General features: G+C 41.0%; 49 protein-coding genes (1 of these 49 running past the window's edge). 15 read left to right on the forward strand and 34 right to left on the reverse strand.

Features of this window, described 5'->3' with window-relative positions:
• The 5 genes from L1264_RS09330 to L1264_RS09350 all read left to right on the forward strand — a co-directional run.
• Window positions 1-603, forward strand: a 603-nt coding sequence (locus L1264_RS09330; protein ID WP_235403915.1) for a restriction endonuclease subunit S, incomplete at its 5' end; no start/stop codon positions are given.
• Window positions 590-2,362 (forward strand): AAA family ATPase, encoded by a 1,773-nt coding sequence (locus L1264_RS09335; RefSeq protein WP_199527330.1) that lies wholly within the window; start codon window positions 590-592, stop codon window positions 2,360-2,362. The genes L1264_RS09330 and L1264_RS09335, both read left to right, overlap by 14 nt.
• The gene (locus tag L1264_RS09340; RefSeq protein ID WP_199527329.1) at window positions 2,362-3,141 is read left to right on the forward strand and encodes a hypothetical protein; all 780 of its coding nucleotides are present in this window, start codon (window positions 2,362-2,364) and stop codon (window positions 3,139-3,141) included. The genes L1264_RS09335 and L1264_RS09340 overlap by 1 nt, the downstream gene beginning before the upstream one ends.
• Before the next feature lie 29 nt (window positions 3,142-3,170).
• Window positions 3,171-4,715: a class I SAM-dependent DNA methyltransferase gene (locus tag L1264_RS09345; RefSeq protein ID WP_199527328.1), complete on the forward strand. Its 1,545-nt coding sequence runs from the start codon at window positions 3,171-3,173 to the stop codon at window positions 4,713-4,715.
• Window positions 4,716-4,904: 189 nt separating this feature from the next.
• Window positions 4,905-5,216 (forward strand): hypothetical protein, encoded by a 312-nt coding sequence (locus L1264_RS09350; protein ID WP_199527327.1) that lies wholly within the window; start codon window positions 4,905-4,907, stop codon window positions 5,214-5,216.
• A 118-nt stretch (window positions 5,217-5,334) separates the two neighbouring features.
• Here the strand turns inward: L1264_RS09350 and L1264_RS09355 are convergent, their stop codons facing one another.
• The gene (locus L1264_RS09355; RefSeq protein WP_199527314.1) at window positions 5,335-6,519 is read right to left on the reverse strand and encodes an NAD(P)/FAD-dependent oxidoreductase; all 1,185 of its coding nucleotides are present in this window, start codon (window positions 6,517-6,519) and stop codon (window positions 5,335-5,337) included.
• Between the two features lie 323 nt (window positions 6,520-6,842).
• On the opposite strand from L1264_RS09355, the gene L1264_RS09360 reads away from it, so the two are divergent.
• Window positions 6,843-8,972 (forward strand): S8 family peptidase, encoded by a 2,130-nt coding sequence (locus L1264_RS09360; RefSeq protein ID WP_199527313.1) that lies wholly within the window; start codon window positions 6,843-6,845, stop codon window positions 8,970-8,972.
• 85 nt (window positions 8,973-9,057) lie between these two features.
• Here the strand turns inward: L1264_RS09360 and L1264_RS09365 are convergent, their stop codons facing one another.
• The 5 genes from L1264_RS09365 to prlC form a co-directional block, all read right to left on the reverse strand.
• Entirely contained in the window at window positions 9,058-9,531 is a 474-nt protein-coding gene (locus tag L1264_RS09365) for a peroxiredoxin (RefSeq protein WP_063529354.1), read from the reverse strand.
• Between the two features lie 106 nt (window positions 9,532-9,637).
• On the reverse strand, window positions 9,638-11,563 hold the full coding sequence (locus tag L1264_RS09370; protein WP_199527312.1) for a methyl-accepting chemotaxis protein: 1,926 nt from the start codon (window positions 11,561-11,563) through the stop codon (window positions 9,638-9,640).
• A gap of 117 nt (window positions 11,564-11,680) precedes the next feature.
• Window positions 11,681-12,436, reverse strand: a complete 756-nt coding sequence (locus tag L1264_RS09375) for a class I SAM-dependent methyltransferase (RefSeq protein WP_138557059.1) — start codon at window positions 12,434-12,436, stop codon at window positions 11,681-11,683.
• A 43-nt stretch (window positions 12,437-12,479) separates the two neighbouring features.
• Window positions 12,480-13,658 carry a response regulator gene (locus tag L1264_RS09380; protein ID WP_199527311.1) on the reverse strand — a complete coding sequence of 393 codons (1,179 nt, stop codon included), beginning with the start codon at window positions 13,656-13,658 and terminating at the stop codon, window positions 12,480-12,482.
• 108 nt (window positions 13,659-13,766) lie between these two features.
• A complete protein-coding gene (prlC, locus tag L1264_RS09385) occupies window positions 13,767-15,818 on the reverse strand; it encodes an oligopeptidase A (RefSeq protein WP_199527310.1) in 2,052 nt (683 codons plus the stop codon).
• A 151-nt stretch (window positions 15,819-15,969) separates the two neighbouring features.
• Between prlC and gorA the strand changes: the two genes are divergently transcribed.
• Window positions 15,970-17,331 carry a glutathione-disulfide reductase gene (gene gorA / locus L1264_RS09390; RefSeq protein ID WP_235403916.1) on the forward strand — a complete coding sequence of 454 codons (1,362 nt, stop codon included), beginning with the start codon at window positions 15,970-15,972 and terminating at the stop codon, window positions 17,329-17,331.
• Window positions 17,332-17,467: 136 nt separating this feature from the next.
• Here the strand turns inward: gorA and L1264_RS09395 are convergent, their stop codons facing one another.
• Together L1264_RS09395 and L1264_RS09400 are read right to left on the reverse strand one after the other, a co-directional pair.
• A complete protein-coding gene (locus L1264_RS09395) occupies window positions 17,468-18,061 on the reverse strand; it encodes a Fic/DOC family protein (RefSeq protein WP_135922707.1) in 594 nt (197 codons plus the stop codon).
• A complete protein-coding gene (locus tag L1264_RS09400; RefSeq protein WP_168246699.1) occupies window positions 18,051-18,209 on the reverse strand; it encodes a hypothetical protein in 159 nt (52 codons plus the stop codon). The genes L1264_RS09395 and L1264_RS09400 overlap by 11 nt, the downstream gene beginning before the upstream one ends.
• Window positions 18,210-18,445: 236 nt before the next feature.
• On the opposite strand from L1264_RS09400, the gene L1264_RS09405 reads away from it, so the two are divergent.
• Window positions 18,446-19,180, forward strand: a complete 735-nt coding sequence (locus L1264_RS09405; RefSeq protein ID WP_199527309.1) for a MauE/DoxX family redox-associated membrane protein — start codon at window positions 18,446-18,448, stop codon at window positions 19,178-19,180.
• 58 nt (window positions 19,181-19,238) lie between these two features.
• Here the strand turns inward: L1264_RS09405 and L1264_RS09410 are convergent, their stop codons facing one another.
• From L1264_RS09410 to L1264_RS09455, 10 genes are all read right to left on the reverse strand, one after another.
• Complete coding sequence (locus tag L1264_RS09410; protein WP_235403918.1) at window positions 19,239-19,499, reverse strand: hypothetical protein; 261 nt, start codon at window positions 19,497-19,499, stop codon at window positions 19,239-19,241.
• A gap of 177 nt (window positions 19,500-19,676) precedes the next feature.
• Window positions 19,677-21,116, reverse strand: a complete 1,440-nt coding sequence (gene tldD / locus L1264_RS09415) for a metalloprotease TldD (protein ID WP_135922709.1) — start codon at window positions 21,114-21,116, stop codon at window positions 19,677-19,679.
• The gene (locus tag L1264_RS09420; protein WP_235403919.1) at window positions 21,113-21,943 is read right to left on the reverse strand and encodes a carbon-nitrogen hydrolase family protein; all 831 of its coding nucleotides are present in this window, start codon (window positions 21,941-21,943) and stop codon (window positions 21,113-21,115) included. Before L1264_RS09420 ends, tldD begins: the two co-directional genes overlap by 4 nt.
• Window positions 21,933-25,793, reverse strand: a complete 3,861-nt coding sequence (locus L1264_RS09425) for a YhdP family protein (RefSeq protein WP_199527307.1) — start codon at window positions 25,791-25,793, stop codon at window positions 21,933-21,935. The genes L1264_RS09420 and L1264_RS09425 overlap by 11 nt, the downstream gene beginning before the upstream one ends.
• Window positions 25,793-27,265, reverse strand: a complete 1,473-nt coding sequence (gene rng / locus L1264_RS09430; RefSeq protein ID WP_135922712.1) for a ribonuclease G — start codon at window positions 27,263-27,265, stop codon at window positions 25,793-25,795. The genes L1264_RS09425 and rng overlap by 1 nt, the downstream gene beginning before the upstream one ends.
• 1 nt (window position 27,266) lies before the next feature.
• A complete protein-coding gene (locus L1264_RS09435) occupies window positions 27,267-27,836 on the reverse strand; it encodes a Maf family protein (protein WP_135922713.1) in 570 nt (189 codons plus the stop codon).
• Window positions 27,836-28,315 carry a rod shape-determining protein MreD gene (gene mreD / locus L1264_RS09440; protein WP_135922714.1) on the reverse strand — a complete coding sequence of 160 codons (480 nt, stop codon included), beginning with the start codon at window positions 28,313-28,315 and terminating at the stop codon, window positions 27,836-27,838. Before mreD ends, L1264_RS09435 begins: the two co-directional genes overlap by 1 nt.
• Window positions 28,308-29,150 (reverse strand): rod shape-determining protein MreC, encoded by an 843-nt coding sequence (gene mreC / locus L1264_RS09445; protein ID WP_054552786.1) that lies wholly within the window; start codon window positions 29,148-29,150, stop codon window positions 28,308-28,310. Before mreC ends, mreD begins: the two co-directional genes overlap by 8 nt.
• Window positions 29,150-30,193 (reverse strand): rod shape-determining protein, encoded by a 1,044-nt coding sequence (locus L1264_RS09450; RefSeq protein WP_054552787.1) that lies wholly within the window; start codon window positions 30,191-30,193, stop codon window positions 29,150-29,152. Before L1264_RS09450 ends, mreC begins: the two co-directional genes overlap by 1 nt.
• Before the next feature lie 132 nt (window positions 30,194-30,325).
• Complete coding sequence (locus tag L1264_RS09455) at window positions 30,326-32,353, reverse strand: SUMF1/EgtB/PvdO family nonheme iron enzyme (protein ID WP_199527306.1); 2,028 nt, start codon at window positions 32,351-32,353, stop codon at window positions 30,326-30,328.
• Window positions 32,354-32,573: 220 nt separating this feature from the next.
• Here L1264_RS09455 and L1264_RS09460 point away from each other — a divergent pair, with 220 nt between their 5' ends.
• Complete coding sequence (locus tag L1264_RS09460; protein ID WP_135926193.1) at window positions 32,574-33,482, forward strand: 1-aminocyclopropane-1-carboxylate deaminase/D-cysteine desulfhydrase; 909 nt, start codon at window positions 32,574-32,576, stop codon at window positions 33,480-33,482.
• A 9-nt stretch (window positions 33,483-33,491) separates the two neighbouring features.
• On the opposite strand, the gene L1264_RS09465 is transcribed toward L1264_RS09460, so the two are convergent.
• The 4 genes from L1264_RS09465 to L1264_RS09480 all read right to left on the reverse strand — a co-directional run bounded on the left by L1264_RS09465 (window position 33,492) and on the right by L1264_RS09480 (window position 39,927).
• Window positions 33,492-35,204 (reverse strand): EAL domain-containing protein, encoded by a 1,713-nt coding sequence (locus tag L1264_RS09465; protein ID WP_199527305.1) that lies wholly within the window; start codon window positions 35,202-35,204, stop codon window positions 33,492-33,494.
• A 364-nt stretch (window positions 35,205-35,568) separates the two neighbouring features.
• Window positions 35,569-37,557: a methyl-accepting chemotaxis protein gene (locus tag L1264_RS09470; protein ID WP_199527304.1), complete on the reverse strand. Its 1,989-nt coding sequence runs from the start codon at window positions 37,555-37,557 to the stop codon at window positions 35,569-35,571.
• 289 nt (window positions 37,558-37,846) lie between these two features.
• Window positions 37,847-38,539: a single-stranded DNA-binding protein gene (gene ssb, locus L1264_RS09475; protein WP_135922730.1), complete on the reverse strand. Its 693-nt coding sequence runs from the start codon at window positions 38,537-38,539 to the stop codon at window positions 37,847-37,849.
• Between the two features lie 20 nt (window positions 38,540-38,559).
• Window positions 38,560-39,927 (reverse strand): MFS transporter, encoded by a 1,368-nt coding sequence (locus L1264_RS09480; protein ID WP_199527303.1) that lies wholly within the window; start codon window positions 39,925-39,927, stop codon window positions 38,560-38,562.
• A 162-nt stretch (window positions 39,928-40,089) separates the two neighbouring features.
• On the opposite strand from L1264_RS09480, the gene uvrA reads away from it, so the two are divergent.
• From uvrA to L1264_RS09500, 4 genes are all read left to right on the forward strand, one after another.
• A complete protein-coding gene (gene uvrA / locus L1264_RS09485) occupies window positions 40,090-42,909 on the forward strand; it encodes an excinuclease ABC subunit UvrA (protein ID WP_138557070.1) in 2,820 nt (939 codons plus the stop codon).
• A gap of 12 nt (window positions 42,910-42,921) precedes the next feature.
• On the forward strand, window positions 42,922-43,980 hold the full coding sequence (locus L1264_RS09490; protein ID WP_199527302.1) for a hypothetical protein: 1,059 nt from the start codon (window positions 42,922-42,924) through the stop codon (window positions 43,978-43,980).
• Window positions 43,981-44,283: 303 nt separating this feature from the next.
• Complete coding sequence (locus L1264_RS09495) at window positions 44,284-44,475, forward strand: hypothetical protein (protein WP_199527301.1); 192 nt, start codon at window positions 44,284-44,286, stop codon at window positions 44,473-44,475.
• A 54-nt stretch (window positions 44,476-44,529) separates the two neighbouring features.
• The gene (locus L1264_RS09500; RefSeq protein ID WP_138557072.1) at window positions 44,530-45,423 is read left to right on the forward strand and encodes a TraB/GumN family protein; all 894 of its coding nucleotides are present in this window, start codon (window positions 44,530-44,532) and stop codon (window positions 45,421-45,423) included.
• A gap of 133 nt (window positions 45,424-45,556) precedes the next feature.
• Here the strand turns inward: L1264_RS09500 and trpS are convergent, their stop codons facing one another.
• The 3 genes from trpS to rpe are packed head-to-tail and all read right to left on the reverse strand — an operon-like array spanning window position 45,557 to window position 47,961.
• Window positions 45,557-46,561 (reverse strand): tryptophan--tRNA ligase, encoded by a 1,005-nt coding sequence (trpS, locus tag L1264_RS09505; protein ID WP_063699907.1) that lies wholly within the window; start codon window positions 46,559-46,561, stop codon window positions 45,557-45,559.
• A gap of 51 nt (window positions 46,562-46,612) precedes the next feature.
• Window positions 46,613-47,278 (reverse strand): phosphoglycolate phosphatase, encoded by a 666-nt coding sequence (locus L1264_RS09510; protein ID WP_105182081.1) that lies wholly within the window; start codon window positions 47,276-47,278, stop codon window positions 46,613-46,615.
• Window positions 47,275-47,961: a ribulose-phosphate 3-epimerase gene (gene rpe, locus L1264_RS09515; protein ID WP_199527300.1), complete on the reverse strand. Its 687-nt coding sequence runs from the start codon at window positions 47,959-47,961 to the stop codon at window positions 47,275-47,277. The genes L1264_RS09510 and rpe overlap by 4 nt, the downstream gene beginning before the upstream one ends.
• Window positions 47,962-48,294: 333 nt before the next feature.
• Between rpe and L1264_RS09520 the strand changes: the two genes are divergently transcribed.
• On the forward strand, window positions 48,295-48,591 hold the full coding sequence (locus tag L1264_RS09520) for a hypothetical protein (protein WP_135922738.1): 297 nt from the start codon (window positions 48,295-48,297) through the stop codon (window positions 48,589-48,591).
• A 4-nt stretch (window positions 48,592-48,595) separates the two neighbouring features.
• Window positions 48,596-48,781: a DUF2970 domain-containing protein gene (locus L1264_RS09525; RefSeq protein ID WP_199527299.1), complete on the forward strand. Its 186-nt coding sequence runs from the start codon at window positions 48,596-48,598 to the stop codon at window positions 48,779-48,781.
• Here L1264_RS09525 and L1264_RS09530 read toward each other — a convergent pair.
• The 9 genes from L1264_RS09530 to L1264_RS09570 all read right to left on the reverse strand — a co-directional run.
• A complete protein-coding gene (locus L1264_RS09530) occupies window positions 48,744-49,595 on the reverse strand; it encodes a Dam family site-specific DNA-(adenine-N6)-methyltransferase (RefSeq protein WP_138557075.1) in 852 nt (283 codons plus the stop codon). The genes L1264_RS09525 and L1264_RS09530 overlap by 38 nt on opposite strands.
• Before the next feature lie 53 nt (window positions 49,596-49,648).
• Window positions 49,649-51,025 (reverse strand): AAA family ATPase, encoded by a 1,377-nt coding sequence (locus tag L1264_RS09535; protein ID WP_138557076.1) that lies wholly within the window; start codon window positions 51,023-51,025, stop codon window positions 49,649-49,651.
• Window positions 51,025-52,095 (reverse strand): 3-dehydroquinate synthase, encoded by a 1,071-nt coding sequence (aroB, locus tag L1264_RS09540; RefSeq protein WP_199527298.1) that lies wholly within the window; start codon window positions 52,093-52,095, stop codon window positions 51,025-51,027. The genes L1264_RS09535 and aroB overlap by 1 nt, the downstream gene beginning before the upstream one ends.
• A 28-nt stretch (window positions 52,096-52,123) precedes the next feature.
• Entirely contained in the window at window positions 52,124-52,642 is a 519-nt protein-coding gene (aroK, locus tag L1264_RS09545) for a shikimate kinase AroK (protein WP_036973192.1), read from the reverse strand.
• A gap of 179 nt (window positions 52,643-52,821) precedes the next feature.
• Window positions 52,822-54,849 carry a type IV pilus secretin PilQ gene (locus L1264_RS09550; RefSeq protein ID WP_425343209.1) on the reverse strand — a complete coding sequence of 676 codons (2,028 nt, stop codon included), beginning with the start codon at window positions 54,847-54,849 and terminating at the stop codon, window positions 52,822-52,824.
• Window positions 54,850-54,901: 52 nt separating this feature from the next.
• On the reverse strand, window positions 54,902-55,438 hold the full coding sequence (locus L1264_RS09555; RefSeq protein ID WP_199527377.1) for a pilus assembly protein PilP: 537 nt from the start codon (window positions 55,436-55,438) through the stop codon (window positions 54,902-54,904).
• A complete protein-coding gene (locus tag L1264_RS09560) occupies window positions 55,438-56,043 on the reverse strand; it encodes a type 4a pilus biogenesis protein PilO (protein WP_135922744.1) in 606 nt (201 codons plus the stop codon). Before L1264_RS09560 ends, L1264_RS09555 begins: the two co-directional genes overlap by 1 nt.
• Complete coding sequence (locus L1264_RS09565; protein WP_135922745.1) at window positions 56,033-56,605, reverse strand: PilN domain-containing protein; 573 nt, start codon at window positions 56,603-56,605, stop codon at window positions 56,033-56,035. Before L1264_RS09565 ends, L1264_RS09560 begins: the two co-directional genes overlap by 11 nt.
• Window positions 56,593-57,671 carry the 3' portion of a pilus assembly protein PilM gene (locus L1264_RS09570; protein ID WP_135922746.1) on the reverse strand. The gene runs 1 nt beyond the window's last position, so the window shows 1,079 of its 1,080 coding nt (coding positions 2-1,080); the start codon is cut by the window's right edge — 2 of its three bases fall inside, at window positions 57,670-57,671; its stop codon occupies window positions 56,593-56,595. Before L1264_RS09570 ends, L1264_RS09565 begins: the two co-directional genes overlap by 13 nt.

The raw sequence follows: 57,671 nt of genomic DNA on the forward strand, positions 1-57,671 counted from the left end.
GAGTATGTTGAATACTACTTTAGGATTTTAAAAAGTAAGCTCAATGATGAAGCTCCAGCTACTGCACAAAAAAATATAAACCTAGAAATTCTTTCTAAAGAAGTTATTCCGCTCCCCCCTATAAAAGAGCAAATAACTATTGCAGAAAATCTTAATAATGAGCTGGAAAGCGTTAAAAGGCAGCAAGCATCTGTAAAGCTTGGTTTAAAGCAATCCAACGCTCAACGTAAAAACATTTTAAAAAGTGCATTCTCAGGGGAGCTTGTTCCTCAGGATGAGAATGACGAACCTGCATCTTTGCTGTTAGAAAAAATTTCCAAAGAAAGAGAAGAGCTGGCTTCAAAAGTTAAGCCTAAAAAAACACGTCAACCTAAAAAAAAAGCTAAAGTAATGGACACCTTATTAGAAATTTTAACCGCAGAAGATAAATGGATTGATGCTCAAGAAGCATTCGAAAAGTGTGGTGTTACAAAAAATACCACATCAGATGATATTGAAAAGCTCTATTTGGAGCTTCGTGAACTGTTAAATTCAAACCAAGTTGAAGTTAAAAAGGTTAGTAAAACTGATAAGTTAAGGATTGTGCGCAATGAGGCTTCATAAGCTAACTATTGGTAGTGCTAAGGAGCCTAAAGGCGCTATTGATAACCACCGCTATAACAACCTAAAAAATGTTACCGTAGATTTTGATCAGGGAGAGTGGATTACTGTTGTTATCGGTAAGAATGGCACTGGTAAATCAAATGTGTTGGAAGCCATTACACATTTATTTTGTGAGTTAGCAATGGACGCTAATATGCCCTCAAGAAAGCCACAGTTAAACTTCTTTTACAAGTTAACATACTCCTGCAACGAGAAAGTAATTACCATCACAGGGGACCCAGATAAGACCGAAAACGAGGTTTACAACGTAAAGTATATTGAGCTAAGTAAAGAAGAGAAGGCAGAAACTCAATTAAAATTAATTGAAGATATAGATGAAGCTGAAATTAAAGCATCTGACATTAAATATTCAGCATTTAGGAAAAAAGAAAATGAGTTTTTACCTCAGTTTATTTTTGGCTATTACTCCGGCAATAGTGACCGAATGCGATCTGCTTTTGAACCTTACTTGAAAAGGCATGATGATGCTTTACGTAATAATAAAAGTGACAAAGAATTAGAGCTTAGAAAACTATTTTATGCGCTGCCTGAACACAGCCAGTTTGTATTATTAGCTTTTATGGAAACAGATAAAAGCAAGTCTGATTTAGTTATCAAAAAATTCTTAGAGACTGAAATTGGAATTGATCCGGACAATGGCTTTGACTCAGTTTTATTTGTATTAAAACAACCACCTTGGGATCGAAACCCTCGCCTTAAACTTGAAGCAAAAAAGAAAGGAATAGAGTTTAAGCCAGATATTTTTTGGGGGGCAGAGGGAAAGGTTAGAAAGTTTTTAAATCGCCTGCTGGATATTTCTTTAGCACCAATTAAAACGACTAGAGACGTTAAAAGCACGTTATGGGCGAAAAAAGGTAATGAAACAGAATTCGTATACTTATTTGTAAAAGACATTGATGCATTAAGCAAACTAAGAAATTCACAAACAGGGCGTGAATTTTTTAATGAGCTGGAAAGCACTTATGTGTCTGAGTTAATTGATGATGTGCGTATTAGAGTTAAATTACAGAAAAATGATGGAACAGTTACCTTTAAAGAGTTAAGTGAAGGAGAACAGCAACTATTGACTGTGCTGGGGTTAGTTAGGTTTACAGCGGAGAAGGAAAGTTTATTTTTGCTAGATGAACCTGATACCCATCTAAATCCAAAATGGAATGTCAAATATATTAACTATTTAAGAGAGTTTGTAAATAGCGCCAACTCGGAAGATTCTTCTTCTCACATCATCCTAACGACACATAATCCAATTGCGGTAGCAGAGTTAAATCGAAAGCAAGTCCGAATACTGCATCATAAAGGTGAAAGTAGAGAAATCGTATCTCTCCCACCAGAAAAAGACCCCAAAGGTATGGGCTATAGCGGGGTGATTACCAGTGATTTGTTTGGCTTAGGCTCAAGTCTAGATAGGTCAACAACTGAAGATTTACTCAAATTACATAAACTTTCGACCAAATCAGGAAAATTAACTGAAGAAGAGAAAAATGAATTGAGAATTCTTCGAGAACGAATAGAAAAATTAGATTTTAATTTTGCATCAGATGACAGAATTGAGCGTGAATTTACCAGAGCGAGATTCGAGTTATCTAAATCATCAGATAAAGAGTTTGATAGCCCAATTCTTACAAAAGAAAACAGAGAAAAGGCTTTAGGGGTACTTGTCCAAAGTCTCCTAGAGTCTTTAAATGAGGATGAAGGTTAATGAGGTATATTGAATTAGTTGGGCCTATACCTCGCAGAAAGCAAACAGCACTGAATAATCGCAAAAATAAAGTCGATGAAAAATTAACTGTTAAGGCAAAAAAAGAATATATCAAAAAGACCAACACATGGGGCCTTTTAAAAAATTGGCTGTCTGAGCTGAGTGATGGAAAGTGTTGGTATTGTGAAGCAAGCTCAGAAAGAGCTACTGCTGATGTAGATCATTTTAGACCTAAAGCAGGGGTAACTTGTGAGAGAAATAAACTTGCTAACCATGATGGCTATTACTGGCTAGCTTACGAATGGGAAAACTATCGCTATAGTTGCCAACGATGCAATCGCCCAGAAAAAGACAGTGATATTACATATGGTAAGCATAATGAGTTTGCCTTACTAGATGAGAGTCAGCGTAAAAATAACCCGTTATGCACCAATGTAGAATCCCCTAAGCTTTTAGATCCCTGTATTGAAGGTGATACGGAGCTTTTAGCTCATTTAAAGAATGGAGAAGTTGCACCTGTTTATCCTGATGATAGTGATGAATACGTGAGAGCTGGATATACAGTTAAAGTCTTAGGGCTAAACCAATATGGGGTGCCCAAAAAGAAAAGAGATTTATGGGAGCCTATTCAAGAATTAATTGAACTAGTGGGTAATAATCCAAGAGTTATTAGGCAATTAGAGAAAAAATTATCTCCGGTAGAAACTGAGTACTCAAGTTTTTTCCGAGCAATGATAAGCCTGCATAGAGATAAAGATTGGGTTGATAACTTACTTTAACCTGACAGAACGAATTAGAGGAAATTAGTATGAACGCTCCTGCGTTAGTACAAAAAGTTTGGAATTACTGTCATACATTACGTGATGATGGTGTTGGTTATGGCGACTACTTAGAACAGTTAACCTATCTATTATTTTTAAAAATGGCGCATGAGTATGCGCAACCACCTTACGACAGAGACACTAAAGTTCCAACAGAGTATAACTGGGAATCTTTAAGTGGGTTAACGGGTGAAAAGCTAGAAGAACAGTATAGAAAGATTTTAAAAAATCTCGCAAAAGCTGGCGGCATGTTAGGCGCTATCTTCTATAAAGCTGAAAATAAAATCCCTGACCCTGCAAAGCTATCTCGCATTGTTACCATGATTGATAACGAAAACTGGATAAGTTTAGATGCTGATGCAAAAGGTGATTTATATGAAGGGCTTCTGCAAAAAAACGCGGAAGATACGAAAAGTGGCGCGGGACAATACTTCACGCCTAGACCGTTAATTGATGCTATATTAGCGTGTGTTCAGCCAGAACCAGAGAAAACCATTTCAGATCCTGCTTGCGGAACAGGTGGCTTCTTTTTAAGTGCCAGTGATTGGATTGCTTATGGTGATCCGCAGTGGATTCAAAAAGAAATGAATCATTGGAATCCATCGAAGCATGATGAATCCATTGTTCCAAAGTTGAAGCTCAATAAGGCACAAGCACAATCGTTAAGAGACAAAACATTTAGAGGTAACGAGATTGTCCCTTCAACAAGACGTATGTGCTTAATGAACTTGTTTTTACATAATATTGGTAGTATTGATGGGCAACCTGAAGTTGAAAGAGCAGACGCATTATTAACACCAATAACTGGTGAAAATAAGGTTGATTATGTTCTGGCGAATCCACCTTTCGGAAAAAAGAGCAGTGTAACTATCACCAATGCTGAAGGCGGTGAAGATAAAGATGCACTAACTTATGAGCGCCAAGATTTTTGGGCAACCACTACCAACAAACAGTTAAACTTCTTACAGCATATTGTTTCAAGCTTAAAAGATACTGGTAAAGCCGCTGTTGTATTACCTGATAACGTATTGTTTGAAGGTGGTGCTGGTGAGCGTATTCGTAGAAAGTGGTTAAATAACTGCGATGTACATACCATCTTAAGATTGCCAACAGGTATCTTTTACGCTAATGGTGTGAAAGCGAATGTTGTGTTTTTTGACAATGCTGCCCGTGATGAAAAAGTTCATACCAAAGGTATTTGGTTTTACGACCTAAGGACTAATAAACATTTCACACTAAAACAACGACCAATGACACTGAATGACTTAAAAGACTTCATTAAGTGTTACAACCCTGAAAACCGTCATGAACGTCAAGAGACTGAGAGGTTCAAATACTACAGTTATGATGAGCTAATCAATCGAGACAAAGCGAGCTTGGATATATTCTGGCTAAAAGATGACAGCTTAGATAATTTAGATAACCTGCCACCACCTGATGTTTTGCAGCAAGAAATCATCGACCACTTAGAAGCTGCTTTAGCGGCTTTTAAAGATGTAGCAGCAGGGTTGCCTTCTAGCGTTGAAAAATAATGTTTATCCTGTAGCCAGTTATCTTATATCTGGTTACAGTCCTCTGTTAACATTAACAATAGTGATGTTGCCTTGTTTAACCTTCATATTGATGGTTAAAAAGTCAGGATTAGATCCACGCATTTAGTATGTTTTTAACCACAATTTTCCTACTATCGAACTTTACTATGTATAGAGTAGAGGTGACTTATGGATACTATAGTTTGCGATTGGCAAATCGTGGCCGTTGAAGACGATGGGCACCGAATCGGTCAAGTTTTGTGGGGCATCTGTGTTGAAGATAAATCTTTTAGGTTTGGCAAGGGTGACTATATTTGCACCTCAAAGTTGGTTGAAATAAAGCCTAAGAAAAACCTGCTAAAAACAGCAAGTGGCAGTACCTACAAAGTAGTCGGTGAAGGTAAAAAAGCTACCGTTGAACTCTCTGATTTTGAACTACTTCGTCATGGTTTTAGCCCTGAGCAAATAGAAACATTAAAAACCACATCACATCGACACTAATGTCTCTAGTAATATCAGTTCCGATACAGTAACAACTCCAGCCTATATTTGTCTCTATTCGACTGTGGATTGTCTTTGTTTGAATCTAATTGTCTTAATCTAGAATCTAATAAACTAATCAACAATACTGCCCTGCTGCAAAGCCGCAGCTCCAGGCGTATTGGAAGTTGTAGCCGCCTAGCCAGCCGGTTACGTCGGTGACTTCGCCGATGAAATAAAGGCCCGGTGATTTTTTAGCTTCAAAGGTTTTTGAGCTTAACTCGTCGGTGTCTACACCGCCAAGCGTTACTTCGGCTGTTCTATAACCCTCTGTGCCGTTGGGTTTAATTTGCCAATTGTGAATGTAATCATGTAACGCGTCGATTTGCGCATGGGTTAGTTGGTTTACATTGCAATCAGGAATTGCTTTGCTGTCGTGCAGCATTTCAACAAAGCGTTTTGGTAAAATTGTCGCAAGGGTATTTTTTAATGACTTTTGACCTTGGCTTTGACGCCAATCTTCGAACTGCTGTTTTAAATCAAGCTCTGGTAACAAGTTAATATACACCGTTTGCCCTGCACGCCAAAAAGAGCTGATTTGCAAAATCGCTGGGCCCGAAAGGCCGCGATGAGTAAACAAGATGTTTTCTTTAAACTGGGTGCCATCTTCACTGGTAACCAGACAAGGAATGCTGATCCCCGATAACCCGTCAAAGCGATCTTTATCATGCTGATGCAAAGTAAATGGCACTAATGCCGCCATGGTTGGCAGCACAGTTAAACCAAATTGCTCAGCAATTTTATAACCAATTGGCGATGCACCAAGCTTAGGCATGGTTAATCCGCCCGATGCGACAACTAACGACTCACATTGATAGCTGTCTTGTTCGGTAATAACTTCATAACCCGCATCGGTTTTAGTCACGCTGAGTACTTCGTTACGCAGAGTAATGTTAACCCCCGCCCACTCGCACTCAGTTAGAAGAATATCGACGATATCTTGCGCGCTGTTATCACAAAATAACTGACCCAGTGTTTTATGATGATAAGCCAAGCCGTGACGGTCCACCAGCTCAATAAAGTCATGCTGGGTGTATCGGCTTAAACACGATTTTACAAAGTGAGGATTACCACACAAGTAGTTGTCTGGGCTTGCATTTTCATTGGTGAAGTTACAACGTCCGCCGCCGCTAATTAATATTTTACGGCCCGGCTTTTTGCCCATATCAAGCACAGTAACATTGCGACCACGGTAGCCTGCTTGTGCAGCACACATCAAACCTGCAGCGCCAGCGCCTATCACAATTACATCTACTTGGGTCATTACTCATACTCACTAAAAAAATTTAGCTGATTATAACAAGTTATTTTACATGAGGTGTTAACTGTGAGGTGTTTTTACAAAAAAGATAAAACCAAAAAACGAAATAAAGTAAAAACTCAAAACCTAAAAATTAAAACTTTTTAACTAGAAAAGAACGAAAAAAACACGAAAAAAGCACCATTTAGCCATCTATACATTTAGTTATAACCAAAATAGAGACAAACATAATAAAACGATATTTTAACTTAATTTACATTTATTTTACCTTTGTCCCCCTTCGCGAAAAATATCGTGGAGATTAACATAACAATCTAGGGATCATTATGACAACTAACAACAACTTGAAAAAGTGCGCAATTGCACTGAGCTTGACTGCGTTGTTTGGGACGACGGCAGCAATGGCGACTCCAAACCAACTTATGACACCATCGATGCAGGAAACGGCAGCAAAACTACAAGGTCAAGACGGCTTTGGTACGCAGTTCATCATTAAGTATAAAAACAACAGTGATGAAATGATGACGATGTCGGCAGCAGAACAATCGCCAACTATGATGAACAAAAAGGCTCAAGGCTTTGTTAAAAACTTCACCAGTAAAAAAGGCAAAGTAAAAGCCCAATATGTTCGTGCAATGGCGATGAGTAATCACCACGTAATGCGTGCTGATAAAAAACTTTCTGCTGAAGAAGCGCAAGAGTTCATGCAAGAGATGATTGCAACAGGTAATGTTGAATACATCGAAATCGACCAAATGTTAAAGCCATTCGCAACACCTAACGACCCTCGTTATAACGACCAATGGCACTACTACGAGCAAGCGGGTGGTTTAAACCTACCTACCGCTTGGGACACAGCAACAGGTAGTGGTGTGGTTGTAGCGGTACTTGATACAGGTTACCGTCCGCATGTTGACCTTAATGCCAATATTTTACCGGGTTACGACATGATCTCTAATCTGTCTGTAGCAAATGACGGCGGTGGTCGTGATAGCGATGCACGCGATCCGGGTGATGCAATCAGCGCTAATGAATGTGGTTACACACACAGTGCACAAAGCTCTAGTTGGCACGGAACTCACGTTGCTGGTACGGTTGCAGCAGTGACTAACAATGGAGAAGGTGTTGCTGGTGTTGCATACGATGCGAAAGTAGTTCCTGTTCGTGTACTTGGTAAATGTGGTGGTTTAACGTCTGATATCGCTGACGGTATTATCTGGGCTTCAGGTGGTTCTGTATCAGGCGTACCAGCGAATGCTAATCCTGCTGATGTTATCAACATGAGCTTAGGTGGTAGCGGTTCATGTAGCTCAACCACGCAAAGTGCCATTAACCAAGCTCGTAACAACGGTTCTGTGATCGTAATTGCTGCTGGTAACGATAACGATAACTCTGCGAACTACAACCCAGGTAACTGTAATGGCGTTGTAAACGTTGCATCTGTAGGTCGTGACGGTGGTCGTGCTTACTACTCAAACTATGGTAGCAACATCGATGTTGCAGCACCAGGTGGCGCACAAAGCTTTGCTAATGACTCTGAAGGTGTTTTATCAACACACAACTCAGGTTCTACTGGCCCAAGCAGCGATTCATACCACTACTCGCAAGGTACGTCGATGGCGGCACCTCATGTTGCGGGTGTAGCGGCGCTAATTAAACAAGCGAAACCATCAGCAACACCAGATGAAATCGAAAACATCTTAAAATCAACAACGCGTTCATTCCCAGCAACATGTACTAGCTGTGGTACAGGTATTGTTGATGCGGCAGCCGCTGTTGCAGCAGCATCAGGCACAACACCGCCACCACCAACAGGTAACGTGTTAGAAGATGGCCAAGCACTCACTGGTTTAAGTGGTTCAGCTAGCAGCCAAACTTTCTACACAATGGAAGTACCAGCAGGCGCAACGAATGTAACTTTCACTATGAGTGGTGGAACAGGTGATGCTGACCTTTACGTTCGTGCAGGTAGCGCACCAACAACATCAACCTATGATTGTCGTCCTTATGAAGGCGGTAATAACGAAGTATGTTCTATCGATAACCCAACTGCGGGTACTTATCATGTCATGCTTAACGGCTACTCTGCTTATTCAGGTGTTAGCTTAGTGGGCGATTTAACAACTTCAGGTACTGGCACAGGTGCACCGCAAGCTGGTGGTGGTACAGTGACTGATATCTCTGCAAGTGCAGGTCAATGGAAACACTACACGATTGACGTGCCAGCAGGTATGGCAAGCTTCACAGTAACAACGTCTGGTGGTTCTGGCGATGCTGATTTATTTGTTAAGTTTGGTAGCCAACCAACTACTTCAAGCTATGACTGTCGTCCGTACAAAAACGGTAACGCAGAAACATGTACATTCAGTAACCCACAAGCAGGTACTTGGCATTTAAGCTTAAATGCATACAAAACCTTCTCAGGTCTGACATTGGATGCACAGTATCAACCTTAATAGTTGATCTCCCCTTACCCCCAGGGACTTTTAGCCGGACTCACGTCCGGCTTTTTTGTACTTATATCAATAAAACGAATTGCTATTAAAGCTTTTCGAGCACAGCTTCAGCGCGGCTTACTACAAACTCTTTGTCTTGTTCAACAAACAGACCTGTTACCGTTTGGTTTTCAACAATCATCGCATAACGCTTTGAACGTACACCACCAAAACCAGCCGTGTCTTTATCTAAACCAAGTGCTTTGGTAAAACTTGCATCACCATCAGCAAGCATACGAATGTGCTCAGCATTATGAGCTTCACCCCATGCTTTCATTACAAATGCATCGTTTACAGATACACAGTAAATTGCATCAACGCCTTTTGCGGTAATTTTATCAGCTAAAGTAATAAACTCTGGTAAGTGAGCATTTGAGCAGGTTGGTGTAAATGCACCTGGCACAGCAAATAGCACCACTTTTTTATCAGCAAATAATGCCTCTGTTGATAAAGTTTGCATGCCTTCACTGGTTAATTCGCTAAGGGTTGCCGCAGGTAAAGTTTGGCCTTGTTCGATCATCGTGATTCCTTGAAAGAAAATAAGAATACAGAGTATATACCCAAAAAATTGAATACCGCATGATTTAAAGGCAAACAATGCACTACATTGCTCGCCCTTTGAAGAGTTATAAACCTAAGCTGGCTTTAATGGTATGCATTTGCTCTTGTAGGCGATGCTGAATATCACTAACTAATGAGTTTGACTCACCTACCTGCCCTTTCATGCTTTGCATTGATTGGCTAAAGTTTTCGAGTAAGGCATTTTGCTGTTTAGCAAGCTCCATAGCATCAAACGCTACTTTATTGGCATCTTGCGCGTTGCCGGCTACGCCTTCTGAGTTACGTTTAAGTTCTTGAGCATTTTGAGTTTGCAGCTCAGCATCATTAGCCAGTGCGCTAATTTGCTCTGATACCATAGTTGAGTTTTCACTCAAGCGGTTAAGTTGGTTGTTAATATCATCAAGCGAGCCTTGTGTTTGTCTAGCCAGCTTTCGTACTTCGTCGGCGACTACCGCAAAACCCCGACCATGCTCACCAGCACGCGCCGATTCAATCGCCGCATTTAACGCCAATAAGTTTGTTTGTTCAGCAATGTTTTTAATTACTTCAATGACTTGACCAACATCATCGACCCCTTTTAATAATTCTTTTAAACTCTCAAGGCCTTGTTCAACTCGCTGCTCTGTGTGAGAGCTCGCCGTTAACATACTGTCGGCAAAACCAAGGCTCTGCTCCATCGCATTAAAAGTCTGTTTAGCATTATCAGCGACTTGGCTATTAATGTTATTTACTTGCTCACCTATATGTTGAATATCGCTCAGTAAATCTTGGTTTTGCTCTACCTGAGAATGGCTGGCATCGGTTTGCTGGGCTATGGTATGTAAGTGCTCGCTCATTTCTAGCATAAAGTCATTAATAACCTTAAGCATTTGTGCTCGCTCTTCTGCCTCACCACGTTGACGCTCTATTAATTGATTAAAGTAACTGGCAATTTCGCCTACCTCGGTTTTCGGGTTTTTACTCTCAATATTTTTAAGTTCATTACTTTCAATCAAGAAGGCAAAACCATCACGCAATTGACGCAGTGGATTAAGCACTTGGTTACGCTGCACAAAATACACACCACCCGCCAACACTACAAGCATGCCAATAGCGACACAAAACACGATAAATACTTGCTGTTTAAGATTGCTCTGTTCGTCTTTTAGCTTTTGCTCAGCACCGAGCACGGTTACAGATAACGCACCGATTTGTTCGCGTAATGCTTGCATACCCGTTTGACGTTGCTCAGCTTGTTCAAGAGTAGATGCCAAGTCTCGGGGAAAACGTTTAGGCCAGCTACTTAGTTCAGCTTTAATGTCACCCGCTAAGTCTTCGGCTTCTTCACCAAAAAACAAAGCATCTTCTTCAACTTCACTCATAACACCTAGGTTATCAAGGCTGTCGATTTTATCTGCGAGTGTGTTCAGTGTTGTAACTGTTTGCGTAAGGCTGCTTTTAGTATCTTGATCATAGTTAAGAACCAACTTATAAGTATACAAAGCAAGTGATGTGACTTCGCTGTAATAGTCAGCGGCAAGTTGGTAATACTCAAGTGCAAGCGCTGTTTGCGGCTCTGCTTTCTTAGCATAACCAATTAACGATGAGGCAGAACCGGCCATTTGTCTTATCGAGTTATCAAGTAAAGCCATTTCGTTACCAGACAACTTGCCCAAAGCGCGATATTTACCATTAATGTCTTTATCTAATTCAGTGAGTTGCGTATTCAGTGTTGCTGCTAACTCATTGGGAAGTCCAGCTAATTGCTGTGCTTTAATCTCACTAATCAGTGCTGAGGCTTTAGTTAAGTACTGGCTGTCACCTTGCTCTAAATAGTCATCTAGGTAACTTTTTAAATCAATTATGATGGTGTTTTTAAGCTTGTTATAAGCGTTATCTTGCTGCTCTATTCCTATTAATGTTTGGCTTGACCAAAACAAGGTGGCAGCTAATAAAATACTGGCAAGAGTAAGTAAAACGGCTAGTAGCCGAGTAAATGATGACACGCGCATAAACGATATTCCCAAGTAACGTTACGCGCATAGAATATTAACCTTTTATGACAGTTTAATGAAAAACCACCATAAATAACCATACGTAAAAATCAAACACATCCAAAAATACTAGACTCAAACCATTGCTGCTTTTACATATACATCAAAGCGATTCTTCTTGGTTTTGATTTGCATACTAGGGGTTTTGTCATTCAAAAATGGCGCATAATCGGGTCGCTTAACCACGACTCGTTTGCTTGCAAGTGGATAAGCAAACTCTAGTAAATCGTCGGCATCACTATCAGCCCCAACAAGTTCTTGGAATACCCGCATTTCTTTTTTAACTAGGGCTGACTTTTCTCGGTGGGGAAACATAGGATCTAAGTACACAACATCAGGTACTTCGTTACACTGAGCCAATAAAGTATGGCTAGAACCAAATACTAGGCTCATGTTTTCTTTCATCCATGAGCCAATTTCTGCATCGTTATAGGCGCGTTCTAAGCCATCAAATAATAGCGCGGCAACCACAGGGTGACGCTCATGTAGTATGACTTTACAGCCAAGTGATGCCAAAACAAAGCCGTCGCGGCCAAGGCCTGCGGTGGCATCAAGCACCACTGGCGTGGCTCCTTTATTTAAACCCACCGCTTTGGCGATAGCTTGGCCTTTACCACCACCGAACTTACGTCGATGTGCGGCAGCCCCCGTGACAAAGTCTACATGGATAGCGCCAAGTTTTGGCTCATCCTTTTTTTTCAAACTCAAGCCCTGATCGTCATAATGAAGCGAAAAGCCCGCATTAAGCTCAGCCCACTTGGCTAAACCAAAACGTTGCTCTATGGCATCTAAATAAGGACGCATTTCTTTAAAAGGACAATGAATTACCACGTATAACTCCGAGCTATTTTATTCGGCGCCAGTATAGCATGGCTTAAAATAGCTCGATATCCGTTTGTGAAGTGATATCTTCAGTATGACTAGGCTCAGCCATTTTTTGTAAGTTTACCAATAACTCACTACGCGATTCGATAATATGATTAAGCTGATGTTTAATGTGAGTTAAATCGTCGTTTAAAGAGGAAAATAACTGCTGAGTTTGCTGCAATTGCTGTAAATACAAAGCCACATCGCTGCTATTTAACTGCTCATTATGTTCGACTAATTGGTTCAATTCAGCAAGCTGAACTGTTAGCTGTTTAACGGCATGCTCTCGAGAGTCACTGTTTTGATGCATTTGTTCAGAGAGCTCGTTAAAAGCATTGCCTATTTGGTTTGCCTGCGTCAATGCTCGTTCGTTTATTTCCATATCTTGCACTTTCGCATTAGTCACTTCCAAAATATGCGGAAACAAATCTTTGTAGCGGCCATAAAGCTGTGCATCATCCAAGGGCATGTTTTTAACTAGCATCGATACTTTTGGGTAGTTAATGATGGTGCGATGACTAAAGTCAACAAAGCGATTTGACTCACGGTGTTGTTCTAATAACTCTTGCTCAAGTGGGCATACGCCACCTTTAGCACTACAAAACACGCCAACATCTTGATACCAAAACGCCAAAACAACATCGAGCTCCATGGGGTTAAAAAATTCGAACATATACTCAGATAAGGCTTTAATATCATGTGCATGATAGCTTTGCCCGACGTAACGCATGATGCGCCCCATATCACCTGAATCTGTCATCGCAATTTCGGCAGTGATCTGCGCTCGCTCAACATCACTTTTAAGCTTTTTCGAGTGTTGGCGATACTGATATAACACGCGAATACGTGCCATAAGCTCTTCGGCATTAAATGGTTTTACAATGTAGTCAGCAGCACCTGCGTTATACCCTTTAACACGGTCTGGTAAGTCTGATTTACCTGACAAAAACATCACTGGAATATCTTTGGTTTCAGGGTTTGCTTTTAACTCATTACAAACCTCAAACCCAGTTTTTCCGGGCATCTCTATATCGAGCAATATTATGTCTGGATTATGTTTTATTGCTTGTCTTAACCCTTCATCACCATTTTTAGCATGGAGCAGTGTGCAAAAGCCCGCGAGCGATTCTTCGATCACATGATGCACGTATTTATCATCATCAATGGCTAATACCAGTTTAGACATGCTTAATTCCTATATACTCTTTTTTAGAAGGATAGTACGAGCGTGTGATTTTGCGAAGAAATATTAATAAAAAAAGCGCCTTACGGCGCTTTTATATTTTTATATTCTTTATGCTGCAATGCCACTATGTCTAAGCAATGCATCAACTTGCGGCTCGCGCCCTCGGAACTTTTTAAACAGCTCCATTGGCTCTTCACTGCCGCCTTTTTCTAAAATGTTTTTCAAAAAGGCTTCTCCCGTTTCAGGGTTGAAAATGCCTTCTTCTTCAAATTTAGAAAACGCATCAGCAGACAGAACTTCTGCCCACTTATACGAATAATAACCAGCGCTATAACCACCCGCAAAAATATGGCTAAAGCCATGTTGGAAACGATTAAACGCTGGCGCTTTAACAACCGCGGTTTTGCTACGAACAGCATCTAAAGTTGCTTGAATATTACATGGTTCACCCGCTTTATAATCGTGGTGGATTGTAAAATCAAACAACGAAAACTCTAGCTGACGTAACATTTGCATACCTGATTGGAAGTTCTTCGCCGCAAGGAGTTTATCTAATAACTCTTTTGGTAAAGGCTCATCTGTTTCGTAATGACCCGAAATAAAGTTCAGCGCTTCTTCTTCGTAGCACCAGTTTTCAAGGAACTGACTTGGTAACTCAACTGCATCCCATGCCACACCATTAATACCCGCAACCGGCGCAGCATCAACTTGGGTCAACATATGGTGAATACCATGACCAAACTCGTGGAATAAGGTTGTCACTTCATTATGAGTGAACAGCGCAGGCTTATCGCCAACTGCTTTATTAAAGTTACACACTAAATACGCAACTGGGGTTTGTAATTCGCCGTTTGCACGTACTTTACGACCCATACAGTCGTCCATCCACGCGCCGCCACGCTTGCGATCGCGAGCGTATAAATCTAAATAAAAACGACCACGTAAAGTATTACTACTATCGTAAATTTCGAAAAAACGTACATCTGGGTGGTAGGTATCAAAGTCAGTGACTTCTTTAACACTAATACCAAATAAACGATTTACTGTAGTGAATAAGCCACTTAATACCTTATCGGCAGGAAAATAAGGGCGCAGTACTTCGTCTGAAATCGCGTATTTCTCTTGCTTAAGTTTTTCGCCGTAGTAAGCGTAGTCCCAAGCAGCAAGTTCAGTTACACCGTGCTTATCTTTGGCATAAGCCGTTAGCTCAGCAAGTTCTTGCTCAGCTTGGGGTTTAGACTTATCGGCTAAATCTTCTAAGAATGAGAAAACTTGCTCTGGCGTTTCAGCCATTTTAGTCGCCAGTGACATGTCAGCGTAGCTGTTAAAGCCAAGTAACTCAGCAAGTTCATGACGCAGTGCAAGCTCTTCAGTCATAATATCTGAGTTATCAAACTCACCGGCATTGGGGCCTTGATCAGAAGCACGTGTTACAAACGCAGTATAAAACTCTTCACGTAACTCGCGGTTATCTGCATAAGTCATGATTGGTAAGTAAGATGGAAAATCTAACGTGAATACCCAGCCATCTAGCTCTTTACTTTTTGCAGTATCAGCGCCAAGTGCTAACGCAGACTCAGGTAACCCCTCAAGCTCACTTTCATCAGTAATATGCTTTTGCCAAGCGAGTGTGGCATCCATTACATTGTTACCAAACTTAGAAGCCAGTTCAGATAAACGTGCACTGATTTCGCCATAACGCTTTTGCTGCTCAGGTTTTAAAGCAATACCCGACAATTCAAAATCACGCAGTGCATTGGTAATGGTTTTTTGCTGGGCAGTAGTAAGTGTTTTAAATTCATCACTATTATGAAGTGCATTGTAAGCATCATATAAACCTTGATGCTGACCTACAAAGGTTGAGTACTCAGATAACAATGGCAAACATTGTTCATAAGCTTCACGTAACTCATCGTTGTTAACGACAGAGTTCATATGTGATACCGGTGAAAATAAACGTGATAACTTGTCATCAGCTTCTTCTAGCGGCAGTACCAAATCATTCCATGTGTACGATTTAGTCGCCAGTACCTCGTCTATTTTAGTGCGGCACTCAGCAATGGCTGCTTTTAACGCTGGCACGACATGCGCTGGTTTAATTTTAGAAAACGGCGGAAGCCCTTCTAAACCAATGAGTGGGTTATTTTCTGCAATTGTCATTTTCGTTCTCAAATTTTATGCGAAGATGATTTTGAAGTTGGGGCGAATTGATGAAATACAAGGGGCTTAACCTTGGTCTTTATTATGCTATTATCAACTTATTAATAAATCGATTAATTAATAAAAATTTATCTATTTTTGAGGACAAACTATGGCTCAGCATTTTGATTACATTGCTATTGGTGGTGGTAGTGGCGGTATTGCCTCTGCAAACCGTGCTGCAATGCGTGGCGCAAAAGTCGCTCTTATTGAAGCAAAACACATGGGTGGTACTTGTGTAAACGTGGGTTGTGTTCCAAAGAAAGTAATGTGGCACGGCGCACAAGTTGCTGAAGCAATTAATGCATACGCACCAGACTATGGCTTTGATGTTGAGCTTAAAAGCTTTAGCTGGGCTAAATTAGTAGAAAGCCGCGAAGCATATATTGGCCGAATTCACCAAGGTTACAATAAATACTTAGCAAGTAACGGCGTAACGGTTATTAATGGCTTTGCTAAATTTGTTGATAGTAAAACAGTTGAAGTGAACGGTGAGCTATACACTGCTGATCATATCCTTGTAGCTGTTGGTGGTCGCCCTACTATTCCTAATATCCCAGGTGCTGAGCTTGGTATTGATTCGAACGGTTTCTTTGAGCTAAATGAACAACCTAAACGTGTTGCAGTTGTTGGCGCAGGTTATATTGCTGTTGAAATTGCGGGTGTTCTTCATAGCCTAGGTACAGAAACACATTTATTTGTTCGTAAAAACAAACCACTACGTACTTTTGACCCATACATTGTTGATACCCTTGTCGATATTATGGCAAAAGAAGGCCCAACTCTTCACACTGAGTGCACGCCTAAAGAAGTGGTTAAAGAAAACGACGGTAGCCTAACAATTCACTTTGAAAATGGTCACAGCCAAAACGTCGATGAAGTTATTTGGGCAATTGGCCGTACACCAACAACAGACAAGATCAACCTTGCAGCAGCAGGTGTTGAAGTGAACGAAAGCGGCTATGTAAAAGTAGACGAGTTTCAAAACACCACAGCTAAAAATGTATATGCAGTTGGCGATATCATCGAAAACGGTATCGAACTTACGCCAGTAGCCGTTAAAGCAGGTCGTATTTTATCAGAGCGCTTATTCAATAAAGAATTGCCTGATGATTTAAAAATGGACTACGAGCGAGTACCAACGGTGGTATTCAGCCACCCACCAATCGGTACCATTGGTTTAACAGAGCAAGAAGCGATTTCGCAATATGGTGCTGAAAACGTAAAGGTTTATAAATCAAGCTTTGCAGCGATGTACACAGCTGTTACTCAGCACCGCCAAGCGTGTAATATGATGCTCGTGTGTGCAGGTGATAACGAAAAAGTTGTTGGCTTACACGGCATTGGCTTTACTGTTGATGAAATGATCCAAGGCTTTGCAGTTGCAATGAAGATGGGCGCAACCAAAGCAGACTTCGATGCTGTTGTGGCTATTCACCCAACGGGTTCTGAAGAGTTTGTAACTATGAGATAAGCTTGCGTTGCGAGTTGCGAGTTGCGAGTTGCGAGTTGCGAGTTGCGAGTTGCGAGTTGCGAGTCAATTTTAAAACCTTGTGGTGCTGCCACAAGGTTTTTTATTGGGTAAATTTGGCAATGATTTCAGTACACTATCAAAGCTCAGAAATAGCTTGACTAAAAATATGTTTAAGCAAATCTAGGTTTAAATTAACACCTGCAATATTCGCATCAATCCACTCTTGCTGAGAGATTGGAGGCCACGAAATCTTATAGCCGATGCTATATAACATTTCTTCAAAAAAGAAACGTAGTACTCTGCCGTTACCTTCACGGAATGGATGAAGTAAATTAAGCTCACAAAACAAATCTGCCACTTTTTCAATTAGTTCATCATTATTCTGACAATTCGATATTGCCGGAAGGGTTCGAAATAATTTGTTAGCTTCAGGCTCAATACGCGTCCAAGTACAAAAGCGGGTATTACCCTTTGAGATGTCAACATCCCTAATTTGACCTGCCCACACATATAAATCTTGGAATAAGTGATGATGAAGGTGTTTTAAATGCTCAAGTGAGAACTTAGAGAGAGGTTGTTGGGGGGAGTCATAGGTTCTATAGCGTTCAGCGGTAAACTCAGCTTCGGCTTGATCTAATATATCCGATTCTCGAATACCTAATAGATTAATTAATACATCAGAGGCAGGGTAGCAATATTTATCTTGAGCTACCCCGTATTTATCGCGCATATTTACGCTTCAATTCAGCAATACTTTTGCCTTCACTATTAGTTTTCAGCGTTAGACCTTCATAGCTTAAACTGACCTTAAAGTTATCCATATCTGGCGTAAACTTAGTCTTTTGCTGATTGCTTGTCTTAGCTGTTTTGGTAGCCATAACCCCTCCTGTGATACTAATAATTCTAACTTATTCAGGTAAAAATTGCCATTAACTAACTTACTTGAAAGTACAGCTATAAGGGAGAGTATAGGCTATTAGAAGCAATAAACAGTGCTGGCACAAACCTTGTAACTGTTAATAAAGTAACCAGTTATAGCAACAATTTGCCCTTATTTACTGTGTAATTAAGCAATTATTACGCAGTAAACAAGGCATTTTTACAAGGAGGCACTGTGTCTAAGTCTGCAATTTTATATCGCATGGTAACCGATGAGCATATTTGCCCATTCGGTTTAAAATCAAAAGATTTATTAGAGCGTAATGGTTACGATGTTGATGATCGTCATTTAACCAATCGTGAGCAAACCGACGAATTCAAACAGCAGCATGATGTAAAAACCACACCACAAACCTTTATCAATGATAAACGCATTGGTGGTTACGATGAGTTGCGCGACTTTTTTAATCTGCCCGAGGCTGGCCAACAAGGTACCAGTTATACCCCAGTTTTAGCCATTTTCGCTGTGGCTATGCTACTGAGCTGCGGTTTTACTTATGCCAGCGGTGAGGCTTTATTCTCTGTGCAGAACCTGATGCTGTTCGTGGCATTATCAATGGCGGTATTAGCGATACAAAAGCTGCAAGATTTATTCAGCTTTTCTAACTCATTTATTACCTATGACTTATTGGCGATGCGCATTGTGCCCTATGCCTATGTCTACCCCTTTATCGAGGCGTATGTAGCGATTGGTATGGTGGCTGAATTACCCGCCTTAGCTGTAGCACCCTTTTCACTATTTATTGGTGGCATAGGTGCGGTATCGGTTATTAAAGCTGTGTATATCGATAAACGAGAGCTGAAATGCGCCTGTGTTGGTGGCGACAGTAATGTGCCGCTCGGCTTTATCTCACTGAGTGAGAACTTATTTATGATAGCCGCAGGTATATGGATGCTTATTACTTTTTAGCGTTTTATTAGTATTTAAAGTGGCTTAATTAAGTAATTAAGCCACTTTAAACGAATGGTTAACCACCATTACGTAAATCGCGCTCGAATTCACTTTCGGTTTTTACTGGATGACAGGTCGATTTAACCTCAGCCTTTTTACTGTCGTCGTCATCGGTGCTAAAAATCGTATAGCTGTAATCGGTTTCGAGTTCACCACCTAGACACTCATGCTCAGCGTAGATTTCATTTTCAGCCCCATCAACTACGGCCTGTGATGCACAGCCTGCCAGCATAGCAAGTGCAAGTGCAAGTGCAAGTACAATTGGAATTGCTTTCATATCTTGATCCTATAACGCTATTTTTATTTTTGCTGTAAGCAATAGGTTAGCTCACACAATTAAGTTAACGACAAAAGTACCTTTATTGATACAAAATTTGTGTAAGTTTTTGTGTAAACAGAAAGCGAAGATAAATGAGGCAGGTTAAGAGTTTAACCTGCCATGTGATGGAGTCGTTTAAGCCGTACCACCCACAGTAAGGTTATCAATTTTAAGGCTTGGCTGACCCACACCAACAGGTACGCTTTGGCCATCTTTACCACATACGCCAACGCCTTTATCAAGGGCTAAGTCGTTACCTACCATCGAAATTTGCTGCATCACTTCTGGGCCATTGCCAATCAGTGTCGCGCCTTTGATTGGTTGCGTGATTTTACCGTTTTCAATTAAGTAAGCTTCAGAGGCGCTAAATACAAACTTACCTGACGTGATATCCACTTGGCCACCACCAAAGTTAGGCGCGAAGATACCTTTTTTCACCGAGCTGATGATATCGGCTTGGCTGTGCTCGCCACCTAACATATACGTATTGGTCATACGCGGCATAGGTAAGTGAGCATACGATTCGCGGCGTGCATTACCAGTAGGGTTAACACCCATCAAACGGGCATTTAGCTTATCTTGCATGTATCCTTTTAGAATACCGTTTTCAATAAGCACGTTATACGCAGCTGGTGTCCCTTCGTCATCCACGTTTAATGAACCACGGCGATCAGCAATGGTGCCATCATCCACGACTGTACACAGCTCAGATGCCACCTTTTGACCTACCTTACCGCTAAACGCCGATGCGCCTTTACGGTTAAAGTCACCTTCTAGGCCATGACCTACTGCTTCATGTAGTAACACACCCGGCCAACCTGCGCCTAGCACAACTTCCATGCTGCCAGCAGGTGCATCAATTGCTTCAAGGTTTACTTTTGCTTGGCGAACAGCTTCTTCGGCGTATTCCATCCAACGCGGTTTGCCATCGACTAATTCTTTAAAATAGCCATAATCTAAACGCGCACCGCCCCCTGCACCACCGCGCTCACGGCGACCGTTCTTTTCAAGTAACACTGAACAGTTTAAGCGAATAAGCGGGCGAATGTCGGTTGCAAAGGTGCCATCACTTGCAGCAATTAACACTTCTTCATAAACCGCCGACATTGAGCTGATCACTTGCTCAGCATCCGGCGCTAATTCACGAATATAGTTTTCTAGTTCACGAAGCAGGCTTACTTTGTCATCGTTGCTCATGCTTTGAATTGGTTGATGCGGCGCATACTGCTGTTTAGCAGCTACATCACTGAACACCTGAATCGTTTTGTTTTCGCCAGCATTGGCAATGCTGCGTGCTGCAGTTGCGGCTTTATTTAGCGCTTCAAGGTTAATCGCATCTGAGTATGAAAAACCAGTTTTTTCACCACTAACAGCACGCACACCCACACCACGCTCAACGTTGTATGAGCCTTCTTTCACTAAGCCATCTTCAAGTACCCAAGATTCGTGGTGACTCGATTGAAAATACAGGTCGGCATAATCAACTTGATGTTGATGAATAAAAGCGAGCGTTTTTTCTAATTCTTCTCTCGTTAGTTGGCTGTCATGTAATAAATGCTGTTCAACCGTGTTCATAATAAATGCTCTCTAAATCGTTGCTGAGACTGCACAGGCATGTCTTGGCGAATTGTATTCAAGCGGTTTAAATCAAGCCCATGGCTGATAAACCCGGTACCAGAGGCAAGCTCACTGAGCGTTTCTCCCCATGGTGAAATAATTATGCTGTGGCCATAAGTGTGGCGGCCATTTTCGTGCTCGCCCCACTGCGCTGCAGCAACCACATAGCATTGTGTTTCGATTGCGCGCGCAGCTAATAAAATATGCCAATGAGCAGCACCGGTGACTGTGGTAAAGGCACTAGGCACTAAAATAAGCTCAGCTCCTTGACGCTGCATGGCAGTGAATAAGCCACTAAAACGTAGATCATAACATACTGCTAAGCCAATTTTACCAAATGGCGAATCAACCACCACAATATCCTTGCCGGCTTCTGTCGCATCAGACTCTCGGTAACTGCGCGTAGTATCGGCAACATCCACATCAAATAAGTGAATTTTGTTGTATTGCGCAACCACATCACCTTGGTTGTTAAATAAAAACGAGGCCGCTAGATACTTACCATTTTGCTGCGACACAGGCTGTGTACCAGCCGCTAACCAAATATCATGTTGCTTACATAAATCGGCAAGTTTCGCTTTATAAGTCTCGCTTTGGTGACCTAATTGATAGCTTACTTGGCTTTGCTTACTAAAGATCAAAAAGCTCTCAGGTAAACACACAAGCAATGGGCGAGTTGCAGGTAGCTTTAATAATGTATCCGCCAGAAAAGCGAGGTTTTGCTCAGCATTCATGCTTGAGCACATTTGTACTGCCACAACCTGTGGCTGATTATTAGCCTTCATTGGTATCTAAACTCGCTGAAGATGCGGCATCTTTTAACTTTAATTGGCTAGAAGACTGCGGTTGGCTTTGCGCTGCTTGCGGTAATGTCACTTCACGGCTCTTACGATCTATTTCTTTCACTACAGGGTCGTTCATACTTCCTGTTACTTTAAAGTTGATCTCTGAGATCACTCGCGCTGAATGAATCACTTTATCGATGGCAAGCGCTGCAAGCCCGCTTACCGGGTTGACCATCCATGCCACAATAACGGGAATACTCGATGTCACCTGCGGGGCAACTGCAAGGTCGTAATCAATTTCAAAGGTATTTAGGTCTGTATGCCCTTTAATCGTTAAATCGGCAGGCACACCATCAAGCTTGGTATCTTGAGTGTAAGCTATGCCCTTTTCTAGCTGCATGGTGCCTTGCATACTGTTATAGAAAAAACCTTTAGAGAATACATCTCTAAAATCGAGTTTCAGCTTACGCACTAACGAATCTAAACTCAGTAATGAAAATACTCGCGCGCCACCATCACTTATTTCTGCAAGGTGACCCTCTCCTAAACGCCAATCTAGCTCTCCCGCTAAACTTGGTACATCAAAGCTATAGGGTGCGCCTTGCCATGCTAAATCAAACTTAATATTGGCGTCTGAATCTTTTACTGTGGTGGTTAATTCAAACTCATCAAATAATTCACCAATATCATCACTTTCTAAATTACCACTAAACTGAGTTAAGCCATCGGCAAATTGCCCTTTTGCGCGTAATACATGATCACCTTTATCAATTACAAGCTCAGAGAATATCAACTTATTTTGCTCACCGACTAAACTGCTTTTTACTTTGTCTAATTGATATTGGCCTACTTTACAGTCTTCACAATAAAACTCGATTGCAGGTATATTCGTAAGCCAACTTAAATCCTCTGGCTCATTCTTATCAGATGAAGGCTCGCTTTCATTTGGCGAAAAATTCATCCGTAAGTAGTCGGTAAAAATTTGAATCGGCCTGCGCGTTTCACCGGTTGGAATAAGTGCGTCAGCACGTAATTCTTTGGCATTTAACTTTAACTCTAAGTCTGATTGTTTTGGCGCTAATCTAAATTCAAAGTCATTAAAATCAATATTATTCAGTGCAAGTTTGTTAAATTTGCCAGTTACATTGTTAAAAGCTGGCATCACACTAGGCGCATCAGACTTAACTTTGGTAAGCGCAATAATTTGATCAATTAAGCCAAACCAAGGCACTATTTCGGTTTCTGGTAAATCGATTGATACCGCAAAACCTTCACGATTTAACCCTAAATCTTGTGACCCTAAAATAAGGTGAGCATTATTAAACTTCTTTTTGCCATTATCTAAAATCGCATTAAAAAACAGCTTATTATCGATATTAGCCGTGATTAAATTAGAAATATGATCACCTTGCACAACCGCATTTAGTGGCCAAGTTTGTTCTGCATTTTTGTTATAAGGTGCAGGTAGTTGGCTAGCAACCCCCACTAAATTACCCGTTATGTCTGCACGATAATTAAAGTCATTAGGTAAAAAGTTAAGCGATATACCAACATCAACGTTGCTTTGCCCTGCTAAATAGCCAGACAATAAGCCATGTGCTTGCTCAATCAATGGGTCTGCCTCAAGGGCAAGCTCTATGGCAATTTCAGCTCGGTAGTTATCACCAACATTTTCACTATTAAAGCTTGCGGTAAGTGGCATTCCTAACCAGTTTGCCTGGGCATTGTTTAGCACAATTTTGTCGTTATTAAATTTAACTATGCCTGTCATATGGCTCAGCGTTATTCCCGGCTGGGCTAGGTAAACGGGTAAGTTAGCTAATTCAACCTCGCCTACAGCATCAACATGGCCTGAACGTAAGTTAACCAATAAATCGATAGCTGCTGTTGCTTCTCCCTGCGCTTGTACAACATCAAATACATTTGCAAGCGGCTTTGCCAGCGGTGTAGCAGCAAAGAAAGGCTTAAGCTTACTACCGTGAGCACGCTTATTTATAGCAACTTTTAACATATCAGCATGCATCAGATCAGCAATGCTCACATGAACACTATCATCAAGCGCTAAGTTAACTAATTTGCCGGATTTACTATAAATATCCATGCGTTCATTTTCAAAGTGCAAAATAACGTTGGCTTCTTCAACCTCAGGCCAGCTTGGTGAAAACTTGTACTTGGCATTCTCGACATTTGCTAAGACTTCAAATTGACCTTGTTGCTCTTTAAATGGAAACCCTTTAAATGGCCCAGAAAACAATACCTGCGCTTTATTTACTTCGCCGCCCTTAATTGCCCCATTCAAATAATTAACGAGCTTTTCACTCATTACAGGTAGCGGAAAGTAGTGCCCTGCGACCTTAGCATCAGCTGCATAGACTTCGGCATATAAGTCAAGACGCGGTTCGTCAGTCAGGCTTAGTTTCATCTCTGCAGCAAGCGTGACTTCATCGTTATCAAGCCAAATATTATCGCTGCTAATGCGCCAGCCATCATCAAAGTGATGTAAATCAAGCTCTACATTTAACTGGTTATAGGGAATATCTTGGCTGAAACTGCCATTGGTCAACAGCTGATTGTTTTCACCGTATAATTGAATGCGCCCTGCTGATTGGTTGAGTAACCCTTCAACGCGAATTGCTTGGCCACCGGGAATCCCCTGTAATGATAACCAATTGATCTGCTCACCTTGAAACCACAATTGCCAATGATCTTGGTTATCAAATTCAACATATGCGTCGCTGAGTTGGCCTTTGGGTTGGCGCGCTAAAAAAGGTGCCAGCACTTCAAAGTTACTAAGCTGGGCTAATTTAGCCAACAGCCCAAAATCAAACTGCTTAAGCCATATTTGATTTTTATCACCTAACTGTGCTTCAAACTGAAGAGTTGGCCACTGTTTTAAGTCTCGCTCAAACGTAAGACCCGTGCTTTTTAAACGCCAATTATCTTGCCAAGGAAATAAATGAAAGCCCCCTTCATTTAAACTTATTTGATGTGCTTCTTGGTTTTGTTGCCAATTAATAAAGCTCGGTAGCCATTGCACTTTTACATCGCTGATCAAGCCTTTTTCTAGGCTAAACCAAGTTTGTAAATTAATATCGGAGCTGAGCTGCTGTTTATCGGTATTAATAAATTGAGCAAGCCATTTAGAAACATCGACATTGGCAGCTTGTACATATATATCACCGGCCATAGTCTCAAGAGTTGAGCCATTAAGGGCCATGCGAGCATCAAAACTACCCACCGAGATCCCCGGTAAGGCCAAGCTACCTGATCCCTGATGTTGTTCTGGGGTATTTTGCCAAACAATGTTTTCAAGTATGAGTTTACGCTTTTTACCATCACTCAAGGTAAAGTTTAAACTACTGTCTTGCACCGCAAAGTGGCCTGTTTCACCAAGAAACAAGCCTTCGATCAGCTCTTTTTGCTCAAAGCTGCCTGCTTGTTGAGTGTTCCCCAAATCAAGCATGGTAGGTAAATCAACATCAGCATGAAAACCATTGATCACAAAGTAGCTCGATTTAAGCTGACGGGTTTTTAGTGATTCCCATAAGTTTACTTCAAGACTGGCTTTATCAATGGTTAGTGCGATAGGTGAAGTTTGGTTATCTTCAAACGAAATGTCTTCGATAACTAAAGCAGGCCCTTTCCCCTGCCAACTGGCCGAGATAGACCCAATTGATAAGTTGACATCAAAGCGCTCATACAAGAACACTTCAATGTCATCTTTATAATCATTAGCATAGGGTAATGAATACTTAACGACTGAGACAATAACGGCCAGCAGTACGAGAGTAATAGCAAATACTTGCCATAACTTACGTAAACAATAAAAGCAGACCGTTTTTGCCTTCATTACATCATTACCACATCAAATTGTTCTTGATTATATAAACTCTCTGTTTGAATACTGACTTGCTTACCGATAAATAGTTCCAGTTCAGCTAAATTATGATATTCATCATTTAGCAACGCTTCGCTCACTGATGGTGAGGCATAAACCATAAATTTATCGGCAGCATAAGCGCGATTTACTCTGACAATTTCTCGTAAAATCTCATAGCAGACAGTTTCAACCGTTTTTTGCGACCCTCGTCCCGAACAAGCAGGACACACATCACAAAGAATATGCTCTAAGCTTTCGCGGGTACGTTTGCGGGTCATCTCTACTAAGCCTAGTGCAGATAGACCATTTATGTTGGCTTTAGCACGATCTTTTGCCAGCGCTGATTCAAGCGAATGCAAGACACGACGCTTATGCTCATCACTGACCATATCAATAAAATCGATAATAATAATACCGCCTAGGTTACGTAAACGTAGCTGACGAGCAATCGCAGAGGTTGCTTCGATATTAGTATTAAAAATGGTTTCTTCTAAATTACGATGCCCTACAAACGCACCGGTATTTACATCAACCGTGGTCATCGCTTCAGTTTGATCAATAATTAAATAACCACCTGACTTTAGCTCAACCTTACGGTGCAACGCTTTTTGAATTTCTGTTTCAACATCAAATAAATCGAAGATCGGGCGTTCACCGGGATAATACTCAAGTGCTTCAGACAGAATAGGCACAAACTCTTCAGTAAACTCTTTAAGCTCTTGATAGGTCAGTTTAGAGTCAACACGAATACGCTCCATGTCTTCACCAACGTAATCACGCAAGGTACGAAATGCCAGTGTTAAGTCTTCGTGCAAGATGCTTTCTTTACTGATTTTTTTTCGTTTGTTGACGATTTTTTGCCACAATTTTTTTAAGAATTCAGCATCGTGACGCAGTTCTGCTTCTGAGGCACCTTCTGCTGCAGTTCGCACTATAAAGCTGCCGTCTTCGTCGCCGTATTCAGCGACAATTTTTTTCAGACGTAAACGCTCATCTTCTGATTCAATACGCTGACTCACACCAACATGCGTCGCATCTGGCATAAAAACTAAATAACGAGAAGGGATAGTGATGTCGGTGGTTAAACGCGCGCCTTTAGTGCCAAGGGGATCTTTAACAACCTGCACCATGATGTATTGGCCTTGGCGCACTAGTTCACGAATATCTTGCACTTTTTTAATTGGTTGCTCGTCAACACCTTCAACAATTGAGGCACTATTAACGATGTCTGATGCGTGTAAAAAAGCCGCCTTATCTAAGCCGATATCGACAAATGCAGCTTGCATGCCCGGAAGTACGCGACTAATTTTACCTAGGTAAATATTGCCGACGATGCCAAGGTTGCCAATACGTTCTAGCTGGATCTCTTGCAATACGCCGTTTTCAATTAGCGCAACGCGACTTTCGCTCGGTGTAACGTTGATCAGTAATTCAGTGCTCATGTTACCCTCTTAAAAATTCATTTAATAACTGTTCAGTCTCATATAAAGGTAAGCCGACCACCGCAAAATAGCTACCCGAAATATGGCTAACAAAGCGTCCGCCTAAGCCTTGTATGCCATAACCGCCAGCTTTATCTTGGGGCTCACCCGAATGCCAGTAAGCATCAATTTCTTCATCACTTAACTTTTTAAATGTCACATCAGTGACAACAACACAACTTTTTACTTGCTCACTATTTGCAATTGCAACGGCTGTCATCACTTGATGGGTGCGCCCAGATAAGCGCTGCATAGTGGCTGTAAAGTCTGCTTGGTCAACAGGTTTAACTAGGGCAGTATCATCAATGACGACTACAGTATCACTTCCTAACACAGGGCGATCAGTGTAGCCCATAGCTACACCTGATTGTGCTTTGAGTCTAGCTAAGCGTTCAACATAATCACGAGGAGATTCATTCGGAAATTGGCTTTCATCTGCATCAACGCTAAATTGAGAAAACTCAACGCCAAGCTGGCTGAGCAACTCTTTTCGGCGCGGTGATGCAGACGCCAAATAAATTGCGGTCTGCATTATCTAATCCTGAAATGACGGCGATATTTACGCAAAATTAAGAAAATCCACCACCAGCAAAGCATACCTGTTAGCACAGGCCACAAATAATGCGGACTAAAATAAATACCCATTAAAAAGTGATTTAGCCAAAACTGCATAAGGTGGTAAAGCGTTAAAAACAAAGCAACTAAAATGCTTTGCTGCCATAAAGAAAAGTTTCTAATCTTTTGGAAGTTACTAGCAGTGATAAATATACACACTGAGTAAGTCAGTGAGTTTACACCCAGTGGTGAGCCTGAAGCTAAGTCCATTAATAAACCGACCACCCAAGCTGTACCAATGTTCAAACGGTGTGGTACCGCTAACGACCAATACATTAATACCATTAACACCCAATCTGGGCGATAAGGCTCAAACGAAATCGGTAACGGCATTAACGCCATAACCAATGCAAAGAAAATACTGATAGCAATCAGCAAAGAGTGACGACTATTCATTGCTTATGCTCTCCTGCTGATTACGCCACAGCACAACCAACAAGCGAATCCGGTCAAGTTGTGCAATTGGCTCAGCATATACCTGCGCAAAAGGACGCCCTTCGTCACGGTTAATTTCAGTTACTACAGCAACCGGATAACCTTCAGGGAAAGTGCCACCTAGGCCTGAGGTAACCAAAATATCACCAATACGTACGTCAAGGCTGTGCGGAACGTGCGAAAGCTTAACTACATTAATTTTACCTATGCCTTCAACCACGGTACGTACATCGTTACGTAAAATACGCACAGGTGTGGCATGGGTGGTGTCGGTCATTAACAACACGCGCGAAGTAGTCGAACCAACTTGGGTGATTTGCCCTACCACACCCATTTCGTCAATAACTGCTTGGCCTTCACTTAGGCCATCGGTAGTACCGCGGTTAATAACCACTTGATGACTATATGGGTTTGAGTGAACGGACAAGACCTGGGCTATAATTTTACGATTTGATTGTTTAGCAGATGAACCTAACAAAGCACGTAATTTATCGTTTTCACGAGATAAAAATTGCAGTTGTTGGAGTTGCTCGCTTTGCAATAACTGCTTCTTCTTAAGTGCTTCATTTTCAGTTAAAAGCTGTTCGCGGGTGTGCAGATTTTTCGCGCCAATACTAAATAGCTCATACGGCAAATTGGCGAGATAAATAAGTGGGCTAACGAGGGTATTTAAACTGGTGCGAATTGTTGTACCACCTTGTGTGTAGCGATCGCCCACGATCAGCACGACACTCAAAAGCACTGCGACAAAAAGTCGCAGTTGCAAAGAGATGGTACGACCAAAAAGTAACTTCATTAGTCGTAGCTAAATACGTCACCACCGTGCATATCAATCATTTCTAGCGCCTTACCGCCGCCACGAGCAACACAAGTTAATGGATCGTCAGCAACCACGACTGGAATACCTGTTTCTTCCATTAATAAACGGTCTAGGTCTTTTAATAATGCACCACCACCGGTTAATACCATACCGTGTGCAGAAATATCCGAAGCAAGCTCTGGTGGAGACTGTTCAAGCGCAACCATAACCGCGCTCACAATACCCATTAATGGCTCTTGCAACGCTTCAAGAATTTCGTGTGAGTTCAGTGTGAATGAACGCGGAACACCTTCAGCAAGGTTACGACCACGTACTTCAATTTCAATAGGCTCATCTGTTTTAAACGCCGAACCAATTTGATGCTTGATGTTTTCAGCCGTTGCTTCACCAATTAAGCTACCAAAGTTGCGGCGTACATAGTTGATGATAGCTTCATCAAATTTGTCACCACCGATGCGTACAGATGAAGAGTAAACCACGCCATTTAATGAAATAATGGCAACTTCAGTTGTACCACCACCGATATCAACAACCATTGAACCCGTTGCTTCTGATACAGGTAAACCTGCACCGATTGCAGCCGCCATTGGCTCTTCGATTAGGTACACTTCACGTGCACCAGCACCCATCGCAGATTCACGAATAGCACGTTTTTCTACTTGTGTAGCACCACAAGGCACACAAATAAGAACACGCGGGCTTGGACGCATAAAGTTGTTGTTATGTACTTGCTTGATAAAGTGTTGCAGCATTTTTTCGGTCACGTAGAAATCAGCAATAACGCCGTCTTTCATAGGACGAATCGCTTTAATGTTACCCGGTGTACGGCCTAACATTTGCTTTGCTTCAGTACCCACTGATGCCACACTTTTCGGGCCACCAGCTCGCTCTTGGCGAATAGCAACTACAGAAGGTTCATTTAATACAATACCTTCTTCTTTTACATAAATTAGGGTATTGGCTGTACCCAAGTCGATCGATAGATCGTTTGAAAAAATACCACGGAGTTTTTTAAACATGAGGCTGGATGACCTTTGAAAATACGTTCTTATACTAGCTGCTCTCACTCTATCATGCTAATCATGAAAAAGCGCAACTGCCTTAAATTAATTGCTAAAAAAGGAAGCTTATTGCGCTTCCTTTTTAAATATTTATCGCTCGCGTACTAAACGAAAGCCGATATAGTTTGCACGAAAGTCTGGCGCTAAAATTAGGCGTGTTGATACGCGGGCTAAGCTAGGCGCAAAGTTCCAAGCACCACCACGAACCGTTACATCAGACTGTCCTGGCTTTTTATATGTCCATTCCCATACATTACCTACTGTATCAAATAGGCCAAATGCATTAGGAGAAAACGACCCTGTCGGTGCAGCGCTTTTATTTGACCATTCGCTCCCACACCAACCACAGTTCGCTAAATTTTTACCGATTTCGTTACCCCAAGGGTACTCGGTTTCAGTACCAGCTCGCGCAGCATACTCCCACTCAACCTCGTTTGGTAAGCGAAATAACTGACCCGTTTGCCCCGATAACCAATCTGCGTATGCTTTTGCATCGTTATAGGTTAAACATACCGCCGGAAAATCACTTTCTTGCTCGAAACCTGGGTTACGCCAATTTAACGTAGCTTCCCATACTGGTTCACCATTTAAGTAATAAGCACAACCACGATTTTTTTCAGCTTCTGTTTTGTAACCTGTATTTGCAACAAAACGCTCATACTCTGCAACAGTCACTTCCTTGCTTTGCATTGCAAACGAATTAGCAATGGTCTTTTCTACCACTGGACGCTCGTTGGCTAAACCATTGCCGTTAATATCGCCCATCTTAAATTTGCCTGCAGGAATAACAACGATACCTGCTGAATTGTTTTTATTGACGATACTTGCAACTGGTGAAGACGTTGCTGGTTTTTCAGCTGCTGTAACCGCTGCAACAACTGGCTCTGGTTCTTTTACCAAATTTGCATGAATTGTTTGCGCTTTGCGAAGATCAATACGCGCTTTATAGCTTTTATAACCACGCTTGCGAATTTCAACTTCATGAAAACCTACAGGCAACGAAGTGGTTAATTTTGTCGCACCAAAACTCACGCCATCGATAAACACTTCATCATCATACACATTAGAACGAAGTGTTAGCTCAACCATTTTAGATTTTTTCAAATCAGGTAACGGTTCAACCTTTACTGGCTTTTTTGATGAATAATCGCTAACAGGCTCATTAGTCATACGTGATACCGATACCACCTGACTATTATCCAAAGGGTCACTGAATGTTAACTGACTATCAGGGTAAGATACCGAGTAATTAGACTGATAGTTGCCCGCAAGTGGCGAGCCATAATCAGCGCAGAATCGGTTATCTAAATTAAGTAAACTACATAAGCGGCTGCTATTTACATCACCGCGCATGGTCACGCTTAAGTTGACGTTATAGTTACCTTGACCGCTAAATGCACTGTTGACAACATGACTACTTAACACCTTAACTTGCGCACCCGCAAGATTGCGTTTTGGTTCAACCAATCGCTCTTCAGTTAAGTTAGCAAAAATTTGATCAACAAAACGTTTAGTTGCTTTTTGCAAGCCCATTTGCTGACCGCGCTGCTCACAGGCAGCAAGCGTTTCGGTGCGTTTACAATTGATGGTGTGATTAACTTCTAATGTACCTTCACGTGTAAACTCATTACGTAAACGCTCAACACGCGCCGTTGCGAGTTGTTCTTTTAAACTTTCTAATGTATTGAGTTGGGTATGTTTAGCTACGCGAATTTGCTCAATGTCTTTTCTATGCGATGCAATTGCCGCCAATTGCATCGAAATATCATCTTTATTCTGTTTGTGATCAACAACTGCCTTTTGATAGCGTGCTTGTGCATTGCTAATGTCTATTGTTGGATCATCAATAAGTCGGCGATACATCTCGTTCATTGCATCTAGCGCTTGGTTTTTTTCTTTGTCTAACTCTGTCGAGCGTGCGCGCAATAATTCGAGTTGCTTCTGTAACTGACTTTCTTCTTTTAGGTGTTTTTCAAGGATAACAGTCGAGTTATCGTACTCGGCTTGTTTTTTACTGATCTCTGACTCTATACCAGTTACCGTAGCAGTATCTTGTGCAAATGCACTAGTTGCTAGCAAACTAACTGAAATAAATAGAGATAAAGGAGCGATTCGCATATATTCCATTCCCAAAAAGCGGCAATTATTTGGTCATTATTATTTTTTTATAATTAAACTCTTATGCTATGTACTTGGAAAGCAAAACACAAGCTTTGTTCAATTATTATCTGAGTTTACAACTATTACCTTAGTTGATGCCAGTAAATAACAAAATCATTTTAGTTTAATTTCTTAGTTGATGATCAGTTTGCTACAATAGAGCGTGTTTTTTATTAAAATTGCTGCTGTGTATAGTTCTTTTGAGTCACCTTTACAAACCATAAACCATCCCTTATTGGCTGCTCGTAAAATTCAGCTCACCATAAAGCGAGATGATCTTATTCACCCGCAAATTAGTGGCAATAAGTGGCGTAAACTAAAGTTTAATTTAGCCGCAATGCAACAACTTGGAAAATCTGAATTACTCACTTTTGGTGGTGCTTTTTCAAATCATATCCATGCCAGCGCTGCTGCGGGGAAACTATTTGGTTTTACTACTCATGGTATAATTCGGGGTCCAGAACTTGATAGCGAAAATCCAACACTGCGCTATGCAAAGCAATGTGGCATGAATTTACATCCAGTTGACCGTGTTACTTACCGGTTGAGGCATGATCAAAATTACTTAGCTGAATTACAACATCAATTTCCTAATGCTTATATTTTACCTGAAGGCGGCACTAATTCAGCAGCCCTTCTAGGCTGCAAAGAGTTGGCCGAAAGCCTTCCCCCAGCAGACTATATTATATGCCCTACGGGAAGTGGCGGAACACTAGCAGGTTTAATTGAGGGCGCATCACAAAGTACAACAGTATTAGGGGTGGCTGTACTTAAGCAAGCTGAGTATTTAATAACTGACATTAAACAATTGAGCAACCGCGCCAAACAACAACAAAACTGGCAGCTGTTATGTGACTTTCATGATGGCGGTTATGGCAAGTTTAGTGCTAATTTGTGGCAGTTTTGTCAAGCATTTAACCACCAGCACGACATTCCTCTTGAACCTATTTACAGTGGCAAAATGATGTATGCACTATGGCAACTCATTGAGCAGGGCTTTTTTGCTCCACATACACACATTATTGCGATTCATACAGGTGGGCTACAAGGTTTAGATGGCTTGCGATACCGCAATTTAATCGACTAATTAGCTGTATTAGCTATGCGGTGTTATATCTGCTAACTTTTGTAAGGGCTCAGCAAAGTAAAAGCCTTGAGCTGCAACCACCCCTAAGTTTTTGAGGGTCGCAAGTTCATTTTGCGTCTCGACCCCCACCGCATAAACAGGAAAGCTTAATTCGCTGCCCTTATTGATAATCTGTTTTACGATCTTCTGCTGTTGAGCATTTGTATCTATATTATGTATTAGCTCATAGGCCAGTTTAATACTGCGTATATTATTAAGCTGCGCATAAGTAGCTAGGTGCTCTGCACTTCTCACGTTATCAATTACCACACCAGCCGACAGTTTCTCTAAGCACTTAAACTGTGAGATTAATTTTTTATGTTGGCGTAGATAATCATCTTCACTGAGTTCAAATTGAAGTTTACTAATTCCCTCATAGTCACTCATATGTTCTTTAAACCAAACCCAAAACTTGTCATTGAACCAGTTCATAGCATGTAAGTTTATACTGACTGTGATTGCACCAGCTTCGTTAGAGAGTATTCTCTTCACTTGAGTAATAACGATTTTATCTAAAAACAACACGTCATTTTTACTGCTCATGTGGGGAATAAAATGCCGAGCTGCCAATAGCCCCAAATTTTTATGACGAATGCGAATTAACGCTTCATGCTGTAAAATTTCACCTGTTTGTAAATCGAACAATGGTTGAAAAAACAACATAAAATGTTTGTTTTTAATGTACTCAAACAAGTGCTCTTTACTGTCTGCTAACATGCTTGATTGGGTATGCCCGAACGGCAAGCGATGAATATGTTGCCATGCACTTTGTTTAGCCATAGCCAATGCTGATTTAGTTAGCTGATATACAACAGCTTGGTCTGCTCCTGTTCGGTAATTACAAACACCAATCTTGACATCAGCACGTGATAAATCACTGCGATAGTTTAAGCACGCTTGGTAAATAACTTGATGAAGCCGTTTGGTATATTTATCAAGCTCAGTTGCAGGGATGTTATTTAAAGTAACCGCGATGCCACCTGAAGGAAGCAACTTAACGGAGCGATTAACCAACTCACCAAAACCTTTCGCAATCACTAATTTAAAGTAGTTATCAACATCCAGGTTCGATGGAAAAGGTGTTTTCCAAAAGAACAAAGCAAATAAATGGTTATAACTTGTTGGCACCCCATAAAGAATATTGAGGTCTTGTCGCGGTAAAGGCCTTGGCGATGCTAGCTTTTGTGATTTAAATTGGGGTTCAATTTGTGCATCTGCTGATGCTTGCGGTTTGATAACAGGTTGCTCTTTAATAGCCGTAGACTTAGCCATACTTCGCCACCAACGCCCAGCCCAATAGCCTGTTGCTAGTAAAATAAGGTTTAATAGTATAAATAAGTGGCTTTCTAGTAACCAAGCTGGCCAATGAAACAAACGTAAACTGACTGTTTTATAACTAAATACTTCTTGCTCTACATCAATAAAATTTGCAAAGTTTTGCGGCAAATCAGCTACATCCAAGACAAAACCCTGACTTTTTACAATAGACGCGATGATGTCTTGCGAGGTGATAGGATCTAAGTTTAATTCATATACTTCTTTAGCCAGCTCAGTACCAGTATGATGAACCTTGTCATGAAGTACATCATTAAGAAAAATGTTAAAAACAACCACAAGCAAAAGCACAATCGTCACATAAATGACCACTGGTCGCTTGATCTGTGAAGCAAAGTCTTTTTTCATTTCACAATTTTGTTGCCCAAAGATATACAAAGTGTTGTTCAAGAACCCCATAAATACAAGGCTACAGGCTGATTAAAAGTAATTTCAGAAGAATCCTAATACCAACGCTGTCAAAAATTCCGTAAATTTAACAACCTAGCATTTACTGGTAATGAGAATTATTTTGTAATCAACAATTCAAAAAGTCGCAACTGAATCTCTGCAACAGAGTTAAATAAAGATAAGCAACCTTTTACAGTAACCTTTAATCAACCCCAAGATAACTGTTTGTAATGATGAAAGGCGTTATTATTTAGCCTTCGTAGATGCGCATTACCCGAAAAAATAAGCGCCATCATGACAGCGTAGCTGATGCACACCAGGCTCATGAAGATGTATTTACTCTAAATACATTTATAGCATTTGATGTCTTATATTGAGCTTGTTCTAAATCTTTTATCAATTTAGATAATAGCGCCAATTCGGTTTGTACTTCCTGCATATTTTCAGTGATATTTTGGCTTGCCTTACTCGCTTCTTCAGCTAACTGATTTTGTGATTCAATCGCTGATGACACCATGTTTGTTTGGCCGCTCACCTCAGTGATATTAGTTGTCAAAATATCGATATTCTTGAGCGCATTTTCACTATTTTCACTCACCTTCTGCGTTGATTCAGAGGTATTTTCCATATACGCCTGAAGTTGTTGCACTTGCTGCTTTATGTCATCAAGCACTGAAGATATTTCTGATGTTGAATCTTGGCTACGCGTTGCTAAACCCCGCACTTCGTCTGCAACAACAGCAAAACCACGCCCTTGTTCACCCGCTCGAGCAGCTTCGATAGCAGCATTAAGGGCTAGTAAATTAGTTTGTTCAGCAATACTCGAAATTGTATCAAGCACTGATTGAATACTGTTCGTTTTTGCACTTAACGAATCTGATTGCTGATGAGCCTGCTGAATCAGCGTAGATAGTGAGTTAATGCTCACTTTATTTGTGCCAATTATTTGCTTTGTATTATTCGATAAGTCATTTGCCTTTGCTGTATTTTTAGAGCTTTCATCTGCTGACAGTGCAATTTGCTCGATCTGGTTAGATAGCCTCGCGAAGCTATCTTGAAGCACCGATGTGGTTGAATTAACACTCTCAACTAATTCTGAGAGCTCTGTTGCAAAAGTGATTAATGATTTAACACTGGATTCGCTACTGCTGTTTGCTTGTTGCACTTGCCGTATCAACTTAGTGAGGGTATCTACCAACTCATCAACACTTCTAGAAATTGCACCTATTTCATCACTCGATTGGTCATCAATCCTCACTGTTAAATCATGGCTTGAAGCAATTTTTCCAATTAAATCTCGTACTTTTCTAACTTTTTTAGCAAGTGCCTTGATTACAAATAAACCGAAGGCGATAAAAAAAGTAATAAAAAATATCGCAAGACCTACCGTTACCACAGCCTCCATTTTAGCATCAACGTGCTTTTCCTCGATAAGCGACTCTAACGCGCTTTGTTTTTCAGTAATACGCTTGTGAATTTTGCCAATTAAGTCCGTTGACAAACTAAACCAGTCCGAAGGTTCTGGGTAAGACAAAGCCAGCTTGCCACTTTCTTGATTTAGGTTTTCGATAATTGCCTTAATATCTTTAAAGGCTTGTGAATTAGTCAATTCTGATAGCCATGCTTTATCTTCTTTTGCGGTGAGTGTTAAAGCGAGCATAGCCAAACTTTCTTCAATATTATTAAAATAGCCAGCAACTTGAACCTGACTATCTTTAGATATTGATTGTAATGATAAAATACCATTCACCTTTCCTCTAATCTGGCCTAACCTCTCCTTTAACAAAGACATTCTGATAATAGCTAAACCTGAAGAGATTGCTTCGGATTGTCTAATGTGTGAAACCCGGCTGTTAGCAACATCCAACATAAACTGGTTGGCATTAGAATAAACGGCAAACGCTGACTTTCCTTGCTGCCTATCGATATTTTCTCTTAACGCTTTTATATTTTTGTGCTTTTCTAACACTGCAGTAAATAGGGCTATTGAGTGTTTTTTCGTTTGAGTATAATTAGAAAATTCGTTAAAAACTTTATCAACAATCAAGCGTTGCTTAGCAACTTTGTCACCGTTTTTGCGATACCCTGAACCAATAAAGCCAGCAGTTAATCCCCTTTCGACTGCCGTTTCATGCGCTATTTTATCTATCATCAATACTTCGCTGATAAATTCAGCATCTTGACTCACAAGCTGCTTTTTTTGCAGGGACGCATCAATAACAATATAAGATGTTGTAAGCATCACAACCAAAGCAAATGCAATCACTGCTGCTAGCGCTTGTTGAAAGCTTATCTTACTAAGTATTTTCATGGGTGTAGGAATAAAGTTTTTTATTAAACTTAGACCATACGATTGATATCGCCAGTATTTATAACTCTGCTCCAGGCATACTTGCAGCCATAAAAAAGAACGTAAGCTCTAATCCTAGCTTCACAGACTCAATTAAAAGATAAACGATTCAATGCAAAGTAAAGAACAAAATGAGTGGGTAAATTTGTGCGGCCAGCATGCATTCTAAGTTATTTTTCAACATTATTTTTAGTTAAAAAAAGAGCCGCTATTTAGCGGCTCTCTTATACATTTCTAATTTTGTCTTTGGTCAGAACGGGATATCGTCATCAAAGTCGATTGGTGGTTCCATTGGGTTTGATGCGCCGCCTTGTGGTGCATTTTGTGGCTTAGGAGCAAAACCGCCTTGTTGTGGTGCACTGCTTTGCTGTGGAGCACCATAACCGCCACCGTATTGGTTATTGTTTTGTTGTTGCGGCGCTGACTGCTGTGGACGTTGTTGCTGTGGTGCTGGTGCAGACTGTTGCTGTGGTGCATAGCTATTATTGCTTTGTGCTTGTTGTGAGCCACCACCGTAACCGCCGCCTTGCTGTTGACCACCTTGGTAACCGCCTTGTGATTGACCACCTTGATAGCCGCCACCCTGTTGATCGCCACCACGGCCACCTAACATTTGCATTTGACCACCCATATCTACCACGATTTCTGTGGTGTATTTTTCTTGGCCTGATTGATCAGTCCATTTACGCGTTTGTAAACGGCCTTCAATATAAACTTGTGAGCCCTTGCGAAGATACTCACCAGCAACTTCAGCTAGTTTGCCAAATAACACAACACGGTGCCATTCAGTACGCTCTTGCATTTGCCCTGTGTTTTTATCTTTCCAGCTATCAGTCGTAGCAATGCTGATATTCGCTACACCATTGCCATTAGGCATATAACGTACTTCTGGATCTTGGCCTAAATTACCAACCAAGATAACTTTGTTCACACCGCGTGCCATGGAACTTCTCCTATAAAACGTTAGATTAAACCAGCAACTTTACGTGCTTGGTCTAGGTCAAATTCTTTGTCATTAATCTTTAAATAGCTGCGATTTTCATCACAAACAACCGTTGCTTCAATGACGCCCGGTAAAGCAACAAGACGAGAAGCAAGTGCTTGTGCTTGCTGCTCTGAACTTAATTCGGTCATTAAGCTAATTATTTTACTTCTTGGTGGGACTTGCATATTCCAAGCAATGATAAGCCATATTACCCCAACAAGTGCCGCTGCCGCAAACACTGCTTGCGCACTTAATGCTTGGGCAACATAGCCACCCAATAAACCGCCTAAAAAGGCACCAAAAAACTGCGTTGATGAGAACACCCCCATCGCAGAACCTTTCTGGTTTGCAGGGGCAATACGCGAAACAAGAGCTGGCATGGTGGCTTCTAAAAAGTTAAAAGCAATAAAGTAAACCAACATACAAATACCAATGCCAATCACCGAATCAACCCATAGCGACATGGCTAACATGCTTAACACCAGCAGTGCGATTGAAGCAATGAATGCTTGTTTTTCTTTTTCTTTGCGAATCGCCACTATCATCATAGGTGCCATCAAGAAAAATGCTAAAAATAATACAGGTATGTATAAATACCAATGATGATCTGCAATCAATCCATCTTTAATAAGCTGACCTGGTAATGCTACAAATACGGTAGTTAATGTAAGATGAAGCAGCATCACCCCAAAATCAAGGCGCGCTAATTGTGGGTGTTTAATAAGTTGCTTAATGTCATCAAGTGTTGCAAGCGTGTCGCCTTTTGGGGCTTTACTAACTGCATTTGGCACTAAAAACAACACGATAAAAATACCTAAAAGCGCCAGCCCTGCGGTAAGCCAAAATACTCCTGCAACACCCCATGATGCGGCTACTATTGGCCCAAGTAACATAGCAACGGCAAAGCTCATACCAATACACATACCAATGACGGCCATTACTTTTGGACGCTGTTCATCACGACTTAGATCAGAAGCCAGTGCTAACAATGCACTGGCTATTGCGCCCATGCCTTGTAATGCACGCCCTAACGTCACCATTTGTACTGACTCAGCTGTTGCCGCTATCACAGAACCAAGCGCAAACACACAAAGACCACCAATAATGACTTTTTTACGACCAATTTTGTCCGATAACCAGCCCATAGGTATCTGTAATACAGCTTGCGTTAAACCATAAGCACCGATAGCAAAGCCAATCCATAGTGGCGAAAACCCTTCTAGCTGCTGACCATAAATTGCCAATACTGGCATCAGCATAAATAGGCCAAGCATGCGAAATGCAAATACGCTCGCCAACGAAACGGCAGCGCGTTTTTCTCGAGAGTTGAGTGAAGATGCTGTCATGAATTACTGATCTTGCTGTCTGTTAAAATGTGAGCGTGGATTCTACCACAAGCAAAAACTAAATAATCACCTGTGAGTGATGATTTTTTCTTTGATCAAGGATTAATCTTATCGCGTATTGTGAGATACTGAAAAAATAATTAGGTAACAAAACGAGATAGCATGGAAAACATTGAAGTCCGAGGCGCCCGTACGCACAATTTAAAAGACATCAGCCTAACCATTCCCCGTGATAAGCTGATAGTTATCACTGGCCTATCTGGTTCAGGAAAATCGTCTTTAGCGTTTGATACGCTTTATGCAGAAGGGCAACGTCGTTATGTTGAATCACTCTCTGCATATGCAAGGCAGTTCTTATCGCTAATGGAAAAACCCGATGTGGATCACATCGAAGGTTTATCGCCTGCAATCTCTATTGAGCAAAAATCAACCTCGCATAACCCGCGCTCAACAGTCGGAACCATCACCGAAATTTACGATTACCTACGTTTATTATTTGCCCGTGTAGGTGAGCCACGCTGTCCTACTCACGACTTACCGCTTGCAGCACAAACTATCAGCCAAATGGTCGATACGGTTTTAGCGCTACCTGAAGGTAGCAAGCTAATGCTATTAGCACCAGTTGTGAAAGACCGAAAAGGTGAACATGTTAAGCTGCTTGAGCAACTTGCAAGCCAAGGCTTTATTCGTGCCCGTATTGATGGCGAGGTTTGTGACTTATCAGATCCACCAACCCTTGAGCTTCATAAAAAGCACACTATCGAAGTTGTGGTTGACCGCTTTAAAGTAAAAGATGGCCAACAACAGCGTTTAGCTGAATCATTCGAAACGGCGCTTGAGCTTTCAAGCGGTATAGCTCATGTAGCGGCAATGGATGACTCTCTTAGCGAAGACATGCTGTTTTCAGCTAACTTTGCTTGTCCAACCTGTGGCTATGCAATGGGCGAGCTTGAACCGCGTTTATTCTCGTTTAATAACCCAGCAGGTGCATGCCAAAGCTGTGATGGTTTAGGTGTACGTCAGTATTTTGATCCAAACCGTGTAGTGCAAAACCCAGAGCTAAGCTTGTCGGGCGGCGCAATTAAAGGATGGGACAAACGCAGCTTTTATTATTTCCAAATGCTGCAAGCCGTTGCGGAGCATTACAAGTTTGATTTAGAAGCGCCGTTTCAAAATCTGAGTAAAGAAGCACAAAAAGTTATTCTTGAAGGTTCAGGCAAGACTAAAATTGCTTTTAATTACCGCAATGACCGTGGCGATTTAATTACGCGTAACCACGAGTTTGAAGGCGTTTTAAATAATATGAACCGCCGCTACCGCGAAACAGAATCAAACTCGGTGCGCGAAGAGCTGGCTAAATACCAAACGAGCCAAGCGTGTCCAAGCTGTCATGGCTCTCGATTACGCGAAGAAGCTCGCCATGTATTTATTGGCCAAACCAATCTACCTGCCATCACCACAATGAGTATTGGTGAAAGCATGGCATTTTTTGATAGCTTAAGCCTAACTGGTCAGCGTGCCCAAATTGCCGATAAAATCCTCAAAGAAATTCGCGACCGTTTATCTTTCTTAATTAATGTAGGCCTTAATTACTTATCACTTGAGCGAAGTGCTGACACCCTCTCAGGTGGTGAAGCTCAGCGTATTCGTTTAGCAAGCCAAATTGGTGCAGGCCTTGTTGGTGTTATGTACGTACTGGATGAACCATCAATTGGTTTGCACCAACGCGATAACGACCGCTTACTAAAAACCCTTATTCACTTACGTGATTTAGGCAACACCGTCATTGTGGTTGAGCATGACGAAGATGCCATTCGCGCTGCCGATCATATTATCGATATCGGCCCAGGTGCTGGTGTTCATGGCGGCCATGTTATTGCACAAGGTACCCATGACGATATTCTAGCAAGTAAAGATTCTATCACCGGTCAGTATCTCTCTGGTGAAAAGAAAATCGAAGTACCGGCGGCTCGCCATCAAACCAACGACAAATGGCTTGAGCTATTTGGTGCCACAGGTAACAACTTAAAGAACGTTGATTTACGTATTCCATTTGGCTTAATGACCTGTATCACAGGTGTATCGGGCTCAGGTAAATCGACACTTATCAACGACACTTTATTTAAGCTGGCTCATACCGAGTTAAATGGCGCAACGACCGCAGAAGCTGCACCGTATAAGTCAATTAAGGGATTGGATCATTTTGATAAAGTGATTGATATTGACCAAAGTCCAATTGGCCGTACTCCGCGCTCAAACCCTGCAACTTACACTGGTATTTTTACCGGTATTCGTGAGCTATTTGCAGGCACTCAAGAAGCCCGTTCGCGTGGTTATAAAGTCGGTCGCTTTAGCTTTAACGTTAAAGGTGGCCGTTGTGAGGCTTGCCAAGGCGATGGCGTGATCAAGGTAGAAATGCACTTTTTACCGGATGTATATGTGCCTTGTGATGTATGTAAAGGTCAGCGCTACAACCGTGAAACCCTAGAAGTACAGTACAAAGGTAAAAACATTCACCAAGTACTCGAAATGACCGTTGAAGATGCCCGTGACTACTTTGATAAAATCCCGGCCATTGCACGTAAACTGCAAACGTTAATGGATGTTGGCTTGTCGTATATTCGCTTAGGTCAAGCTGCAACAACCCTCTCAGGTGGTGAAGCACAGCGTGTGAAACTGGCTCGTGAACTTTCAAAACGCGATACCGGTAAAACACTGTATATCCTTGATGAACCAACTACGGGTTTACACTTTGCTGATATTCAGCAATTATTAGTAGTACTGCACCGCTTACGCGATCACGGTAATACCATTGTTGTTATTGAGCATAACCTTGATGTGATCAAAACCGCAGACTGGATTGTCGATTTAGGCCCTGAAGGTGGCTCTGGCGGTGGTGAAATTTTAATTTCTGGTACACCTGAAGACGTCGCCGATTGTGAGCGTTCACACACAGGCAGGTACTTAAAACCACTACTATAAAAAGGATATTGCGTGCGTAGGTATTTAAAAATTGCAAAATGGCGCGCTAATAAACAGTTTCAACAACAGCAACGTAGCTGGCAACCTCATAAAACAAGGTTGGTTGAACGTTTACAAGCCATTTGGTTTAACTTAAGTACCGCACAAAAGCTCTATCTTTTGGCATTAAGCAGCCTGATTGTTGTGCCATCAGGCTGGTTAAGTGCCACCATCACCATTATTGCACTTGTTATTGAATTTTGGCCTAAGTTTAATCAACTTTGGCATTCACTTGCCGGCAAGGCACTGATTTTAATCTTCTATGCTAGTATCGCTAACTTTGTGTTGGCAGGTGCAAGCGGCATAGTAAATAATGTAACCCATGTTTCTGCCAATCATTTTAACTACACACATAACTTTGCCACTCTGTTATATTTACCGCCTTGGGCGCTGGGAATAACACTAGGTACATTATTGTTATTTCAACTCTTTTTGCCTTTTTATATTTTTATTTTATTGCTGATAAAACCATTTGGCTCTGAGCGAGTTAAATTTATAAGTCAAAGCTATTCGCCGCTATTAACCGCCATCGTGCGTTTTATTTTAGCAACCGTAGTATTTATTAACTTAATTTCGTTTCTTGATGACAAGCCACCTGAAGAAGTGCTCGACAACATGGTCAGTACCTTTATCGATAGCAAAGTCATTGCCAAAGAGTCAGGTGAAGAGCAGCAAAAAGCGGTTGAAGAACTCAGTGAAAAAATTGAGCAACAAATTCCTGACATCAACGAAGAAGCTCAGGTACCTAGCCGTGATATAAACATACAAGCTGATAACGAAACGGCTGAAAATCTACGTCAGTTTTTAGATAGTAAAGGTTACTTTGAGCGCAGCAAACGCTTAATTGCCATGTTTGCTTACAGCTTTGAGGCCGATAGTTATTCGCGCTGTTTAAAGGCTGAAAACAGTAAAGCTGTTGAGCTGAATGATTACGAAATAGTGCAAGTAACCCCTGATCACAATGCTGAATATGGCTATCGATTTGAAGTCATTGCGTGTGACTCGCCAGGCGTTACCCCTGTTGCAAAGTAACGCAGTAATCCTCTTTTATTAATGAGGCTTGCTGCGCTTCTGCCAGCCAGTGAAAGAATAATAGCCCTCGATAAAGCAAACCCTCAAAAGTAATATCCTTTAAAACCTTATTTCGGCCCATAAGGATTGGACTTAAACCATTGAAATTATTTGAATTAAATTTTCAAAACCTTATAAATAAATCGCTTAGAACTAGATAAGCGACTCTATCCGAATTCCTCGCTATTGTAGTTTCCATCAACGGGCTACCAACCACTTTTGCCTCGTTGATAAAACCAATCAACCAATTAAGGGAATTACATTATGAGCAATTCAATTTTAAAAATGATGCCACTACTAGCAGTCGCTGCACTCGTTATTACTGCACCGAATACTTTACTAAATAATCAAGGTGATCAAAAACTAGATCAACAGTTAGAGACATCTATAGCCGCCTCTATTGAGCAAATGAACAATAAAATTGATCACCAAATTGAACAACAGCTCAATAACTAACAGCTAGTTTGCCCAGCATGCTGGGCAAGCCTCATCAATTAACAGGCTAAAATAATGAAAACATTAACTCGATACTTGCTCATCTCATTCATTGCTACATCAGGCTTATTAGCAAGTAGTTTTAGCATCGCTAAAAGTGCCATTTGGCAGGTAAGTAAAGGTGATGAATATATTTATCTTGCTGGTTCAATTCATATTTTACCTTCTAAAGAGCTGCCACTTCCCACTGAATTTAATCAGGCTTATAAACTGATAGATACCTTAGTGCTTGAAGCCGATGTACCTGCACCAAGCGATAGCTCGGCACAACTAACCCTGCTTAAAGCTCTTAGCTATCAAGCAGGTGAAACCTTAAGTAGCAAACTGACAGAAAAAGTTAAGCAACAATTAAAATTACAGCTTAATAGCTATGGCATGCATCTCTATGAACTGGATAGCTTTCGACCTTTTATGGTGAGCTTGCTAATCATGTCGTTAGAGTTACAAAAACAGCAGCTCTTAGGTGAGGGCGTCGATAGCTATCTTGCGAAACTGGCCAAACAAGATAATAAAAAAATAGCTTACCTTGAAACCTTAGCTTTCCAGTTAAATTTGTTTAAACAATTAGGCAATGAAGATGAGAATGCCTTTATAGAATCACTATTGGCACAAGTTTCTGACTTCCAGCAACTGTATGTTGAAATGCTCGATGCATGGCGAAATGGCGATATGCAAGCAATGGCTAAGCTTACTACCCTACCACTAAAACAACGTGATCCCCTTACTTATGAAATGTTAATTAAGCAACGTAATTTAACCTGGCTTAGTAAGATAGAGCGCTATTTTACTAATCATCAAAAAGAGCTGGTGCTCGTTGGTGCAGCCCATTTGGCTGGTGAAGATAGCTTGTTAGGCCTATTAAAAAATAAAGGCTATGCAATTAAACAGTTGAACACAGATGAGGAATAAAAAAATGGAAAAAACAGACAAAACTGCTGCCGCGCTGATGTGTTTTTTTACTGTTTTAATTGTGCTGAGTTTTTAATGAATAAAAAAATACCGCTGTTAAGCGGTATTTTTATTTCAATTATTTGTTGCAAGCTTACGGGCGAGGAATAAAACCTACCGCATCGTACACAGCTTTTAATGTTTTTTCAGCGCGAATACTCGCCTTTTCAGCACCTGATTTCATAATGCTATCAAGTAGTGATTGATCTTCACGGATCTCTTTAAAGCGTGCTTGAATTGGCTCAATCATATTAACAACCGCTGCTGCGGTGTCTTTTTTCAGGTGACCATACATTTTGTCTTCGTATTCAGGAACTAAGTCTTCGATTGAGCGCTTAGTTGCAACTGATAATAAAGTAAGTAGGTTAGATACACCTGGTTTTTCGTCACGATCAAAGTAAATACGTGCTTGTTCGTCTGAATCGGTTACTGCTTTTTTCAGTTTCTTTTCAATCTTCTTCGGCTCATCCAATAACATGATGTAACCGTTTGGATTTTCATCTGACTTAGACATTTTCTTCAGCGGATCTTGTAAGCTCATTACACGTGCGCCAAACTCAGGAATGTACGGCTCAGGTAGTTTGAACACGTCACCGTATAGGTTGTTAAAACGTGTTGCGATATCACGTGTTAATTCAAGGTGTTGCTTTTGATCTTCACCCACTGGCACTTGATCTGCTTGATATAACAAGATATCAGCTGCTTGCAGCACTGGGTAAGAGAATAAACCCACATTCACGTTATTCGCATGCTTAGATGACTTATCTTTGAACTGCGTCATACGATTAAGCTCACCCATTTGCGCGTAACAGTTTAACACCCAGCTTAGCTGTGCATGTTCTGGTACTTGAGATTGTACAAATAACGCCGCTTTCTCTGGATCGATACCACATGCAGCATATAGCGCAATACCATCAAGAACGCGCGAACGTAATTGCTCTGGATCTTGGCGTACCGTAATGGCATGTAAATCTACTAACATAAAGAAACTTTCGTGGTCTTCCTGTAGCTTAAGCCACTGGTTAATAGCGCCAACATAGTTGCCTATTGTCATACCACCGGTTGGCTGAATGCCACTTAACACTACTGGTTTACTCATGATGTTCCTTTATATTTTTTACTAAACTAAAAAGACGAAATTAAAATGCACTTACCTTTGGGTAAGAACGGGTATTATATCTAAGAAATTCTCGCAGAGGTACTCTGGATTGAAATCAGCGAGGTTTTCACCTTGGTTATAGCCATAACCAAGCGCGACAACGTCAACATTTGCAGCTTTTGCTGCCAAAATATCACTTTTTGAATCGCCAATCATAACCGCTTTTTCAGGGCTAACATCTAATTGCTGACAAGCAAATTGCAGAGGTTCTGGTGAAGGTTTCTTGGCCATATCATCGCCACAGACAATAAACTGAAAATGACTAGTCAGTGACAGTTTATCAAGTAACTTTTCGGTAAAACGGCGCGCCTTATTGGTGATCACCACTTTAGGAATACCAGCAAGTGCAGCAAGCCCCGTTTCTACATGCTGATAAAGCGCGCTGTAGTCACCTACAACTTGGTCATAGTGCTGATAAAATAAATTAATAGCGCGCTCTGCAAGGGCTTCATCTAAATGCTCACTAACTTGCATATCGCCACTCAAACCACGTTTAACAAGCGTTTCTATACCATTACCGACCCAGCTTTCAACTAGCTTTTGCGTAACAACCGGAAACGCTAAGTCAGTAAGAGTCAGGTTCATCGCAATATATAAATCATAAACACTGTCGACTAGGGTGCCGTCTAAATCAAAAAATGCTGCATCGTATTTCATGATTCAACCTTTGCCAGTTCGCTACGCATCGCATCGATGACCGCTTTGTAATCTGGTTGATTAAAAATTGCAGAGCCTGATACAAACATATCAGCGCCCGCTTCTGCTATTTCGGCAATGTTATCAACACCGACACCACCATCAACTTCTAAACGAATATTGCGACCTGAAGCATCAATAATTTTACGTGCTTGGCGGAGCTTTTCGAGAGTATGTGGAATAAAACTTTGGCCACCAAAGCCAGGGTTAACCGACATTAATAGCACTACATCAACTTTATCAAGCACATGTTCAAGGTAACTTAAACTTGTTGCAGGATTAAACACTAATCCCGCTTGGCAGCCGATATCTTTAATTAATTGCAAAGTGCGGTCTATATGCTCACTGGCTTCTGGGTGAAAACTGATAATCGACGCCCCTGCTTCAGCAAAATCAGGAATAATGCGGTCAACGGGCTTTACCATAAGATGCACATCAATTGGTGCTGTGATGCCGTAATCTCGCAGCGCTTTACAAATCATTGGTCCAAATGTGAGGTTAGGCACGTAATGGTTATCCATTACATCAAAATGTATAACGTCAGCACCACTTGCAAGAACACGATCGACATCGTCACCTAAGCGAGCAAAGTCAGCCGATAAAATTGAAGGGGCTATTAAATACTTTTGTAAGGTTTCTAACATGAGTGATCCAATAATAATTTGCTACGCTAAACGAGCGCTTAATGTAACCTAATCGCTTACTGATTAAAACAGTACGACACAGGGTAAATACTTAGCTAAATAGTAGAAAGCCTTTAAGATCATTCGAATATAAGAACTATTAACTAGCTGACCTGCTACCTAAACCGATTAAACGAGTCAAAAGCACCAAAAAACAAAACAAAAATTAAACATAATATTAACTTTAACGCGCTAATTTTATTAATTTTTTAATCAATTCAGCATGAATTAAGTTTGTTATTTGAGCAATTATTAGGTATGCTTGTTTAAATAACACAAACAAGGGTTATTCTCATGCGTGCTTTTAAAATAGGGATCTTAATCGCGTCCGCACTTACTGTTGCTACGTTTGTATCTTTTTCATCTGCCGATGAAGACGAGTTTTTAGCAACGGCGTCTGGTTGCTCATGCAATACGCTAAACGCATCATCATCTTCTGCTCAATGTATGAAAGCAGAACAAGAAACTGGATGGTTTTCTTGGTTGACTGGTGACAGCCGTAGCGCACAATTCCACTACCTCGATTTACTTGAGCTTTTAACAAGTAGCGAAGAGTCAAAGAACGTTAGTAGCTTAAGCTCAAAATTCTAATTACATGAGAAGCTTTATTAGTGCATTACAAAGTGTCTTTGCGGCATTTTTTGGTGTGCAGTCAGAGCAGAAACGTCAAGCAGACTTCAAAGAGCATTCACCACTGGCCATCATTGTGATTGCTGTCATTTTGTTTATTATTTTTATTGCTGCTATTTATTTCGCGGTTTCTTTGGTGCTAAATACATAGCCATCAATTCATTCACTTTATTTCGTGAACCACCCTTAGGGCTTATTGTCCGCTTCACCTTAATCTCATCAAGTGATGCTTGGCTGTAGATTTTGCGAGTCCACACTGTATCGTGATTAGAAATAAGTACGGGCGTATTATTTTCGAATGCAGCCTGCTCAGCTAAATTAGCCAAGTTAGCTTGGTCATCTAAATTAAAGCCGCCTTTAGCGTAAGAAGTAAACGACGCCGTTTTACTGAGTGGTACATAGGGTGGATCACAATACACTACTGCGTTTTCAGGAATAAGCTTAAACACTTCGTCATAACCTAAGCAGGTAAAAGTTGCTTGTTGCGCTTTTTCAGCAAAGAAATTCATTTCTTTCTCTGGAAAGTATGGGCGCTTATATTTTCCAAAAGGAACATTAAAAATCCCTTTTAGGTTATAACGACATAGGCCGTTGTACCCATGACGGTTCATGTATAAGAACAAAATTGCACGTTCATATACATCACTGCTTTGATTAAATTGAACACGGTATTCGTAGTAAGCTTCTGGGTGATTATTTAGCTCAACAAATAACTTTTTTGCATCGCTAATAAATTCATCCGGCGTGCGTTTAAGCTCTGTGTACAGGTTGATCAAATCAGCATTGATATCATTTAAAATATAATGCTTAAAGTCAGTATTGAGGAATACAGAGCCAGCGCCAACAAAAGGTTCAACTAAAGTATCAGCATCCAAACTCGCTTGTTTTAAGCGGGCATGAATATCTTCAACTAGGCTGTATTTTCCACCTGCCCATTTAAGGAAGGCTCTGGTCTTTTGCTGCATCTGCTCTTAACTTCAATTCGATATTGCGCGATTCTACACTAATCAGTTTTAATTTACTGATCCTGTGAAGCAATTTCTTGCTTAATTTTACTTATTTTTTTATAAAAAGGCTGATTTTTACGCACTTTATTCGGTAGTGTCGATAACGCATTTTTCGCGTCGTTTAAGGTGGCATAGCTACCATAAGTTACAATCCACCACACTTTGCCACCTCGCAAAGTTTGATACGTATTAACTTGCCCTTCTAATGAGTTCTCTGTAATAAACTTATCAGTGATTTCTTTTTTAGTAACAGCTAGCAGCTGTATTACAAAATGCTCGTCTGGCTCTGCTAAATACCATGCATTTGCACTCACTGTCGGCGCTTTTTCAACTGTTTCTGTATTAACGGCCTCAATATCAGCTGGAGGAGGGTTTAAGGCGTCGTCAGTCAATACTGCGGCAATTTCTTCGCTACTTGGTTTGGCCTGTTGCTCTTCAGGTTTTGCACTAGCAAGACTATCAACAATTGCAGCAATATTATTTTCATGGCTTACTGCTGGAGCTTCTGACTGTTGAACTGTCACAGTATTATTATCAAGCTCTACTGACGCACTGCTCGGCTCTGATAGCGTTTCATCGCTGTTCTGTTGAGCCGCAGTCACCTTTTCTGCTGGGAGAGCCGTAGCAATGGTGGCACTCTCCTCTTGTTGATAATGTGCTTTCCACCATTGGGTCATATCTGCTTTGTACAAAAAGCCAATAATTAATAACATAGTTGTTATTAACAACAGGGTTAAATACAACGGTTTGTAGCTCTTTTCTGGAGGGCGAATATCTGCAGTTTGTTGATCTGGTTGCCATGCAAGTAATAATGCAGGATTACCATGAGCTTCTTGCAAAAAGGTTCGAAAAACAGGATCTTCTTCTACCGGAAGGCTATCGAAAAACCAACGCATCAACTGCTTACTTTCACTAAGATTAAGTGCCTCTAGGTGAATTTCAACAGCTTGTGTGAATTGCCCAACAGACTGAGATGCTATCAAAATATATAGGGTACTTGGGCTTTTCTTTGCCAGTATCTCGAGTTGATGAACCATCTCCTCAGATAAATGACGCCCGCCATCAATCACCCACAAGCAATCACCACAAGGTTGCTGCCTATACAGGTTATAAAAGTTTTCTGATAACGTTTGGGTATGATCGATAAGTGGGTTACTAAAGCTTTGTTCGAGTAGCTCTGTAAGCAGCTGTTGATCTGTCATTTTGCCAGACAATTGTACAAATGCTTTGTTAAACTCAGCGTACTTATCAGTGATGAATGTTTCTAGTAAGTAACTTTTACCTAGCCCTGAAGGGCCAAGTAAGCAAATTAAATTCTGCCCATATTCAAACTGCAGAGCGATTCGATCAACTAGCGCAGCACGGCTAGGCAATATTTGCGATTGCATTAGCGCGCTATTAAATCACAAACCTGCTGATCGGTAACATCGCTTACCAGCGCGCACTGACCAAATTGGGTAGGAAGAATAAACCGGATCGTGCCTTTCTTGTTTTTCTTATCTTTACGCATATGCGTTAAAAACTGCTCGCTAGTCATTTCAGCTGGAATATCAACAGGTAAATCGTAATGAGCAATCAATTGCACTATGCGCTCAACTTCAGCTGCAGTTAAATCACCGAGAGTTTGCGCTAAACGTGCTGCTAACACCATGCCAGCAGCAACAGCTTCGCCGTGTAACCAATTACCATAGCCCATTTGCGCTTCAATAGCGTGACCAAAAGTATGACCCAGGTTTAATAACGCACGCAAACCTGCTTCTTTTTCATCTTGCGCAACAATCAAGGCTTTGATTTCACAGCAACGATAAATAACATGCTGTAATGTTTGCTCATCGAGTGATTTAAGATTAGCGATATTTTGCTCTAAATAAGCAAATAGTTCTGTGTCATAGATTAAACCGTACTTGATCACTTCAGCCATGCCTGCTGCGAACTCTCGCTCAGGTAAAGTATGTAGTGATTGGGTATCGATAAAAACGGCTTGCGGTTGGTAAAACGCACCAATCATGTTTTTGCCAAGCGGATGATTAACAGCGGTTTTACCACCGACTGAAGAATCAACTTGTGATAGCAAGGTAGTAGGCACTTGAATAAAAGGCACACCGCGTTGATAACAAGCAGCAACAAAACCGGTTAAGTCGCCCACAACACCACCACCTAATGCAATAAGGCAGGTGTCACGACCACAGTTATGTTCGAGTAAGAATGCCGAAATTTTCTCAAACCACTCTAGTGACTTATATTGTTCACCATCAGGTATAGAAAAAGATAACGGGTTAAGATCAGCCAATGACGCCATTACATCATCGAGGTATAGAGGTGCAATGGTGTCGTTGGTGATAATGATAGGTCGACAATCGCCAATGTGTTCGCGTAATCGACCTGTGTCTTTAAGAGCAGATTGACCAATATAAATAGGATAACTTCGCTCGTCCAAATTAACAGTTAATTCAAGCATCGCTAGTTTCCTTTTTTAATTATTGGTTTTAAAAATCTAATTTCTCAATGATTTGATTAGCAACAACTTTAGCGCTTTGCTCATCAGTGCGGACAACAAAATCAGCCACTTCTTTGTATAACGGTTCGCGTTCTTCAGCTAAGCGCTCTAATACATCACGCGGTGCTTCTTCTGTTTGCAATAATGGGCGACGCTTGTCGCGCTGCGTGCGTGCAACTTGCTTTTCGATAGGTGTCTCTAGGTATACAACAATACCGCGAGCAGAAAGCTTATTACGTACTTCTTTACTGATCACAGAGCCACCACCTGTTGCAAGTACAATACCTTGCATCTCAGTTAGGTCTGAAATAACAGTTTCTTCACGAAGTCGGAAGCCCTCTTCACCCTCAAGGTCGAACACCCAAGCAATATCTGCTCCTGTGCGTCGCTCGATCTCTTGATCTGAATCGAAAAATTCAAGGTGTAATTGGTCAGCAATGTGACGACCAATTGTGCTTTTGCCAGCCCCCATAGGGCCCACTAGAAATATATTACGTTTCTCAGCCATATCTTTTTAGTACAAACGAACTCTAAAATTTGAAATAAAACCCCGCCTAACGACCTGGCCCCAAAATTAAGGAGGGGATTATCTCAGTAATTGCTTGGGTATTTCAAGTCAATTAGCATAAAAAGCCATATAACGAGCAATTAAACATGCTAATTGCTCGTTGCTTAAGAAAAAATCACTTAATCCAATTGAATTTTTGGTGTTACAAAGATTAACAGCTCTTTCTTTTCATTAAACTCACTGGTGCTTTTGAATAAGGTTCCTAAATATGGAATGTCTCCAAGTACAGGAACTTTCTTCGTTGAGTTAACGATTTGCTGTTGGAAGATACCACCAAGAACAACTGTTTGGCCATTCTCTACTAACACTTGTGTTTGGATTTCTTGAGTATTAATCGCCACCGCGGAACCCGTTGGTGTTTGCACCGTATCACCCCGTGTATCTTGTGTGATAACTAGGTCTAAAATCACCTTATTGTCAGGCGTAATGTGTGGCGTTACTTCTAAACTTAATACCGCTTTTTTAAAGGTAACCGTTGTTGCACCACTTGATGCAGCTTCAACATAAGGAATTTCGGTACCTTGCTCAATACGTGCTTTTTGTTGGTTAGCCGTAGTGATACGCGGACTTGCGATGATCTCACCTCGGTTTTCCTCTTCTAAAGCACTGAGCTCTAAATCTAAAATGGTGCCGTTAGCTAATTTGGCAACTTGTACACCAATACTTCCCGCTGGGCTTGAAATTGGTAAGTTTACATTTAATCGGTCAGCTAAACTTGGGATGTTATTGTAAGAGCCAGCACCAAACATGCCTCCGGCGCCTTCAAGAGTCCCAGAGATAGCACCGTCACTGCCGACATCGCTTATGCCCCAACGTACGCCTAAATCTTCTTGCACGTTATCATTCACAGTAACCATACGTGATTCAATCACCACTTGCTTTACTGGAATATCAAGGGTTTCAACCATACGACGAACACTATCAATACTTTTAGAAGTATCTTTAATTAATAATGTGTTAGTACGTTTATCAACCGAAACACTGCCTCTTGAAGAAATGATGCTGTTGGTATCGGTTTTTAATAAATCAGCAAACTCTTCAGCTTTAGCATAATTAAGGCGAATATATTCACTGTATAAAGGCTCTAAATCTTCGACTTGCTGTTTAGCTTTGAGCTCTTTGGCTTCACGCGCTGCCAGTTCTTCAGATGGTGCAACCATCAAAATAGAACCATCCATGCGTTTATCCAAACCTTTAATTTTAAGCACAACATCCAAAGCCTGATCCCAAGGAACACCTTCTAGACGAAGCGTAATATTGCCTGTTACAGAGTCGCTTGTTACTAAGTTAAACTCGTTATAGCCCGCAATAATCTGTAGCACAGAGCGAATTGGAATATCTTGGAAGTTAAGGCTCATAGGACGACCTTGATATTCAATACCGCCGTCTAGGTATGCACGTTGAGTATCATCTTTTTCAACTGTTAACGTAAAGATGTTCTCTATTTGTTGGTGAGTAAATTTAAACGCAGCATTTGGCTCTACCACTATACGAGTCATTGTTCCTTCTTTGAAGGTCTCGATTTTGCTTACAACGGTACCAAAGTCAATAACGTCTAGTTCATACAGAAGCTCGTCTAAAATATCCGTATGATGGAATTCTGCAATAATTTTACCACCGCTTTCATGTACATCAATCGCAGCTTGAGTACCTTGCAAAAACACCAATAAGCGAGCTTCGTCTTTTTCAGTACGACGAAAATCAATGGATTGTACAGTATTTATAAAGTTACTTGAGGCTGATAATGGATCAGTCGATTCATCACTGGCAATTGGGTTATCTGAAACATGCAGCGTGTAAACATTGTCTTTAGCTGTTGTTTTATAAATTTTCAATTTATCCAACATAACAACAACTTTTAAACCGTCCGTTGTCATTGTGCTAGTGACTTGCTGAATACCTGCTTGGTTTATATTTACAGTCTGAACTTCTTTATCAACACCGACATCGTCAAATAACATTTCTATCCGAGCTGGTGCGTTATAAACCTGAACTTTAGGCTCAAATGTAAGGGCTTCATCAAAGACTAGCTGCAGCTGCGTTTCATCCTTCATGATTGGATTGTAACGCACATCATAAAGTACAGGTGCAGCGACTACCGACTGCGCTACCAGTAAGGTTAATGCAGCGAACATGTATTTTCGCATGTGCTTTAACCAAGCCATTCCTTTATGCATTTTATTTTTACCTTTTATATGATTAATCTGCACCATTTGTACCTGCCTCTAACATTTCTAGCTTGGTCAGGCGCTCTTTCCAGCAACCAGCCCCATCAGGGATTAATTCTAATAATTCAATGTAGTTGTCATGCACTTCTTTAATCTCACCATGATACAAACCAAGATAATTACCTACTGTGACACGATAAAGTGTATCGTCTGCCGCTTTAATCAATGCCCAGCTATTATCAGCTTGACCGATAGTCCCTTTCATTAATAAATTTTCAAGCGGGTACTTCTCTAGAGGCTGGCGAACTCGGCTAGGATCTGGATGTAAACAGTTTTTAACTTGTACTAAGTTGTTTTGAATAATTTCAGGTCTTGGTGCAACAAATGGGCTACGCAACTTACTGGCACTGTATTCAAAATATTCAAACTTTGCGATCTGAGGAATAGGCTCTACTTTTGGTGTAGTACTTGCCTTTACCTGATCGATAAATTCTTTTTGCTCTGATGTATCATCGTTACATGCACTCAGTGCAAAAGTCATAATAATAACTAACGGAAGTCTTCTCATCATTTCTGAGTGCCTCCTTCATAACGATAGGTTTTAGCAACAACACTAAAAGTAAGTTCACCATCATCAAGGGTTTGAATAGTAAAGTCATGCAAACTTACGATACGCGGTAATTGTGCAACTTTACCAACAAACTCACCAAACTCATGATATGAGCCCACAACTTCTATCTTAATTGGCAGCTCAGTGTAAAACTCTTTTTCTATCTCTGGTAACCAGCCAATTTTTAAAAACGTTAAACCACTTGTCGTGCCAACATAAGACAAATCGTCAAGTAAACCTGGTGTTTCATTAGAGGTGGGTAAGCGCTTTAATAGTTGCGAAAACTTATCTTCCATTTCAATCATTTGCTGGCGATATAAGTCTAGGTTACTCGCAACAGCATATTTAGCTTTGTAAGTATTTCTCAGCTCAGTCTCTTTGGCTACTGAACTGTGATAATTAGCTATTTCATCAGACACTAGCAAGCTATAACTAAAATAAAGCACGATTGCAGCAACAAAAGTACAGCACATTACTTTTACAGCAATGGGCCAATCGCCCATATTTTCGAGCTCTATTTCATTCCAATCTATTTCAGTTAACGATTTGATATCAAGGTTCATTGCGTACCTCACCTATTTTATCAAATGGTTTAACATAAAAATCCATATTAAAGTCACTTAGTAACCTCGACGTTTGCTCACCAGCCACAATACCTTGCATAACAGGTCGCTCTAGAAGATAAGAGCCCTGAACTTGGCGCAACATAGTCGATAGTCGATTATTAGATTCACTACGTCCCGATACATGTATGCGGTCATCACGACGTTCTAGCTTAGTTAAATAAACACCTGAAGGCACAATCTTCGCAACCTCATCCATAATTTGTGTACCAAGATTTCGATTGCTTTGTAACTCCTCAATTAAGCGCATTCGCTGCTGCAGGTTTTCTTTCTTTTTATCCAATTCGTTGATTTCACGAATGCGTTGATCAAGTAGTGCAATTTCGTTGCTTAAAAAGTTATTTTTTACATTTTGTCCTTCACGTAATCCTGAATAGAAAGAACTCAACATATACATACTTAAAAAACTCACTACAACAACAGCGAACAGCAAAGTAACAAATTTATTTTGCGATTCTTTTCGTTTTTGTTCGCGCCAAGGCAGTAGATTTATATGTGGCATGATGAAAAGCTCCTCAACGCCAATCCTGTGGCTATCGCGAACTGTGTTCTATGACGCTGTAAAATATTACGGTCTACCTTTGGAGCAATTTCTATATTTGCAAAGGGTTCAGCAACCACTGTATGTATCCCTAACTCTTCAATTAACAATCGGTCTAAGCCTTCAATCATGGCTGTGCCACCGGTTAAAACAATATAATCGACTTGATCTTTACCGCTCGTCGTTAAGAACATTTGTACGGCACGTCTTACTTGTTGTAGCAGCGAAGTCTGAAAAGGTGCAAGTACTTCAAACGTATAATTAGGAGGTAAGTCGCCTGTGGTTTTACCTATTTCTGCTTCATCGAAGCTTTTGTTGTAATAAGCGACAATACTGTTTGTGTATTGGTCACCACCAAAAACCTGATCCCGAGTGTAAATAGTCTCACCGGCTTGAACCACACTCACAAGCATTAGCACAGCACCAATATCTACAATTGCCACACACTTATCATAGGCATCGCTAGGCAATTGTTGGTAGTACACATCTAACGAACGGCTCAACGCGTAGCTTTCAACATCAACTACTTTAGCCGTTAGATTTGCAGCTTCTAATACACCAATGCGAGCCTCAACACTTTCTGTGCGTGCTGCAGATAAAAGTACATTAACTTTGCTAGGATCGGCTTCATTAATGGCGAGCTTTTCAAAGTCTATGTTCACTTCGTCGAGTGGGTATGGAATTAAGCTGTCTGCTTCAATGGCTATTTGCGATTCTAATTCAGCATCAGTTAATGATACATCCATGAAAATAACCTTTGTAATCACAGTTTGCCCAGACACTGCAACGGCGGCACTTTGGACTGTTTTAGGCAATTTTCGTTTTAATTTAGCAACAACGTTGCCGATAGCTTCAATGTCTTGAATTGAGCGTTCAGACATAGCCCCTTTTGGCATAGGTTCAATAGCTAATGCCTCAAGCCGCAAACCTGCGTCTGTCTCTTGCAACAACACTGCTTTAATGCAGTGAGATCCGATGTCGATCCCTACCATCATAGATGAAGGCTTTTTTAATAGCTGACTTAGCA

Source organism: Pseudoalteromonas sp. APAL1, assembly GCF_021532475.1.
GTDB lineage: Bacteria > Pseudomonadota > Gammaproteobacteria > Enterobacterales > Alteromonadaceae > Pseudoalteromonas > Pseudoalteromonas lipolytica_C.

Coding starts and splice junctions, on each gene's coding strand:
- gorA (WP_235403916.1), top strand. CDS start 15,970: ATGGCTCAGCATTTTGATTACATTGCTATTGGTGGTGGTAGTGGCGGT.
- L1264_RS09530 (WP_138557075.1), bottom strand. CDS start 49,595: ATGCAGCAAAAGACCAGAGCCTTCCTTAAATGGGCAGGTGGAAAATAC.
- L1264_RS09525 (WP_199527299.1), top strand. CDS start 48,596: ATGAGAAGCTTTATTAGTGCATTACAAAGTGTCTTTGCGGCATTTTTT.
- L1264_RS09550 (WP_425343209.1), bottom strand. CDS start 54,849: ATGCGAAAATACATGTTCGCTGCATTAACCTTACTGGTAGCGCAGTCG.
- L1264_RS09380 (WP_199527311.1), bottom strand. CDS start 13,658: ATGTCTAAACTGGTATTAGCCATTGATGATGATAAATACGTGCATCAT.
- L1264_RS09455 (WP_199527306.1), bottom strand. CDS start 32,353: ATGCGAATCGCTCCTTTATCTCTATTTATTTCAGTTAGTTTGCTAGCA.
- L1264_RS09520 (WP_135922738.1), top strand. CDS start 48,295: ATGCGTGCTTTTAAAATAGGGATCTTAATCGCGTCCGCACTTACTGTT.
- L1264_RS09365 (WP_063529354.1), bottom strand. CDS start 9,531: ATGATCGAACAAGGCCAAACTTTACCTGCGGCAACCCTTAGCGAATTA.
- L1264_RS09410 (WP_235403918.1), bottom strand. CDS start 19,499: ATGAAAGCAATTCCAATTGTACTTGCACTTGCACTTGCACTTGCTATG.
- L1264_RS09340 (WP_199527329.1), top strand. CDS start 2,362: ATGAGGTATATTGAATTAGTTGGGCCTATACCTCGCAGAAAGCAAACA.
- rng (WP_135922712.1), bottom strand. CDS start 27,265: ATGAGCACTGAATTACTGATCAACGTTACACCGAGCGAAAGTCGCGTT.
- uvrA (WP_138557070.1), top strand. CDS start 40,090: ATGGAAAACATTGAAGTCCGAGGCGCCCGTACGCACAATTTAAAAGAC.
- trpS (WP_063699907.1), bottom strand. CDS start 46,561: ATGAGTAAACCAGTAGTGTTAAGTGGCATTCAGCCAACCGGTGGTATG.
- L1264_RS09350 (WP_199527327.1), top strand. CDS start 4,905: ATGGATACTATAGTTTGCGATTGGCAAATCGTGGCCGTTGAAGACGAT.
- L1264_RS09480 (WP_199527303.1), bottom strand. CDS start 39,927: ATGACAGCATCTTCACTCAACTCTCGAGAAAAACGCGCTGCCGTTTCG.
- L1264_RS09450 (WP_054552787.1), bottom strand. CDS start 30,193: ATGTTTAAAAAACTCCGTGGTATTTTTTCAAACGATCTATCGATCGAC.
- L1264_RS09535 (WP_138557076.1), bottom strand. CDS start 51,025: ATGCAATCGCAAATATTGCCTAGCCGTGCTGCGCTAGTTGATCGAATC.
- L1264_RS09565 (WP_135922745.1), bottom strand. CDS start 56,605: ATGCCACATATAAATCTACTGCCTTGGCGCGAACAAAAACGAAAAGAA.
- L1264_RS09395 (WP_135922707.1), bottom strand. CDS start 18,061: ATGCGCGATAAATACGGGGTAGCTCAAGATAAATATTGCTACCCTGCC.
- L1264_RS09335 (WP_199527330.1), top strand. CDS start 590: ATGAGGCTTCATAAGCTAACTATTGGTAGTGCTAAGGAGCCTAAAGGC.
- L1264_RS09345 (WP_199527328.1), top strand. CDS start 3,171: ATGAACGCTCCTGCGTTAGTACAAAAAGTTTGGAATTACTGTCATACA.
- L1264_RS09465 (WP_199527305.1), bottom strand. CDS start 35,204: ATGAAAAAAGACTTTGCTTCACAGATCAAGCGACCAGTGGTCATTTAT.
- aroB (WP_199527298.1), bottom strand. CDS start 52,095: ATGCTTGAATTAACTGTTAATTTGGACGAGCGAAGTTATCCTATTTAT.
- mreC (WP_054552786.1), bottom strand. CDS start 29,150: ATGAAGTTACTTTTTGGTCGTACCATCTCTTTGCAACTGCGACTTTTT.
- prlC (WP_199527310.1), bottom strand. CDS start 15,818: ATGACAATTGCAGAAAATAACCCACTCATTGGTTTAGAAGGGCTTCCG.
- L1264_RS09560 (WP_135922744.1), bottom strand. CDS start 56,043: ATGAACCTTGATATCAAATCGTTAACTGAAATAGATTGGAATGAAATA.
- L1264_RS09370 (WP_199527312.1), bottom strand. CDS start 11,563: ATGCGCGTGTCATCATTTACTCGGCTACTAGCCGTTTTACTTACTCTT.
- L1264_RS09360 (WP_199527313.1), top strand. CDS start 6,843: ATGACAACTAACAACAACTTGAAAAAGTGCGCAATTGCACTGAGCTTG.
- L1264_RS09435 (WP_135922713.1), bottom strand. CDS start 27,836: ATGCAGACCGCAATTTATTTGGCGTCTGCATCACCGCGCCGAAAAGAG.
- mreD (WP_135922714.1), bottom strand. CDS start 28,315: ATGAATAGTCGTCACTCTTTGCTGATTGCTATCAGTATTTTCTTTGCA.
- rpe (WP_199527300.1), bottom strand. CDS start 47,961: ATGTTAGAAACCTTACAAAAGTATTTAATAGCCCCTTCAATTTTATCG.
- aroK (WP_036973192.1), bottom strand. CDS start 52,642: ATGGCTGAGAAACGTAATATATTTCTAGTGGGCCCTATGGGGGCTGGC.
- L1264_RS09420 (WP_235403919.1), bottom strand. CDS start 21,943: ATGAAGGCTAATAATCAGCCACAGGTTGTGGCAGTACAAATGTGCTCA.
- tldD (WP_135922709.1), bottom strand. CDS start 21,116: ATGAACACGGTTGAACAGCATTTATTACATGACAGCCAACTAACGAGA.
- L1264_RS09355 (WP_199527314.1), bottom strand. CDS start 6,519: ATGACCCAAGTAGATGTAATTGTGATAGGCGCTGGCGCTGCAGGTTTG.
- L1264_RS09510 (WP_105182081.1), bottom strand. CDS start 47,278: ATGAAATACGATGCAGCATTTTTTGATTTAGACGGCACCCTAGTCGAC.
- L1264_RS09555 (WP_199527377.1), bottom strand. CDS start 55,438: ATGAGAAGACTTCCGTTAGTTATTATTATGACTTTTGCACTGAGTGCA.
- L1264_RS09400 (WP_168246699.1), bottom strand. CDS start 18,209: ATGGCTACCAAAACAGCTAAGACAAGCAATCAGCAAAAGACTAAGTTT.
- L1264_RS09425 (WP_199527307.1), bottom strand. CDS start 25,793: ATGAAGGCAAAAACGGTCTGCTTTTATTGTTTACGTAAGTTATGGCAA.
- ssb (WP_135922730.1), bottom strand. CDS start 38,539: ATGGCACGCGGTGTGAACAAAGTTATCTTGGTTGGTAATTTAGGCCAA.
- L1264_RS09470 (WP_199527304.1), bottom strand. CDS start 37,557: ATGAAAATACTTAGTAAGATAAGCTTTCAACAAGCGCTAGCAGCAGTG.
- L1264_RS09495 (WP_199527301.1), top strand. CDS start 44,284: ATGAGCAATTCAATTTTAAAAATGATGCCACTACTAGCAGTCGCTGCA.
- L1264_RS09500 (WP_138557072.1), top strand. CDS start 44,530: ATGAAAACATTAACTCGATACTTGCTCATCTCATTCATTGCTACATCA.